Source organism: Nocardioides sp. P5_E3, from assembly GCF_054049275.1.
This window is the reverse complement of sequence record NZ_JBFUMR010000024.1, coordinates 1-54,874: the sequence shown is the minus strand read 5'-3', so window position 1 is coordinate 54,874 and position 54,874 is coordinate 1. Positions and strand designations below refer to the sequence as shown.

55 protein-coding genes, 2 tRNA genes and 1 pseudogene (1 of these 58 cut by a window edge) are annotated in these 54,874 nt (G+C 72.1%); 35 read left to right on the top strand and 23 right to left on the bottom strand.

Annotated elements, in window-relative coordinates:
* Both ACXJKB_RS15810 and hemW read left to right on the top strand, forming a co-directional pair.
* Positions 1 to 957: the 3' portion of an AMP-dependent synthetase/ligase gene (locus ACXJKB_RS15810; RefSeq protein WP_457189981.1), read on the top strand. The gene continues 864 nt to the left of window position 1, outside the view; 957 of the gene's 1,821 nt are visible here — the last part of the coding sequence; its start codon lies off the left edge, out of view; the stop codon is at positions 955 to 957.
* A gap of 75 nt (positions 958 to 1,032) precedes the next feature.
* Positions 1,033 to 2,250: a radical SAM family heme chaperone HemW gene (hemW, locus tag ACXJKB_RS15805; protein ID WP_457189979.1), complete on the top strand. Its 1,218-nt coding sequence runs from the start codon at positions 1,033 to 1,035 to the stop codon at positions 2,248 to 2,250.
* A 13-nt stretch (positions 2,251 to 2,263) separates the two neighbouring features.
* Here hemW and ACXJKB_RS15800 read toward each other — a convergent pair whose 3' ends face one another.
* From ACXJKB_RS15800 to ACXJKB_RS15790, 3 genes are all read right to left on the bottom strand, one after another.
* The gene (locus ACXJKB_RS15800) at positions 2,264 to 3,112 is read right to left on the bottom strand and encodes a DUF3097 domain-containing protein (protein WP_457189977.1); all 849 of its coding nucleotides are present in this window, start codon (positions 3,110 to 3,112) and stop codon (positions 2,264 to 2,266) included.
* 98 nt (positions 3,113 to 3,210) lie between these two features.
* Positions 3,211 to 3,600 (bottom strand): hypothetical protein, encoded by a 390-nt coding sequence (locus tag ACXJKB_RS15795; RefSeq protein ID WP_457189975.1) that lies wholly within the window; start codon positions 3,598 to 3,600, stop codon positions 3,211 to 3,213.
* A 66-nt stretch (positions 3,601 to 3,666) separates the two neighbouring features.
* Positions 3,667 to 4,530 carry an MBL fold metallo-hydrolase gene (locus ACXJKB_RS15790; protein ID WP_457189973.1) on the bottom strand — a complete coding sequence of 288 codons (864 nt, stop codon included), beginning with the start codon at positions 4,528 to 4,530 and terminating at the stop codon, positions 3,667 to 3,669.
* Positions 4,531 to 4,614: 84 nt separating this feature from the next.
* Between ACXJKB_RS15790 and hrcA the strand changes: the two genes are divergently transcribed.
* Genes hrcA through ACXJKB_RS15775 form a run of 3 tightly spaced genes read left to right on the top strand, consistent with a single transcriptional unit; the run spans position 4,615 to position 7,550 of the window.
* Complete coding sequence (gene hrcA, locus ACXJKB_RS15785; RefSeq protein WP_457189971.1) at positions 4,615 to 5,637, top strand: heat-inducible transcriptional repressor HrcA; 1,023 nt, start codon at positions 4,615 to 4,617, stop codon at positions 5,635 to 5,637.
* Positions 5,634 to 6,803 carry a molecular chaperone DnaJ gene (gene dnaJ, locus ACXJKB_RS15780; protein WP_300051707.1) on the top strand — a complete coding sequence of 390 codons (1,170 nt, stop codon included), beginning with the start codon at positions 5,634 to 5,636 and terminating at the stop codon, positions 6,801 to 6,803. The genes hrcA and dnaJ overlap by 4 nt, the downstream gene beginning before the upstream one ends.
* A gap of 6 nt (positions 6,804 to 6,809) precedes the next feature.
* Positions 6,810 to 7,550 carry a 16S rRNA (uracil(1498)-N(3))-methyltransferase gene (locus tag ACXJKB_RS15775; protein ID WP_457189969.1) on the top strand — a complete coding sequence of 247 codons (741 nt, stop codon included), beginning with the start codon at positions 6,810 to 6,812 and terminating at the stop codon, positions 7,548 to 7,550.
* A 10-nt stretch (positions 7,551 to 7,560) separates the two neighbouring features.
* Here ACXJKB_RS15775 and ACXJKB_RS15770 read toward each other — a convergent pair whose 3' ends face one another.
* The 3 genes from ACXJKB_RS15770 to ACXJKB_RS15760 form a co-directional block, all read right to left on the bottom strand.
* The gene (locus tag ACXJKB_RS15770) at positions 7,561 to 8,562 is read right to left on the bottom strand and encodes a GerMN domain-containing protein (protein ID WP_457189967.1); all 1,002 of its coding nucleotides are present in this window, start codon (positions 8,560 to 8,562) and stop codon (positions 7,561 to 7,563) included.
* Positions 8,559 to 9,089, bottom strand: a complete 531-nt coding sequence (locus ACXJKB_RS15765) for a SigE family RNA polymerase sigma factor (RefSeq protein ID WP_457189966.1) — start codon at positions 9,087 to 9,089, stop codon at positions 8,559 to 8,561. The genes ACXJKB_RS15770 and ACXJKB_RS15765 overlap by 4 nt, the downstream gene beginning before the upstream one ends.
* A gap of 77 nt (positions 9,090 to 9,166) precedes the next feature.
* A complete protein-coding gene (locus ACXJKB_RS15760; protein WP_457189964.1) occupies positions 9,167 to 10,150 on the bottom strand; it encodes a Gmad2 immunoglobulin-like domain-containing protein in 984 nt (327 codons plus the stop codon).
* A 74-nt stretch (positions 10,151 to 10,224) separates the two neighbouring features.
* Here ACXJKB_RS15760 and ACXJKB_RS15755 point away from each other — a divergent pair, with 74 nt between their 5' ends.
* The 10 genes from ACXJKB_RS15755 (at position 10,225) to era (ending at position 19,681) form a co-directional block, all read left to right on the top strand.
* On the top strand, positions 10,225 to 10,578 hold the full coding sequence (locus ACXJKB_RS15755) for an HIT domain-containing protein (RefSeq protein ID WP_457189962.1): 354 nt from the start codon (positions 10,225 to 10,227) through the stop codon (positions 10,576 to 10,578).
* Positions 10,579 to 10,584: 6 nt separating this feature from the next.
* The gene (locus ACXJKB_RS15750; RefSeq protein ID WP_457189961.1) at positions 10,585 to 11,826 is read left to right on the top strand and encodes a hypothetical protein; all 1,242 of its coding nucleotides are present in this window, start codon (positions 10,585 to 10,587) and stop codon (positions 11,824 to 11,826) included.
* 107 nt (positions 11,827 to 11,933) lie between these two features.
* Entirely contained in the window at positions 11,934 to 12,962 is a 1,029-nt protein-coding gene (locus ACXJKB_RS15745) for a PhoH family protein (protein ID WP_300051728.1), read from the top strand.
* Positions 12,959 to 13,420: an rRNA maturation RNase YbeY gene (gene ybeY / locus ACXJKB_RS15740; protein WP_457189958.1), complete on the top strand. Its 462-nt coding sequence runs from the start codon at positions 12,959 to 12,961 to the stop codon at positions 13,418 to 13,420. The genes ACXJKB_RS15745 and ybeY overlap by 4 nt, the downstream gene beginning before the upstream one ends.
* 1 nt (position 13,421) lies before the next feature.
* The gene (locus ACXJKB_RS15735) at positions 13,422 to 14,738 is read left to right on the top strand and encodes a hemolysin family protein (protein ID WP_457189957.1); all 1,317 of its coding nucleotides are present in this window, start codon (positions 13,422 to 13,424) and stop codon (positions 14,736 to 14,738) included.
* Between the two features lie 35 nt (positions 14,739 to 14,773).
* Positions 14,774 to 15,115, top strand: a complete 342-nt coding sequence (locus ACXJKB_RS15730; protein ID WP_457189955.1) for a cytidine deaminase — start codon at positions 14,774 to 14,776, stop codon at positions 15,113 to 15,115.
* A 55-nt stretch (positions 15,116 to 15,170) separates the two neighbouring features.
* The gene (locus ACXJKB_RS15725) at positions 15,171 to 16,544 is read left to right on the top strand and encodes an FAD-binding oxidoreductase (protein ID WP_457189953.1); all 1,374 of its coding nucleotides are present in this window, start codon (positions 15,171 to 15,173) and stop codon (positions 16,542 to 16,544) included.
* On the top strand, positions 16,541 to 17,848 hold the full coding sequence (locus ACXJKB_RS15720; RefSeq protein WP_457189951.1) for a class I SAM-dependent methyltransferase: 1,308 nt from the start codon (positions 16,541 to 16,543) through the stop codon (positions 17,846 to 17,848). The genes ACXJKB_RS15725 and ACXJKB_RS15720 overlap by 4 nt, the downstream gene beginning before the upstream one ends.
* Positions 17,849 to 17,868: 20 nt before the next feature.
* On the top strand, positions 17,869 to 18,651 hold the full coding sequence (locus ACXJKB_RS15715; protein WP_457189949.1) for a siderophore-interacting protein: 783 nt from the start codon (positions 17,869 to 17,871) through the stop codon (positions 18,649 to 18,651).
* The gene (gene era / locus ACXJKB_RS15710) at positions 18,644 to 19,681 is read left to right on the top strand and encodes a GTPase Era (RefSeq protein WP_457189947.1); all 1,038 of its coding nucleotides are present in this window, start codon (positions 18,644 to 18,646) and stop codon (positions 19,679 to 19,681) included. Before ACXJKB_RS15715 ends, era begins: the two co-directional genes overlap by 8 nt.
* A 3-nt stretch (positions 19,682 to 19,684) precedes the next feature.
* Here era and ACXJKB_RS15705 read toward each other — a convergent pair whose 3' ends face one another.
* Positions 19,685 to 20,608 (bottom strand): LysR family transcriptional regulator, encoded by a 924-nt coding sequence (locus tag ACXJKB_RS15705; protein WP_457189945.1) that lies wholly within the window; start codon positions 20,606 to 20,608, stop codon positions 19,685 to 19,687.
* A 72-nt stretch (positions 20,609 to 20,680) separates the two neighbouring features.
* Between ACXJKB_RS15705 and ACXJKB_RS15700 the strand changes: the two genes are divergently transcribed.
* Positions 20,681 to 22,003, top strand: coding sequence for an aminotransferase class I/II-fold pyridoxal phosphate-dependent enzyme (locus ACXJKB_RS15700; protein ID WP_457189943.1), 1,323 nt, complete (start codon positions 20,681 to 20,683; stop codon positions 22,001 to 22,003).
* Here the strand turns inward: ACXJKB_RS15700 and ACXJKB_RS15695 are convergent.
* Entirely contained in the window at positions 22,000 to 22,812 is an 813-nt protein-coding gene (locus tag ACXJKB_RS15695) for a septum formation family protein (protein ID WP_457189941.1), read from the bottom strand. The genes ACXJKB_RS15700 and ACXJKB_RS15695 overlap by 4 nt on opposite strands.
* Complete coding sequence (locus tag ACXJKB_RS15690) at positions 22,809 to 23,294, bottom strand: NAD(P)H-dependent oxidoreductase (protein WP_300051757.1); 486 nt, start codon at positions 23,292 to 23,294, stop codon at positions 22,809 to 22,811. Before ACXJKB_RS15690 ends, ACXJKB_RS15695 begins: the two co-directional genes overlap by 4 nt.
* A gap of 46 nt (positions 23,295 to 23,340) precedes the next feature.
* Here ACXJKB_RS15690 and ACXJKB_RS15685 point away from each other — a divergent pair, with 46 nt between their 5' ends.
* From ACXJKB_RS15685 to ACXJKB_RS15665, 5 genes are all read left to right on the top strand, one after another.
* Positions 23,341 to 24,099, top strand: a complete 759-nt coding sequence (locus ACXJKB_RS15685; protein WP_457189939.1) for a class I SAM-dependent methyltransferase — start codon at positions 23,341 to 23,343, stop codon at positions 24,097 to 24,099.
* 212 nt (positions 24,100 to 24,311) lie between these two features.
* Positions 24,312 to 26,081: a 2-isopropylmalate synthase gene (gene leuA / locus ACXJKB_RS15680; RefSeq protein WP_457189937.1), complete on the top strand. Its 1,770-nt coding sequence runs from the start codon at positions 24,312 to 24,314 to the stop codon at positions 26,079 to 26,081.
* A gap of 25 nt (positions 26,082 to 26,106) precedes the next feature.
* A complete protein-coding gene (locus tag ACXJKB_RS15675; RefSeq protein ID WP_457189935.1) occupies positions 26,107 to 26,985 on the top strand; it encodes an alpha/beta fold hydrolase in 879 nt (292 codons plus the stop codon).
* A 54-nt stretch (positions 26,986 to 27,039) separates the two neighbouring features.
* Complete coding sequence (recO, locus tag ACXJKB_RS15670; RefSeq protein WP_300051767.1) at positions 27,040 to 27,768, top strand: DNA repair protein RecO; 729 nt, start codon at positions 27,040 to 27,042, stop codon at positions 27,766 to 27,768.
* A gap of 77 nt (positions 27,769 to 27,845) precedes the next feature.
* A complete protein-coding gene (locus tag ACXJKB_RS15665) occupies positions 27,846 to 28,649 on the top strand; it encodes an isoprenyl transferase (protein WP_457189933.1) in 804 nt (267 codons plus the stop codon).
* Here the strand turns inward: ACXJKB_RS15665 and ACXJKB_RS15660 are convergent.
* From ACXJKB_RS15660 to ACXJKB_RS15645, 4 genes are read right to left on the bottom strand one after another with little or no spacing between them, the layout of a single operon-like run.
* Positions 28,646 to 29,053 (bottom strand): Fur family transcriptional regulator, encoded by a 408-nt coding sequence (locus ACXJKB_RS15660; RefSeq protein ID WP_457189931.1) that lies wholly within the window; start codon positions 29,051 to 29,053, stop codon positions 28,646 to 28,648. The two genes, ACXJKB_RS15665 and ACXJKB_RS15660, sit on opposite strands and share 4 nt — an antisense overlap.
* Positions 29,040 to 30,047 carry a metal ABC transporter permease gene (locus tag ACXJKB_RS15655; RefSeq protein WP_457189929.1) on the bottom strand — a complete coding sequence of 336 codons (1,008 nt, stop codon included), beginning with the start codon at positions 30,045 to 30,047 and terminating at the stop codon, positions 29,040 to 29,042. Before ACXJKB_RS15655 ends, ACXJKB_RS15660 begins: the two co-directional genes overlap by 14 nt.
* Positions 30,044 to 30,832 (bottom strand): metal ABC transporter ATP-binding protein, encoded by a 789-nt coding sequence (locus tag ACXJKB_RS15650; protein WP_457189927.1) that lies wholly within the window; start codon positions 30,830 to 30,832, stop codon positions 30,044 to 30,046. The genes ACXJKB_RS15655 and ACXJKB_RS15650 overlap by 4 nt, the downstream gene beginning before the upstream one ends.
* Positions 30,823 to 31,749, bottom strand: coding sequence for a metal ABC transporter solute-binding protein, Zn/Mn family (locus ACXJKB_RS15645; RefSeq protein WP_457189925.1), 927 nt, complete (start codon positions 31,747 to 31,749; stop codon positions 30,823 to 30,825). Before ACXJKB_RS15645 ends, ACXJKB_RS15650 begins: the two co-directional genes overlap by 10 nt.
* A gap of 61 nt (positions 31,750 to 31,810) precedes the next feature.
* On the opposite strand from ACXJKB_RS15645, the gene ACXJKB_RS15640 reads away from it, so the two are divergent.
* From ACXJKB_RS15640 to ACXJKB_RS15615, 6 genes are all read left to right on the top strand, one after another.
* The gene (locus ACXJKB_RS15640) at positions 31,811 to 32,140 is read left to right on the top strand and encodes an antibiotic biosynthesis monooxygenase family protein (RefSeq protein WP_457189923.1); all 330 of its coding nucleotides are present in this window, start codon (positions 31,811 to 31,813) and stop codon (positions 32,138 to 32,140) included.
* A gap of 63 nt (positions 32,141 to 32,203) precedes the next feature.
* On the top strand, positions 32,204 to 33,604 hold the full coding sequence (locus ACXJKB_RS15635; RefSeq protein ID WP_457189921.1) for a glycine--tRNA ligase: 1,401 nt from the start codon (positions 32,204 to 32,206) through the stop codon (positions 33,602 to 33,604).
* Positions 33,605 to 33,703: 99 nt separating this feature from the next.
* The gene (locus ACXJKB_RS15630; protein ID WP_457189919.1) at positions 33,704 to 34,828 is read left to right on the top strand and encodes a hypothetical protein; all 1,125 of its coding nucleotides are present in this window, start codon (positions 33,704 to 33,706) and stop codon (positions 34,826 to 34,828) included.
* A gap of 83 nt (positions 34,829 to 34,911) precedes the next feature.
* Positions 34,912 to 36,051: a tRNA dihydrouridine synthase DusB gene (gene dusB / locus ACXJKB_RS15625; protein WP_457189917.1), complete on the top strand. Its 1,140-nt coding sequence runs from the start codon at positions 34,912 to 34,914 to the stop codon at positions 36,049 to 36,051.
* A 298-nt stretch (positions 36,052 to 36,349) separates the two neighbouring features.
* Positions 36,350 to 37,195: an SH3 domain-containing protein gene (locus ACXJKB_RS15620; protein WP_457189915.1), complete on the top strand. Its 846-nt coding sequence runs from the start codon at positions 36,350 to 36,352 to the stop codon at positions 37,193 to 37,195.
* 47 nt (positions 37,196 to 37,242) lie between these two features.
* The gene (locus ACXJKB_RS15615) at positions 37,243 to 38,511 is read left to right on the top strand and encodes a deoxyguanosinetriphosphate triphosphohydrolase (protein WP_457189913.1); all 1,269 of its coding nucleotides are present in this window, start codon (positions 37,243 to 37,245) and stop codon (positions 38,509 to 38,511) included.
* Positions 38,512 to 38,561: 50 nt separating this feature from the next.
* Here the strand turns inward: ACXJKB_RS15615 and ACXJKB_RS15610 are convergent, their stop codons facing one another.
* From ACXJKB_RS15610 to ACXJKB_RS15600, 3 genes are read right to left on the bottom strand one after another with little or no spacing between them, the layout of a single operon-like run.
* Positions 38,562 to 38,891: a YtxH domain-containing protein gene (locus ACXJKB_RS15610; protein WP_457189911.1), complete on the bottom strand. Its 330-nt coding sequence runs from the start codon at positions 38,889 to 38,891 to the stop codon at positions 38,562 to 38,564.
* 56 nt (positions 38,892 to 38,947) lie between these two features.
* On the bottom strand, positions 38,948 to 39,208 hold the full coding sequence (locus ACXJKB_RS15605) for a DUF3618 domain-containing protein (RefSeq protein ID WP_457189909.1): 261 nt from the start codon (positions 39,206 to 39,208) through the stop codon (positions 38,948 to 38,950).
* Positions 39,201 to 39,620, bottom strand: a complete 420-nt coding sequence (locus ACXJKB_RS15600) for a phage holin family protein (RefSeq protein WP_457189907.1) — start codon at positions 39,618 to 39,620, stop codon at positions 39,201 to 39,203. Before ACXJKB_RS15600 ends, ACXJKB_RS15605 begins: the two co-directional genes overlap by 8 nt.
* Before the next feature lie 140 nt (positions 39,621 to 39,760).
* Between ACXJKB_RS15600 and dnaG the strand changes: the two genes are divergently transcribed.
* The 3 genes from dnaG to ACXJKB_RS15585 all read left to right on the top strand — a co-directional run bounded on the left by dnaG (position 39,761) and on the right by ACXJKB_RS15585 (position 42,302).
* A complete protein-coding gene (gene dnaG, locus ACXJKB_RS15595; RefSeq protein ID WP_457189905.1) occupies positions 39,761 to 41,665 on the top strand; it encodes a DNA primase in 1,905 nt (634 codons plus the stop codon).
* Between the two features lie 74 nt (positions 41,666 to 41,739).
* Complete coding sequence (locus tag ACXJKB_RS15590; RefSeq protein ID WP_457189903.1) at positions 41,740 to 42,177, top strand: hypothetical protein; 438 nt, start codon at positions 41,740 to 41,742, stop codon at positions 42,175 to 42,177.
* Between the two features lie 52 nt (positions 42,178 to 42,229).
* Positions 42,230 to 42,302, top strand: a tRNA-Asn gene (locus ACXJKB_RS15585).
* Between the two features lie 36 nt (positions 42,303 to 42,338).
* Here the strand turns inward: ACXJKB_RS15585 and ACXJKB_RS15580 are convergent.
* The gene (locus ACXJKB_RS15580) at positions 42,339 to 44,090 is read right to left on the bottom strand and encodes a glycosyltransferase family 2 protein (RefSeq protein WP_457189901.1); all 1,752 of its coding nucleotides are present in this window, start codon (positions 44,088 to 44,090) and stop codon (positions 42,339 to 42,341) included.
* A gap of 517 nt (positions 44,091 to 44,607) precedes the next feature.
* On the opposite strand from ACXJKB_RS15580, the gene ACXJKB_RS15575 reads away from it, so the two are divergent.
* The gene (locus tag ACXJKB_RS15575) at positions 44,608 to 45,300 is read left to right on the top strand and encodes a GAF and ANTAR domain-containing protein (protein ID WP_457189899.1); all 693 of its coding nucleotides are present in this window, start codon (positions 44,608 to 44,610) and stop codon (positions 45,298 to 45,300) included.
* A gap of 126 nt (positions 45,301 to 45,426) precedes the next feature.
* Complete coding sequence (locus tag ACXJKB_RS15570; RefSeq protein ID WP_457189897.1) at positions 45,427 to 46,296, top strand: hypothetical protein; 870 nt, start codon at positions 45,427 to 45,429, stop codon at positions 46,294 to 46,296.
* On the opposite strand, the gene ACXJKB_RS15565 is transcribed toward ACXJKB_RS15570, so the two are convergent.
* A complete protein-coding gene (locus ACXJKB_RS15565) occupies positions 46,250 to 47,002 on the bottom strand; it encodes a PIG-L deacetylase family protein (protein ID WP_457189895.1) in 753 nt (250 codons plus the stop codon). The genes ACXJKB_RS15570 and ACXJKB_RS15565 overlap by 47 nt on opposite strands.
* 87 nt (positions 47,003 to 47,089) lie before the next feature.
* On the opposite strand from ACXJKB_RS15565, the gene ACXJKB_RS15560 reads away from it, so the two are divergent.
* Positions 47,090 to 48,292: a sulfite oxidase gene (locus ACXJKB_RS15560; protein ID WP_457189893.1), complete on the top strand. Its 1,203-nt coding sequence runs from the start codon at positions 47,090 to 47,092 to the stop codon at positions 48,290 to 48,292.
* A 24-nt stretch (positions 48,293 to 48,316) separates the two neighbouring features.
* On the opposite strand, the gene ACXJKB_RS15555 is transcribed toward ACXJKB_RS15560, so the two are convergent.
* Positions 48,317 to 49,624, bottom strand: coding sequence for a DUF1501 domain-containing protein (locus ACXJKB_RS15555; protein WP_457189891.1), 1,308 nt, complete (start codon positions 49,622 to 49,624; stop codon positions 48,317 to 48,319).
* A gap of 1 nt (position 49,625) precedes the next feature.
* Positions 49,626 to 51,026 (bottom strand): DUF1800 domain-containing protein, encoded by a 1,401-nt coding sequence (locus ACXJKB_RS15550; protein ID WP_457189890.1) that lies wholly within the window; start codon positions 51,024 to 51,026, stop codon positions 49,626 to 49,628.
* A 172-nt stretch (positions 51,027 to 51,198) separates the two neighbouring features.
* On the opposite strand from ACXJKB_RS15550, the gene ACXJKB_RS15545 reads away from it, so the two are divergent.
* Positions 51,199 to 52,167, top strand: coding sequence for a GNAT family N-acetyltransferase (locus tag ACXJKB_RS15545; protein ID WP_457189888.1), 969 nt, complete (start codon positions 51,199 to 51,201; stop codon positions 52,165 to 52,167).
* A 12-nt stretch (positions 52,168 to 52,179) separates the two neighbouring features.
* Positions 52,180 to 52,253: transfer RNA gene (locus ACXJKB_RS15540), tRNA-Ile, on the top strand.
* 395 nt (positions 52,254 to 52,648) lie between these two features.
* Here ACXJKB_RS15540 and ACXJKB_RS15535 read toward each other — a convergent pair.
* The 3 genes and pseudogenes from ACXJKB_RS15535 to ACXJKB_RS15525 form a co-directional block, all read right to left on the bottom strand.
* A complete protein-coding gene (locus ACXJKB_RS15535) occupies positions 52,649 to 53,332 on the bottom strand; it encodes a hypothetical protein (RefSeq protein WP_457189886.1) in 684 nt (227 codons plus the stop codon).
* 426 nt (positions 53,333 to 53,758) lie between these two features.
* The gene (locus ACXJKB_RS15530) at positions 53,759 to 54,181 is read right to left on the bottom strand and encodes an ATP-binding cassette domain-containing protein (protein WP_457189884.1); all 423 of its coding nucleotides are present in this window, start codon (positions 54,179 to 54,181) and stop codon (positions 53,759 to 53,761) included.
* Positions 54,182 to 54,237: 56 nt separating this feature from the next.
* Positions 54,238 to 54,874: pseudogene (locus ACXJKB_RS15525) on the bottom strand (hypothetical protein); the annotation flags it as partial.

The following is a 54,874-nucleotide window of genomic DNA, read 5'->3' as shown; positions in this document are numbered from 1 at the left end:
GGGCGCATCGTCACCATGCAGGCCGCCGAGGGCGGGGCCAAGGAGAAGATCTTCAAGAAGGCGTTCGAGGTCGGCCTGGAGGTCGAGCGACGCAAGCGCGAGGGGCAGTCGGTGCCGCTGACCCTCAAGGTCCAGCACGGCCTCTTCGACCGGCTCGTCTTCTCCAAGATCCGCGACCGCTTCGGTGGAAACGTCCGCTTCTTCATCTCCGGTGCCGCGGCGCTCAACCGCGACATCGCGGAGTGGTTCGGCGTCGCCGGAATCAAGATCCTCGAGGGCTACGGCCTCACCGAGACCTCGGCGGGCTCGTTCGTCAACCACCCCGACCGCAACAAGTTCGGCACCGTGGGACCGGTCTTCCCCGGCAGCGAGGTCAAGCTCGGCGACAACGACGAGATCATGATCAAGGGTCCGGGCGTGATGGACGGCTACCACAACCTGCCCGAGGAGACGGCCAAGACCCTGACCTCCGACGGCTGGCTGCACACCGGCGACAAGGGCGCCGTCGACGAGGACGGCCACCTGGTCATCACGGGCCGCATCAAGGAGCTCTTCAAGACCTCCGGCGGCAAGTACATCGCCCCGCCGGCGATCGAGTCGAAGTTCAAGGCCGTGTGCCCCTACGCCAGCCAGTTCATGGTCTTCGGCGACGAGCGCAACTACTGCGTCGCGCTCGTCACCCTCGACCCCGACGCGATGGCGGGCTGGGCCGAGGAGAACGGCATGGGCGGCAAGTCCTACACCGAGATCGTGCAGTCCGACGAGGTGCAGAAGATGGTCGGCGGCTACGTCGACGAGCTCAACAGCCACCTCAACCGCTGGGAGACCATCAAGAAGTGGAAGCTCCTCGACCACGACCTGACGGTCGAGTCGGGCGAGCTGACCCCCTCGATGAAGGTCAAGCGCAACGTCGTGCAGGAGAACAACCAGGCGCTCATCGACCAGATGTACGCCTAGGGCTGACCATGGACGGGTGCCGGTGGGAGACCACTGGCACCCGTTCGCACGTCCGGCACGTGGTTGGATACCGGCGTGTCCCCCGCCCAGCCCGACGGTGACGTCGCCCCCGAGGACGGTCTGCTCCCCGACGAGGCGTGGGCCCAGTTCGGCAGCAAGCCCTTCGGCCTCTACGTCCACGTGCCGTTCTGCTCGGTGCGGTGCGGCTACTGCGACTTCAACACCTACACCGCCCAGGAGCTCGGCGACGAGGTCGGCGCCAGCCGGTCGTCGTACGCCGAGGCGGCGATCCGCGAGATCCGCTTCGCGCGCCAGGTGCTCGGCCACCGCGACGTCCCCATCGAGACGATCTTCTTCGGCGGTGGCACCCCCACGCTGCTGAAGGCCGCGGACCTCGGAGCCATCGTGGCCAGCGCCGCGGCGGAGTTCGGGCTCGTCGACGACGTCGAGATCACGACCGAGGCCAACCCCGACAGCGTCGCCGCCTGGGACCTCGAGGAGCTGCGCACCGCCGGCTTCAACCGGATCAGCTTCGGCATGCAGTCCGCGGTCGACCACGTGCTGCGCACGCTCGACCGCACCCACGACCCGATGCGCGTGCCCGCGGTCGTCGACTGGGCCCGGCAGGCCGGCTTCGACGACGTCAGCCTCGACCTGATCTACGGCACGCCGGGGGAGTCGCTGGCCGACTGGGAGACCTCGGTCGACGTCGCGTTGGGCTGCCGCCCCGACCACGTCTCCGCCTACTCGCTCATCGTCGAGGACGGCACCGCGATGGGCCGCCAGGTCAAGCGCGGCGAGCTGCCGATGCCCGACGAGGACGACCTGGCCGACAAGTACCACCTCGTCGACGAGAAGCTCTCCGCCGCCGGGATGAGCTGGTACGAGGTGTCCAACTGGGCCACGTCGCCCGACCACTGGTGCCGCCACAACCTGCTCTACTGGACCGGCGGGCACTGGTGGGGCGTCGGCCCCGGTGCGCACTCCCACGTCGGCGGGGTGCGCTGGTGGAACGTCAAGCACCCGGCGGCGTACGCCCAGCGGCTCGCCAGCGGCGTCTCACCCGCCCTGGCACGCGAGGTCCTCGGCTACCACGACCAGCGGGTCGAGCGGATCCTGCTGGAGATCCGGCTCGTCGAGGGGCTCCCGGTGACCGCCCTCGAGGCCACCGGCCGCTCCCACGTCGCCCGCCTCGTCGCCGACGGACTCGTCGAGCTCGCCACCGAGCGCCTCGTGCTCACCCAGCGCGGCCGGCTCCTCGCCGACGCGATCGTGCGCGACCTGGTCGACTGAACCAGCGCGCCCGTCAGGGCGCGGTGGTGAAGTCAATGAGCTCCTCGACCCGGCCGAGGAGGGCGGGCTCGAGGTCGGCGAAGGAGCTCACCCGGCCGAGGATGTGCTTCCAGGCGCGGGCGATGTCGGCCTGGTCGCGGTGCGGCCAGCCGAGCTGCTGGCAGGTGCCGGTCTTCCAGTCGATCCCGCGGGGGACGGAGGGCCACGCGGGGATGCCGAGCCGGTCGGGCTTGACCGCCTGCCAGATGTCGATGAACGGGTGGCCGACGACCAGGACGTGCTTGCCGATGGGGGAGCGGGCGATGCCCTGGGCGATGCGCGCCTCCTTCGACCCGGTGACCAGGTGGTCGACCAGGACGCCGACGCGGCGCTGCGGGCCGGGCTTGAAGTCGCGCAGGTGCTCGGCGAGGTCGTCGACGCCGCCGAGGTACTCGACGACCACGCCCTCGATCCGCAGGTCGTCGCCCCAGACCTTCTCGACGAGCTCGGCGTCGTGCCGGCCCTCGACGAAGATGCGGCTGGCGCGCGCGACGCGGGCTCGCGCGTTGGGCACCGCGACCGAGCCGGACGCCGTACGCGTGGGGGCTGCGGGGGCACCCGTCCGCACGGGACGGGTGAGGATCACCGGCCTGCCCTCGAGGAGGAAGCCGGGGCCGAGCGGGAACGTGCGCCGCTTGCCGCGCCGGTCCTCCAGCGTGAGCGTGTCGATGTCGCGGTCGACGGCGACGACCTCGCCGCACCAGTCGGTGGTGACCTCCTCGACGACCATCCCGATCTCGGTCGGCACCTCGGTGGCGCGGCCGTTCTTCGGGACACGCCAGTCGCCGGAGAGGACGTCGGTTCCGTAGCGATCCTGGGGCACCGCTCCACGTTAGGCGCCCGTCGGCCCGCCGGCCGGGTGGCTCGCCGTGCGTCGCGGATCACACCCGGTGCGGCGGGAGCCGGGGGACTGTCGGGGACTCAGCCCCCGGCGATGCCGCTGCCCTCGGCACCGTCGCCGCTGTTGGCGTCGGAGCCCTTGTCGGAGCCCTCGTCGGAGTCGCCGGACTGGGTGGGCGCCTGGCTGGCGCCGTCGTCGTTGCCCAGGTCCTCCTGGGTGGCGTCCATCTCGAGCTCTTCACGGCTCTTGGTGTCCTCGGCGTCGGGGTCGAGGGGCTCGGCCAGCGGGTTGTCCTCGCCGGGCTGCAGGTCGTCGGGCAGCTGGTCGTCGGAGATGCCGCCCAGGGTGGCGCCGTCGGGCGAGGTGGTGCCGCCGGAGTGGTCGGAGTCGGCAGGACTGGTGCCGCTGCCCGCCTTGGGCGTGTCGGTCGACTCCGTGTTGTCGGTCTGGGACTCGCTGTTCTCGGTCATGCCACCAGTCCTACTGGGCCGACCACCGCGAGAACAGCCCCCGGAGGGTGTGGGCCGGTCGGGCGGCTAGATGAGGGGGAGCCGCTTCTGGCTGCGGGGCAGGTGCTCGTAGCCCAGCCGGACGGCGCTCCCGAGCCGCTCGCGCTCCCACGGCCACTCGCCGGCGGCGAGGGCCTCGGACTGCGGCACCCCGCGCGAGGCGAGGTCGCGGATGGTCTCGGCGATGACGCCGAGCTCGGTGCGCTGGTCCTGGACGAACTCCTTGTCGACGACCTTCCCGTGCCCCGGCACGACGACCGTGGAGTCGGTCATCAGGCCGAGGACCAGGTCGAGGGTCAGCGGCCACTCCAGCGGCCACGAGTCGTCGCCGATGAACGGGGGGTCGGACTCCTCGACCAGGTCGCCGCCCAGCAGCACGTCGGCGTCCGGCACGCGTACGACGAGGTCGCCTGCCGTGTGCCCACGCCCGGGGTGGATGAGCTCGACGGCCCGGTCGCCCAGGTCGAGCTGGACGGCGGAGGAGAAGGTGCGCGTGGGCAGGCGGAGGGTGGTCGCGAGGATCTCGTCGCGGCGCGGGTTGAGGGTGTCCTGCCCGTACTGCTCGAAGGTGTGCGCCGACGACACCTCCATGTGCTCGGCCGCCCAGTCGGTCGCGTGGATCGGCAGGTCGCCGAACTGCTCGACCATCGTCGCGTTGCCGAAGTGGTGGTCCCAGTGCTCGTGCGTGTTGACCAGCCCGGTCAGCGGACCCGCGCCGAGGCGGCGTACGTCGTCGGCGACGATCCGCGCCTCGGCGGCCGACCCGTGCGTGTCGACCATCAGCAGGCCGTCGGACCCGCCGATCAGCGTGATGTTGACGTGCATCCAGTCGTAGTGCGCGACCCACACGCGCGGGGCGACCTCGGTGAACCGAGGGGTGTCGTCGGGCATGACCGCGAGCCTACGGACTGCTAGTAGTCTTGGCACTCCGGGCGAACGAGTGCCAGAAACGCGAACGTGCAGAGGAGTGGCTCGATGGTCGACGACCGCAAGCTCGACGTGCTCCGCGCGATCGTGGAGGACTACGTCGCGACGGAGGAGCCGGTCGGCTCCAAGGCGCTCGTCGAGCGGCACGGACTGGGCGTCTCACCGGCGACGGTCCGCAACGACATGGCCGCGCTCGAGGACGAGGGCTACATCCACCAGCCCCACACCAGTGCGGGGCGCGTCCCCACCGACAAGGGCTACCGGCTCTTCGTCGACAAGCTCGCCACGCTCAAGCCGATGAGCGCGGCGGAGCGCCGGGCGATCGCGACGCTGCTCGACGGGGCGGTCGACCTCGACGACGTCGTGCAGCGCTCGGTCCGGCTGCTCAGCCAGCTCACCCGCCAGGTCGCGATCGTGCAGTACCCGTCGCTCTCGCGCTCGACGGTCCGCCACATCGAGCTGGTGTCGCTCACCCCGACCCGGGTGATGCTGATCCTCATCCTCAGCACCGGTCGGGTCGAGCAGCGCCTCGTCGAGCTCGACGCACCCGTGGTCGACAGCGACCTCGCCGAGCTGCGGGTCGCGGTCAACCAGGCCAGCGTCGGCGTGCAGATCGCTGCGGCCGCCGTCGCGCTCTGCGACCTGCCCGACGGCGTACGCCCCGAGCAGGTCGACTCGGCCCGCGCGATCGTGGGCGTGCTCACCGAGGCGATGTCCGACCACCGCAGCGACGAGCGCGTCGCAGTCGGCGGCACCGCCAACCTCGCCCGCTACGGCGACTTCGACACCGCCGTCCGACCACTGCTCGAGGCGCTGGAGGAGCACGTCGTGCTGCTCAAGCTGCTGGGGGAGTCGGGGACCGATGCGCTGATGGTGCGCATCGGCCACGAAGGCCCCTACTCCGAGCTCGCGGCCACGAGCGTCGTGGCCACCGGCTACGGCCCGCAGGAGTTCCACCTCGGCTCCCTGGGCGTCGTCGGCCCCACCCGCATGGACTACCCCGGATCCATGGCAGCCGTGCGCGCGGTCGCGCGCTACGTCTCCCGGATCCTCGATGAAGGAAACCAGTGACACAGGACCCCTACGAGATCCTCGGCGTCTCGCGTGACGCGAGCGCCGACGACGTCAAGAAGGCCTACCGCAAGCTTGCGCGGCAGCTCCACCCCGACGTCAACCCCGACCCGGAGACGCAGGAGCGGTTCAAGGACGTCTCGCGCGCCTACGAGGTGCTGAGCGACCCCGGCAAGCGCGCGGCCTACGACCGCGGCGGCGACGCCTTCAGCCAGGGCTTCGGCGGTGCCGGTCAGGGCTTCAGCTTCACCGACATCATGGACGCGTTCTTCGGTGGCGGTGCCGCCGGCGGCGCGCAGACCCGTGGCCCGCGGTCGCGCGCCCGGCGCGGCCAGGACGCGCTGATCCGGCTCGACGTCGAGCTCGCGGAGGCCGGCTTCGGCGTCACCCGCGACCTCAAGGTCGACACGGCGCTGCGCTGCGAGGCGTGCGAGGGCCAGGGCACCGCGCCCGGCACCTCGCCGACCACCTGCGAGACCTGCCACGGCCAGGGCGAGGTCGCCGTGGTCCAGCGCTCGTTCCTCGGCGAGATCCGCACGCTCCGCCCGTGCGCGGCCTGCCGCGGCTACGGCTCGATCATCCCGGACCCCTGCCGTGAGTGCTCGGGCGACGGCCGCGTGCGCTCGCGCCGCACCCTGACGGTCAAGATCCCCGCCGGCGTCGATCACGGCACCCGCGTCCAGCTCACCGGCCAGGGCGAGGTCGGCCCCGGCGGCGGCCCGGCCGGCGACCTCTACGTCGAGATCCACGTCGAGCCGCACCCCACCTTCACCCGCCACGGCAACGACCTCCACACCACGATCTCGCTGCCGATGTCGGCGGCCGCCCTCGGCACCCAGCTCACGCTTCCGCTGCTCGAGGCCGACCTGCCCGCCTCGTCCGACGAGTCCTCGGAGACCGTGACGACCTACGACCTCGACATCCGCCCCGGCACCCAGTCGGGCAGCGAGCAGGTGGTCCGCGGCTTCGGCGTGCCGAGCCTGCGCGGCGGTCGCGGCGACCTCGTCGTCAGCATCGCCGTGGAGACCCCCACCCGGCTCGACCCCCGCCAGGAGGAGCTGCTGCGCGAGCTCGCGGCGATCCGTGGCGAGGAGCAGCCCGACGGCAAGAACGAGGCGCCGCACAAGTCGATGTTCGGTCGGCTCCGCGACGCCTTCCAGGGCTGAGCCCGGGTGTCGCTCCCGGTCCACCTCGTCGAGTCCCTGGACGGGTCGGCGCCCGGCACGCTCGTCGAGGTGACCGGAGACGAGGCGCACCACGCGGTCGCCGTACGCCGCCTCCGCGAGGGTGAGCAGGTCGTCCTCACCGACGGCCGGGGCACCTCGGCCACGGGGTCGGTCGCGTCGACGGGCAAGCGGGTCTTCTCCGTCACGGTCGAGTCCGTCGCGCAGGAGCCCCGACCGGAGCCGGCCATCACCGTCGTGCAGGCGCTGCCCAAGGGGGAGCGCGGCGAGCTGGCGGTCGAGGTCCTCACCGAGGTCGGCGTCGACCGCATCGTGCCGTGGGCGGCGTCGCGCTCGGTGGCTGTCTGGAAGGGCGAGCGAGCGACGAAGTCGCACGCGAAGTGGCAGGCCACCGCCCGAGAGGCGGCCAAGCAGTCGCGCCGCTCGTGGCTGCCCACCGTCACCCCGCTGGCCTCCACGGCCGACCTCGCGGCCCTCGTCGCGGAGGCCGACCTCGCGCTGGTGCTGCACGAGGACGCCACCTTGCCCCTGGGTGCGCTGGTGGTCCCCGAAGCGGGCCGGATCGTGCTCGTGGTGGGACCGGAGGGCGGCATCAGCCCCGACGAGCTGGCGGTGCTGGCCGACGCCGGCGCGCACGTCGTACGTCTCGGTGCCGAGGTGCTGCGCACCTCCACCGCCGGGGTGGTGGCCGTCGCCGCGGTGCTGGCCCGCACGTCGCGCTGGGCCTGACACGCCGGGGCTAGTCGACGACCGTGATCCGCCGGGTGTCGGAGTCGGTGGTGCCGTCGGAGTTCTCGACCGTCGCGATCACGTCGTACTCACCGGGCTGGACGTCGTCGCTGCTCAGGCCCAAGCTGAAGGAGCCGGCGGGATCGCTCGTCTGGTTGAGAGTGAAGCTCGCGGGTCCCAGAACCACAGCGGTGCCCTCCCTGCGCTGCACTCGCACCGTGACGAGGTCGTCGGCGCTGGTGGCACGGCCGCTGACCCAGACGGTGCCATCCGCGCGCTTTTTCTGGCCCTCGGAGGGCTCGGTCAGCGACACGGGGGCGAGCACGTCGAGGTCCGGGGAGCCCGTCAGCGGTGCCGTCGTCGGCACGCCGAGGACCGTGTCTGTCACCTGCTGCTCGATCTGCACGTCGACGGGCACCTTGCCCTGGCCGTACACCTCCTGGGCGGTCCGGACGAGCTGCTCGAGCGCCAGGCGGGCTTCCTCCTCGGTCATGTCCGCTGGACGGTCCACCGGAGCGCCTTCGAGGCTGACCATGATCCCGTCCGGTCCGGACGACCACTGGCGGAGGACCACGCCCTCGGGCCAGGGGGAGCGGTAGTCGGGGTCGAGCGCGTCGCCCCGGAGGACCGCGTCCATGGCGAGGACCACCCGTGAGTCGGGGTCGAGGTCGGACCGGAGCTCGCGGAAGAGCCGCGGGCCTGCTGCGGTGTCGCCCACGAAGTACACGTGCACCGGACGGCTCGTCCCTTGCCCGTCGGTCACGGTGTTGCCTGAGGTCGGCGGCGGGCCGGCAGGGTCGGGGCCTGTCGTCCGGGGTGCACCGCCAGTGCTCAGGGCGAACACCGTCACCACCGACGCAGCCACCAGCCCGGCGCCGCCGGCAGCCCACCACCCGCGACGCGTACGACGACCAGCGGGCGCGGTGGCGGCGCGGATCGCGTCCAGCCGGTCGCCCGGCTCGATGTCGTCAGCGACCTCGTGGAGGAGGTCCCGGATCTTCAGGTCGTTCATGAGGGGTCCTCCCACCAGTCGCCGAGCAGGTCGCGCAGGGCCGCGCTGCCGCGGGATGCGTGTGACTTGACGGCACCGCGCGAGACGCCGATCGCGTCCGCGATCTGCGCCTCCGACCAGTCCAGGTAGTAGCGCAGGACGAGCACCTCGCGCTGCCGCTCGGTGAGCCGGAGCAGCGCCTCGCGGACGGCGTCGCGGCGGGCGCCGCCGACGGACGGCCCGTCGACGGTGCCCTCGCCCGGAGCGGTGGCTCGCACGTGGCGCTCGACGACGGCCCGGTGCCGCAGGGCCGATCGGGAGCGGTTCACGACGGCCTGCCGCAGGTAGGCGAGCGCCTTCTCGGGGTCGCGGAGCCGCGACCACTTGCCGTGCATCGCGACGAAGGCGTCCTGGACGACGTCCTCCGCGGCCTGCTGGTCGTGGACGAGCAGGGCGGAGAGCCGGACGAGCTGGCGCCAGTGGGCGGCGTACAGCTGCTCGACCGCGACGTCTGCGTCCACGCCGACGAGGCTCAGGTGGTCAGGCACCGGAGTCCTCCCTCGGCGGGGTCTGGTCTGGATGGTCACGGCAAGGTGACGCCCCAGCGGGCGGTCCGGTTGACGCCTCAGCCGACGGTGATCGTCTTCGTGTCGACGGCCGGGCCGGGGCCCTCGGTGCCTCCCGTGGGGTCGTCGGTCTCGCACTGGACCACGACCTCGCCGGCGACGTCGCCGAGCGGCAGGTCCACCTCGAACGGGAACAGCCGGTTGCCCATCCAGCCCGCTGACTGGTAGCCCTCGAGCGCGATCTCCTTGCCACCCTGCAGGAGTCGGCACGGCCCGCTGGCCTCGAAGGAGTTGGCCACCCCCGTCACGGTCAGGGTGTCGCCGCTGACGGTGTCGCCCTCGGCGGGCGAGGTGATGTTCACGAGGTTGAGGGTGCGCAGCGCCCCGGCGGACTCGAACGGCGTCCCGGTCGGGAGCCCGAAGAGCGGTGCGCCGCCCTCGCGCTGCACCTGCACCGGCACGCGCTCCTGCTGCACGCCCTGGAGCGTGTAGACGAGCTGCTGGACGGCGAGCCTGGCGTCGCGCCGCGACATCCCGTCGGGGCGGTCGGTGAACCCGTCGGAGGGGATCTCGACCAGGAGGACCCCGTCGGTCGCCTGGACCGAGCTGATCTCCACGCCGGGCCAGAGGGTCCGGTAGTCCGGGTCGACGGGCTGGCCGCCGCCGGCGACGAGCCGGGCGGCCTCGGTCAGCGGGTCGCCCTCGACGCGCTGGAACTCGCGGAACAGGACGGTGCGTCCGCCGGGGCCGTCGCCGGCGAAGTAGACCGGGACAGCGGTGCCGGATACCGCCGGCTCCGAGGGGGACCCCGACCCGGCGGGTGACTCGGTCGGGGACACCGAGTCGGACTCCTGTCCGGCATCGGACCCGGTCTCCGAGGGCTGCGGCTCCTCGGTCGCCGTGCCCGTGTCGTCGGAGACCGGCGTCGGGTCGTCGCTGCACCCGGCGAGGGCCAGGCTGCTCGCCACGACGACGGCCGCGGCGCCCGCCCAGCGTCGTACGGCGCGGGCGCGAGCCGGTCGTGGAGTGGAGGGGAAGGTCATGATCGCCACGGTAGTGCGAGGCGCGGGTGCCGCTTCCAGTCCCACGCCGCGCCGCCAGAGCCTAGGGTGGCGCCATGAGCGAGACGGCCCCCGACTGCATCTTCTGCAAGATCGTCGCCGGCGAGGTCCCGGCCGACGTGCTCGGCCGCAACGCCCACGCCGTCTCGATCAAGGACCTCAACCCGCAGGCGCCGTTCCACGCCCTGGTGATCACGGTGGACCACCACGACAACGCCGCCGCCTCCGCGGCCGCCGACCCGGCCAGCATCGGCCACCTGGTCGCCCTCGCCGACGAGGTCGCACGGGAGTCCGGCAACGCCGACTACCGGCTCATCGCCAACACCGGCACGGGCGCCGGCCAGACGGTGTTCCACACCCACCTCCACGTGCTCGGCGGCTCGCCGCGCATGTCCGAGACGCTGGTCTGAGCTGCCATGCACCTCCTGCCGTCCCGCACCCGCCCCGTGCTCGCGGCCCTGCTCGCCGCCGGGCTCCTCGCCCTGTCCGCCTGCAGCGGCAGCGACGGCTCCGGTGAGGCCGACCAGACCGCCACCCAGCCCGCGGACTCCCCGACGAGCGCCTCCACGGCCGACGCCGAGGAGGCCGCACAGACGGGGCAGGCCGGGCACAGCGGCCACTACGCCGAGCCGGCGAAGTCCCGACGCCTGCGCGCGGGGGAGACGCGTACGACGATCGCGATGCCCGGCGAGTACACGCCGTCCGCGCCCTACGGCACCGGCACCGACGACTACCGGTGCTTCCTGCTCGACCCCGAGCTCGACGAGGACGCCTGGCTCACCGGCACGCAGGTGCTGCCCGGCAACCCCGACGTCGTGCACCACGTGATCCTGTTCCAGGTCCCGCCGCGGCAGGTCGCCGCCGCCGAGGCCAAGGACGCGGCCGAGGACGACGAGGGCTGGACCTGCTTCGGCGGCACGGGGCTCGACCGCTTCCAGAACGTCGACCGGTCCTCGTGGATCGGCGCGTGGGCCCCGGGGAGCAAGGAGTCGGTCACCAAGCCCGGCTACGGCGTACGCCTGCGCAAGGGCAGCCGGATCGTGATGCAGGTCCACTACAACCTGCTCGCCGGGCAGCAGCCCGACACCTCGGCCGCCCAGCTGCGCCTCGCACCCGGCACGCGCGACTACGAGGCGCTCAGCACCATGCTGCTGCCCGCGCCCGTGGAGCTGCCGTGCCGGCCGAAGCACTCCGACGGAGAGCTGTGCGACCGCGACGCGGCGCTCGCCGACGTCAAGGAACGCTTCGGCGCGGAGGGCAACACCGCCGACCTCCTCCACCTCCTGTGCGGCGGTGAGCCACGCGCCGGCGAGGTGCAGTCGTGCGTGCGCACCCTGTCCGAGCCGATCACCATCCACGGCGTGGCCGGGCACATGCACCTGCTGGGCCGCTCCCTGAAGATCGAGGTCAACCCGGGCACCCCGCAGGCGAGGACCATCCTCGACATCCCCGTCTGGGACTTCGACGACCAGGGCAGCCGCCCGATCGACCCGATCCGGCTCGAGCCGTTCGAGCAGGTCAAGGTGACCTGTCGCCACGTCCAGTGGCTGCGCGACCGGCTGCCCTCCTTCGAGGGCCAGCCCGACCGCTACGTGGTGTGGGGCGAGGGCACGACCGACGAGATGTGCCTCGGGATGCTGCAGGTCACCCGCCCCTGACGGCCTGACGTGACCGGCCTCCCCTCGTCAGGTGGGCCGCGCGTGTCCGGCTCGGTAGCATGGTGGGGCTCTACCACCGACCCGGAAGGCCGCCCGCACGGGCATCCATGACTGCGACGAACCAGCCAGGCTCCTCCCAGGAGCGACCGACCCACACCGTGGTCGTCCCCAACAGCATCGACATGGTGTCGGTCCTGGGCCCGGGAGACGAGCACCTCCGGCTGATCGAGCGGGCCTTCGACGCCAGCGTCCACGTCCGTGGCAACCGGATCACGCTCGCCGGCGAGTCGGCCGAGGTCGCCACCGCCGAGCGCCTCCTCGACGAGATCGTGACGCTGGTCCGCACCGGCCAGGGCGTCACCGGCGAGACGGTCGAGCGGATCATCCAGATGCTGCGCACCGAGACGCAGGAGCGCCCGGCCGACGTGCTGAGCCTCAACATCCTGTCCAACCGCGGTCGCACGATCCGGCCCAAGACGGTCAACCAGAAGCGCTACGTCGAGTCGATCGACCAGAGCACGATCACCTTCGGCATCGGCCCGGCCGGCACCGGCAAGACCTACCTGGCGATGGCCAAGGCCGTGCAGGCGCTGCAGGCCAAGGAGGTCAACCGGATCATCCTCAGCCGCCCGGCCGTCGAGGCGGGGGAGCGGCTCGGGTTCCTGCCCGGCACGCTCAGCGAGAAGATCGACCCCTACCTGCGCCCGCTCTACGACGCGCTGCACGACATGGTCGACCCCGAGACGATCCCCAAGCTGCTCGCCGCCGGCACCATCGAGGTCGCCCCGCTGGCGTTCCTGCGCGGCCGGTCGCTCAACGACTCGTTCATCATCCTCGACGAGGCGCAGAACACCACGCCCGAGCAGATGAAGATGTTCCTCACCCGCCTCGGCTTCGGCTCGCGCATCGTCGTCACCGGCGACACCAGCCAGGTCGACCTGCCCTCCGGCACGAAGTCGGGCCTGCGGGTCGTCGAGGGCATCCTCGACGGCGTCGACGACATCACCTTCTGCCGCCTCACCGGCACCGACGTGGTCCGCCACCGCCTCGTGGGTCGCATCGTGGAGGCCTACGAGGTCTTCGACTCCGACAACGAGCGCCCCGGCCCGAAGAAGACCGAGCGGAGCCCGCGATGAGCATCGAGGTCCTCAACGAGTCGGGTCTCGACTTCGACGTACGCCGCCTCTCCCGGCTGGCGCGCTTCGTGATGGACGAGATGCGCGTGCACCCGCAGGCCGAGCTCTGCATCAAGGCGGTCGACGAGGACACGATCGCCGAGCTCAACGGCCAGTGGATGGAGAAGGAGGGCCCCACCGACGTGCTGGCCTTCCCGATGGACGAGCTGCGCCCCGGCAAGGTCAACGAGGAGCCCGAGGAGGGCGTGCTCGGCGACCTGGTGCTGGCTCCCTCGGTGGCCGAGCGGCAGGGCGAGGAGGCCGGGCACGGACGCGAGGCCGAGATCGACCTGCTGACCGTCCACGGCATCCTCCACCTCCTCGGCTACGACCACGCCGAGCCCGAGGAGCACGCGGTGATGTTCGGGTTGCAGGGCGAGCTGCTGGAGAAGTGGCGCGCGTCGGCCGAGCCCGTCTGACATGACTGCTGACATCTGGCAGCTCGGCTCGGCCGCACTGCTGGTCGTGCTCGCCGGGCTCTTCTCGGCCGCCGACGCCGCCCTCGGCGGCTTCTCGCGCGCTCGCGCGGAGGAGCTCAAGGCCGAGGGCCGGCCCGGCGCGGTGCGCCTGGTCAAGCTCCTCGACGACCCCGCGCGCTACCTCAACACCGCGCTGCTGATGCGCCTGCTGTGCGAGATCAGCGCGATCGTGCTGGTCGCGACGTGGGCGCGCGACGCCTACCAGGGCTCGCCCGTCCCGACGTTCCTCACCACGATCGGCGTGATGCTGGTCGTGTCCTTCGTCGTCATCGGCGTCGCCCCGCGCACCATCGGCCGCCAGCACGACGTGCGCGTGGCGCTGGCGTCGGCGGGCCCGCTCTCCCTGGTGACCACGATCCTCGGCCCGATCCCGGCGCTGCTGATCCTCCTGGGCAACGCGATCACACCCGGCAAGGGCTTCAGCGAGGGCCCGTTCTCGACCGAGACCGAGCTGCGCGAGCTGGTCGACATGGCCGAGGCCGGCGCCATCATCGAGTCCGGCGAGCGCAAGATGATCCACTCGGTCTTCGAGCTCGGCGACACCATCACCCGCGAGGTGATGGTCCCGCGCCCCGACGTCGTCTACATCGAGCGCCACAAGAACATCCGCCAGACGCTGTCGCTCTTCCTTCGCAGCGGCTACTCCCGCATCCCGGTCATCGACGAGAACCTCGACGACATCGTCGGCATGGCCTACCTCAAGGACCTCGTCCGCCGCGACTTCGAGGCCCCCGACGTCGAGTTCACCCAGCGCGTCGACGAGGTGATGCGGCCGGTCCACTACGTCCCCGACTCCAAGCCGGTCGACGCCCTGCTCACCGAGCTGCAGGCCCGTCGCCAGCACATCGCGGTGGTCGTCGACGAGTACGGCGGCACCGCCGGGCTGATCACGATCGAGGACGTGCTGGAGGAGATCGTCGGCGAGATCACCGACGAGTACGACGCCGAGGAGGTCGAGGTCGAGCACCTCGAGGGCGGCGCGATGCGGGTGTCCTCGCGCTACCCGGTCGACGACCTCGACGAGCTGGTCGGCTTCGACGTGGAGGACGACGACGTCGACAGCGTCGGCGGACTGATGGCCAAGCACCTCGGCAAGGTCCCGCTCCCCGGCTCCGTCGTGGAGTGCCACGGCCTGCGGCTGGAGGCCGAGCGCGCCACTGGTCGACGCAACAAGATCGAGACCGTGCTGGTGACCGTGCTCGCGCCCGAGTCGGACGGCGCCGCCGACGACGCCTCGGTCACCTCCGCCGGCCGCTGACGGACGCCGACCGGGCCGCTCACTAGGGTTCTCGCATGAGCAACGACGCCGGCGACCTCAGCGCCGAGGACGCCAAGCTGGTGACCCTCGCCCGAGCGACCCGGGCGCGGGCGCGCGCMGACGAGGGCGCCRCCGTTCGCGACCTCGACGGCCGCACCTACGCCGCCGCCAGCGTGCGCCTCGCGCACCTCGACCTGTCGGCGCTCGACGTGTGCGTGGCCATGGCCGTGTCGTCCGGGTCCGCCGGCCTCGAGGCTGCTGTCGTGCTGGCGGACGGCGTACCCGCCCTCGACGCCGTACGCGACTTCGCCGGCGCCGGCGTGCCGGTGCACCTCGGCGACGCACGGGGCGCGATCGCCCGTTCGCTCGCCACCTGAGCCGCTGGACTGCAACCTGCTCGCGCGAGCGGGCCGGGATCGCTAGCGTGGAGGGGTGCGAACGGCTGTTGGTCGCGAGCAGCATGCTGCTGGGGAGGCGAGACTCAGGGAGTCCTACGCCGCCCTGCCGGCGGGTGCGCCGGTGCGACTGGCGAAGCGAACCAGCAACCTGTTCCGTGGCCGGTCGGCGTCACAGGCCGGTCTCGACGTCTCCGGGCTGACGGGTGTCGTCGAGGTCGACGGCGACGTCGCCGAGGTGCAGGGGATGTGCACCTACGAGCACCTCGTCGAGGTGACGCTCGCGCACGGCCGCATCCCGCTGGTCGTGCCGCAGCTCAGGACGATCACGCTCGGCGGCGCGGTCAGCGGCCTGGGCATCGAGTCGACGAGCTTCCGCAGCGGCCTGCCGCACGAGTCGGTCCTCGAGATGGACGTGCTCACCGGGGCGGGCGAGGTCGTCACGACCAAGCCGGGTGACGAGCTCTTCGACGCCTTCCCCAACTCCTACGGCTCGCTCGGCTACGCGRCCCGGCTGCGGATCGAGCTCGAGCAGGTGCCGTCGTACGTCGCCCTCCGGCACGTCCGGTTCCCCGACGCGACCACGCTCGCCGAGGCCGTCGTCCGCGTGGTCGAGGAGCGCGCCTGGGCGGGGGAGCGCGTCGACGCGGTCGACGGCGTCGCCTTCGCCCCCGACGAGCTCTACCTCACCCTCGCGCGGTGGACCGACGACCCCGGGCCGACCAGCGACTACGCCGGCCAGCAGGTCTTCTACCGCTCGCTGCAGCAGCGGAGCACCGACCGGCTCACCGTGCACGACTACCTGTGGCGCTGGGACACCGACTGGTTCTGGTGCTCACGCGCCTTCGGCGCCCAGCACCCGCTCGTGCGACGGGTGTGGCCGCGACGGCTGCGGCGCTCCGACGTCTACTGGAAGCTCGTCGCGCTCGACCGCCGCCTCGGGGTGGCCGACCGGCTCGACCGGCGCGCCGGGCGTCCCCAGGGGGAGCGCGTCGTCCAGGACGTCGAGGTCCCCGTCGAGCGGCTCCCCGAGTTCCTGGCCTGGTTCGACCGGGAGATCGGGATGCGCCCGGTGTGGCTGTGCCCGCTGCGGCTGCGCCGCGGGGCGGAACGCTCCGGCGACCGGCCCTGGCCCGGCTACCCGCTCAGCGCCGAGACGACCTACGTCAACGTGGGCTTCTGGGGCATCGTCAACGTCGGCCCGGACGCGCCCACGTCCCCGCGCAACCGGGCGATCGAGGCGAAGGTCTCCGAGCTCGGCGGCCACAAGAGCCTCTACTCCGAGGCCTTCTACGCGCAGGCGGAGTTCGACCGCCTCTACGGCGGGGACCACCTGGCCCGCGTCAAGGCCGTTCACGATCCCGACGGCCGACTCACGTCCCTCTACGACAAGGTGGTGCAACGACGATGACCTTCCACACGGACCCGGGCTCGCGACCCCGCCCACCGTCGCGCCTGAGCATCGGCGACGCGATGGACCGACTGGTGCGGGGCGGGCTGCCGCTGCACTTCACGGCGTACGACGGCAGCAGCGCCGGTCCTCCTGACGCCGACGTCGGGATGCAGCTGCGCACCGAGCGCGGGCTCGCCTACCTGATGACGGCGCCCGGCGACCTCGGCATGGTGCGGGCCTACGTCAGCGGCGACCTCCAGCTCTCGGGGGTCCACCCCGGTGACCCCTACGACGCGCTCGTGCTCCTCAAGGACCACACGAAGTTCCGGGTGCCGGCGCCGCCCGAGGCGGTGCACATCGCCCGCAGCCTCGGCCTCACGCACCTGCGGCCACCGCCCCCGCCACCCCAGGAGCACCTGCCCCGCTGGCGGCGCGCGGTGGAGGGGCTGCGGCACTCCATGACCCGCGACGCCGAGGTCATCTCCCACCACTACGACGTGTCCAACCGGTTCTACGAGCTGGTGCTCGGGCCGTCGATGGCCTACACCTGCGCGGTCTACGAGACGCCCGACATGAGCCTCGAGGAGGCGCAGGCGGCGAAGTTCGAGCTCGTCTGCCGCAAGCTCGACCTGCAGCCCGGCCAGCGCCTGCTCGACGTCGGCTGCGGCTGGGGGAGCATGGTCCGCCACGCCGCGCGCGAGCACGGCGTACGCGCGCTGGGCGTGACGCTGTCGCTGGAGCAGGCGCAGTGGGCCAAGGAGGCGATCGACCGCGAGGGCCTCGCTGACCTCGCCGAGGTGCGCCACCTCGACTACCGCGACGTCGTCGAGTCCGGCTTCGACGCGGTCAGCTCGATCGGGCTCACCGAGCACATCGGCGTGCGCAACTACCCCGCCTACTTCCGCCACCTCCGCGACCGCCTCCGGCCCGGCGGACGCCTGCTCAACCACTCGATCACCCGGCGGCACAACCGCCGGACGGAGACGGGTCACTTCATCGACCGCTACGTCTTCCCCGACGGGGAGCTGATCGGCTCGGGCACGATCATCCGGGCTGCGCAGGACCAGGCCCTGGAGGTGCAGCACAGCGAGAACCTGCGCCTGCACTACGCCGCCACGCTGCGCGACTGGAACCGCAACCTCGTCGAGCACTGGGACGAGTGCGTGGCCGAGGTCGGCGAGGGGACGGCCCGCGTGTGGGGCCTCTACATCGCCGGTTCGCGCGTCGGCTTCGAGCGCGACGAGGTCGAGCTGCACCAGGTGCTCGCGACCCGCAACCACGACGACGGCCGCTCCGACTTCCCGATGCGCCCCGACTGGTGAGCCACCGATAACCTCAGTGGGTGAGCACCCGTGCAGCCCAGTTCCAGGCGATCGTGCGTCGCCGCGAACCGCTCTCGGACCACCTCGTCCGGCTGGTCCTCGGTGACGTCGATGGCTTCACCTCGACCGGGATCGCCGACGAGTGGGTCGGCCTCGTCGTGCCGGGGCAGTTCCAGAGCCGCTACTACACCGTGCGGTCCTTCCGGGACGGCGAGCTCACCCTCGACGTGGTGGTCCACGACGTCGGCCTGGTCACCGAGTGGGCGATGCGCGACTGCGTCGGCGACAAGGTGACGATCACCGAGCCCAAGGCGTCGTTCTCCCCGCCGCCCGGGGCGTCCTGGCTGCTGCTCGTCGGCGACCTGACGGCCATGCCGGCGATGGCCCGCATCGCCGAGTCCCGTCCCGACCTGACGACGTACGTCATGGCGGAGGTGCCCGACGACCTGTCCGGCTACCTGCCCGCCGGCGTCGACGTCACCTGGCTGGCCCCGCCCGCGCCCGGGCAGAGCGCGCTGGCCGAGGTGGTCGCGGGCATCGAGTGGCCCGAGGGTGAGGGCTACTTCTGGATGGCCGGCGAGTCCGCGCAGATGCGCGCGATCCGCAAGCACCTGATGCGCGAGGTCGGCCTCCCGACCAGCCACTACGACGTGATGGGCTACTGGCGCGCCACCGCCGCCCGCCAGCCGCGCGCGGTCGACCCCGGACCGATCTGGCGCGCGGGCAAGGCGGCAGGCAAGACTGACGAGCAGATCTGGGCCGACTACGACGCTGCCCAGACCGAGGAGGCGAACGATGGCTGACGACGACGACAAGGACCTCGAGCTCGAGGACGAGGTCGACGAGGACGACGACGAGCTGGACGACGACTTCGACCTGTCCGGCGTCGCGCCGGCGAGCGCCTTCTACGAGGCGCCCGAGGGTTACCGCAGCGGCTTCGCGTCGTTCGTCGGGCGCCCCAACGCGGGCAAGTCGACGCTGACCAACGCGCTCGTGGGCCAGAAGATCGTCATCACGTCGTCCAAGCCGCAGACCACCCGCAACGTGGTGCGCGGCATCGTCCACCGCGCCGACGCGCAGCTGATCCTCGTCGACACCCCCGGCCTGCACCGGCCCCGCACCCTCCTGGGCGAGCGGCTCAACGACCTGGTGCGCACCACGTGGGCGGAGGTCGACGTGGTCGCCGTGTGCTTCCCGGCCAACGAGAAGATCGGGCCCGGCGACCGCTACCTCGTCGGCGAGCTGGCCAAGGTGCGGCGTACGACCCGCATCGCCGTCGCGACCAAGACCGACCTGGCGACCCCCGAGCAGCTCGGCCAGCACCTGCTCGACATCGCAGCGCTGGGGGTCGAGACCAGCACCGAGTGGGCCGAGATCGTGCCCGTCTCCGCGGTGGCGGGCGACCAGGTCGACCTGCTGGCCGACCTGCTCGTCGGGCTGCTGCCGGAGGGGCCGCCGCTCTACCCCGACGGCGACCTCACCGACGCACCCGAGGAGGCGCTGGCCGCCGACCTCATCCGCGAGGCCGCCCTCGAGGGCGTGCGCGACGAGCTGCCGCACTCGATCGCGGTGGTGGTCGAGGAGATGGGCCTGCGCGAGGGGCGTCCCGACGACAAGCCGCTGCTCGACATCGTGGCCAACCTCTACGTCGAGCGTGACTCCCAGAAGGGCATCATGATCGGCCACAAGGGCTCGCGCCTTCGCTCGGTCGGCACGGCCGCGCGCCTGCAGATCGAGGCGCTGCTCGGCACCCCGGTCTACCTCGACCTGCAGGTCAAGATCGCCAAGGACTGGCAGCGCGACCCGCGTCAGCTGCGCAAGCTCGGCTTCTGACCCCTACCCGCGGTCCGGGCGGCGCTCCTGCTCGGCGAGGGCCCCGACCAGCGCCTCGACGAGGCGACCGACCGCCGGCCGGCGCGAGGTCGACGCGCGGTGGACGGCCAGGAAGCGACGCGTGGGGACCGGTCCGCGCAGGGCCACGACCCGCACCGTGTCCGGCAGGGCGGGACGGCCCAGTCGCGGCAGTACCGCCACGCAGAGCCCTGCCGACACCAGGGCGAGCTGCGAGGCGTACTCCTCGGCCCGGAAGTCCACGCGCGGGTGCTCGGTCGCGGCGCCCAGCATGTCGAGGATCCACCGGGTGCAGATGCTGTCCGAGACGTCGGTGACCCACACGTCGTCGACCGTCTCCGAGAGGGCCACCGTCCGCCGGCCTGCCAGGCGGTGCGTGGTGGGGACGACCAGGTCGACGGGGTCGTCGGCCAGGTGCACCGACTCCAGGCCGGCAGCGAGCGTGGTGCGGTCGTGCACCCAGTCGTGGACGACCGCCACGTCGACGTACCCGCCCGCGACCGCCTCGAGGCCCAGCTCGGGTGCGAGCTCCCGGAGCCGGATGCGCAGCTCGGGTGCGGCCTCGGCCAGCGACCGCAGCGCGGGGGCGACGACGCCGCGGACCGCCGAGGGGAAGCACGCCAGGCTCAGCGACCCCGTCAGCCCACCGGAGAGGGCCTCGAGCCGGCCCCGCGCCTCCTCCTCGGCCGCCTCGACGGCGACCGCGGCATCGACCAGGACGAGGGCCGCGTCGGTGAGCACGACCCCGCGACCGACGGGCTCGAGGAGTCGGACGCCCGCCTCGCGCTGCAGCTTGCCGATCTGCTGGCTCACCGCCGAGGACGTGTAGCCGAGCTCGCGCGCCGCGGCCGTCACCGAGCCGTGGCGGTGGACGGCGCGGAGGAAGACGAGCCGGGACAGGTCGATCATGTAGCAACGCTAACCAGTCGTGCCGCGTGATGCGCGCTGGTCCTTACCGGTCCCGGTGTCGATGATGGCTCCATGACCGCACTCGCGCAGCAGCACTGGGTCCCCGAGCACAGCCGCACCCACATCGAGGCCCTGGCGGCGGCGACCGCGGACCGGACGGTCGCGGCCTCGCTCGCCGAGCTGGACCGCCTGGTGGCGGCCAACCGGCAGATCCACGACCACGACTGCCTGAACCTCAACCCGGCGACCAACGTGATGAACCCCCGCGCCGAGGCGATGCTCTCCGCCGGGCTCGGGTCGCGGGCGTCCCTGGGCCACCCCGGTGACAAGTACGAGATGGGGCTCGAGGCCATCGAGCAGATCGAGGTGATGGCGGCCGAGCTCGCGGGCGAGGTGTTCGGGGCGCGCTTCGCCGAGATCCGGGTGCCGTCCGGGGCCATCGCCAACCTCTACGCCTTCCTGGCGACGTGCGAGCCGGGGGACACGATCATCGCCCCGCCCGCCAGCATCGGCGGCCACGTCACCCACCACGCAGGGGGCTCGGCCGGGATGTACCGGTTGCGCACCCTCGCCGCGCCCGTCGAGGCCGACCGCTTCACCGTGGACGTGGCAGCGCTGCGCGACCTCGCACTCGAGCACCGCCCCCGGATGATCACCATCGGCACCAGCATGAACCTCTACCCCCACCCGGTCGCCGCGCTGCGCGAGGTGGCCGACGAGGTCGGTGCGGTGCTGCTCTTCGACGCCGCCCACGTCTGCGGCCTGATCGCCGGCGGCGCCTGGCCGAACCCGCTCGAGCAGGGCGCGCACGTGATGACGATGAGCACCTACAAGAGCCTCGGCGGGCCGCCCGGCGGCCTGGTCGTCACCAACGAGCCGGAGATCGCCCGGAGCCTCGACGCGATCGCCTATCCCGGCCTCACCGCCAACTTCGACGCCGGCAAGGCGGCCGCCCTGGCGGTGACGATGCTCGACTGGAAGGCCGTGGGGGCCGACTACGCCGCGACGATGGTTCAGACGGCCGCGGCCCTCGCCGCCGGCCTGGTGGAGCGCGGGCTCCCGGTCTTCCACGGCATCGACGGGCCGACCGGGTCCCACCAGCTCGCCCTGGAGGCGCGCCAGTGGGGCGGTGGCCAGAGCGCGGCACGGCTCCTGCGCCGCGCCAACCTGCTGACGTCGGGCATCGGGCTGCCGGTGGAGGCGGTCGACGGGGACTTGAACGGGCTGCGCATCGGCACCCCCGAGCTGGTGCGGCTGGGCATGGGTCCCGGCGACATGGACGTGCTCGCGTCCCTCCTCGCCGAGGCCCTGACCCCGGGCGCCGACCTCGACGACGTCGGCACCCGGGTGACGGCGTGGCGGTCCCGCTTCGGCGGGGTGCACTTCACCGCCTAGGACGAGGTGTCGGGCACCCAGCAGATGCCGTAGCGCTGGCCGGCGTCCCACTGCTCGCGCGTGGGGCTCTCCTGCGACCAGGTGAAGTCCAGGTCGTCGGTGGCGTCCGCCGCGACGTCGCGGCAGACCTGGTCCATCCGCGCGGCCACCGCGTCGCGGGTGGGCAGCTTGCGGCCCGGGATGTCGACGGTCGCCACCGCACGCCACGAGTGCTTCGCGCCGCACGTCACCCGCCGGAACCCGGGGGTGCCGGGTGCCGCGGTGGCGCACATCAGCGGACCGTCCCATCCCTTCGTCCGGCGTGGGAGCCGCAGCAGCGTGCCGGGCGACGCCACGGCCACGATGTCGCAGCGGAACCAGTCGGCCCCGGCCTCCGCCCGCTTCTGGCTCGGGCTGAACCAGACGGCTCGGACCATGCGCAGCCTCAGCTCGCGCGGCGTACGTCCGAGGTGCCGGGGGAGCCGAGTGGTGCAGGCGCGGCTCATCTGCCGCTGCGCGGCCTGCGAGTCCACCCGCCGGGTGAAGCCGGACTTCGTCGTGAGGTCGAGCCGGCCGACGAAGTAGGTCTGCGCCGTGTGCGGTCGTCGGCACGCGACCGGCGCCGTACGACCCACCACGGCGACCGCCTGGCGCAACGACAGGGCGTGGCACTCGCCCACCTCGGGCGTCGGGCCCGGGTCCGGGGCCGCGACCTCGGTCGGGGTGGAGGTCGCGGACGGCGGTGTCGGGTCGTCCGCGGGGGCGTCGGTGGGAGAGGTGCAGGCCGACAGCAGGACGGCCGCGGCGAGGGCCGCGAGGAGCCGCCTCATCCCATCACCAGGGCCGCGAGCGTCCCGCCCAGCTCGTACGCCGACTCGCGCTGCGACTCGCCCACGTCGCCCAGCACCTCGAGGACCGGCGCGCTCTGCCGCCAGCCGAGCGCACCCACGATCGACTGCACCGAGCGCACGGCACCCGTCGTGTCGTAGCGCCCGTGGACGTAGAGCCCGAACGGCTTGCGACCGCCCTCCACCGCCGCGGCCGAGCCGTCGTCGGTGAGGGCGCCGCCGGCCTGGAGGAAGATCGAGTCGAAGAAGTGCTTGAGCGCCCCGCTCATGTAGCCGAAGTTCGCGGGCGTCCCGAGCACGTAGCCGTCCGCGGCGAGCACGTCGTCCGCATCGGCCTCGAGGGCGGCCCGGACCACCACGTCGACGCCGGTGATCGCGTCGTCCGACGCGCCGGCGACCACGGCCTCGGTCAGCGCGGCCACCGAGGGCGTCGGCGAGTGGTGGACGATGAGCAGGCGCGGCACGGAGCCGAGGCTACTCACGGGCCAGCGAGCGGCGTACCGTCGACGCGTGAGCTTCGAGGTGGCGGGTGAGGCGTACGACCGGTTCATGGGGCGCTACTCGCAGCCGCTCGCGGTCCGCTTCGCCGACCTGTTGGAGGTGACCGCGGGGCAGCGGGCGCTCGACGTCGGCTGCGGGCCCGGTGCGTTCACCGCGCCGCTGGTCGACCGCCTCGGAGCGGACCAGGTGTCCGCGATCGACCCGTCGGCGCCCTTCGTCGAGACCTGCCGCGCCCGCTTCCCCGGGGTCGACGTCCAGCGGGGTGCCGCCGAGTCGCTGCCGTGGGACGACGACTCGCACGACGTGAGCGGCGCGTGCCTCGTCGTGCACTTCATGACCGACCCCGTCGGCGGGGTGTCGGAGATGAAGCGGGTGACCCGGGAGGGCGGCTGGGTCGGCGCCACGGTGTGGGACCTCGCCGGCTCCCGCGCGCCGATGGCGCCGCTGTGGACCGCCTTCGCCGAGGTGGCCCCGCAGCAGCCGGACGAGCGGGGCTTCCAGGGTGGCTCGCGCGAGAGCATCCGCTCGATCCTGGAGGGTGCCGCCCTCCGTGACATCGAGGTGAGCGAGCTGTCGGTCACCGTCACCCACCCGACCTTCGAGGAGTGGTGGCAGCCCTACCTGCACGGCGTCGGCCCGGCGGGGGAGGTCATCGCCGCGCTCGACCCGGACCGCAGGCGGGAGGTCGAGCAGACCCTGCGCCGCAACCTCGGCGACGGTCCGTTCGACATCACCGCCGTGGCGTGGGCGGGCCGCGGTCGGGCGTGAGCCCGGGCCTCGTGGCCGGACCCGGCCACGAGGTGTCTCATCCAGCGGGAGACGGGCGACGGCTGCGCGCGGACGGGGTTACTGTTGGTCCCTCATGATGCGCAGCCTTCTCCTCCTTCGCCGCCGCAGCGAGGCCTGACCCGGCCCCCTCGTTGCGGAGTGTGGCGCGTGCCGGTCGCCCCTCCGCACACGAGAAGCAGACCGAGGACCTCATGACCAACCTGAGCAACACCGCCAACCAGCAGGGCACGAGCCCGATGCCGTTCGCCCGCTACACGCCGTTCGTGCCCGTCGACGTTCCCGACCGCACCTGGCCGACCCGGAAGGTCGAGAAGGCGCCGCGGTGGCTCTCCACCGACCTGCGCGACGGCAACCAGGCGCTCATCGACCCGATGACGCCCGCCCGCAAGCTCACGATGTTCGAGCTGCTGGTGGCGATGGGCTACAAGGAGATCGAGGTCGGCTTCCCCAGCGCCAGCCAGACCGACTTCGACTTCGTGCGCAAGCTCATCGACGAGGACCGCATCCCCGACGACGTACAGATCTCGGTGCTGACGCAGGCCCGTGAGGACCTGATCGAGCGCACCGTCGACTCGCTGGTCGGCGCCCCGCGCGCCACCGTGCACCTCTACAACGCCACTGCTCCGCTGTTCCAGCGCGTGGTCTTCAACGTCACCCCCGACGAGTGCCGCAACATCGCCGTCCGCGGCACCGAGATGGTCATGAAGTACGCCGAGGAGCGGCTCGGCGGCCTCGTCGGCAGCGAGTCCTTCGGCTACCAGTACAGCCCGGAGATCTTCACCCAGTCCGACACCGACTTCGCGTTGAGCGTCTGCGAGGCGGTCTCCGACGTGTGGCAGCCCGAGGCCGGCCGCGAGATCATCCTCAACCTGCCCGCCACGGTCGAGATGTCGACGCCCAACACCTACGCCGACCAGATCGAGTACTTCGGCCGCGGCCTGACCCGCCGCGAGCACTCCGCGATCAGCCTGCACCCGCACAACGACCGCGGCACCGCGGTCGCCGCCACCGAGCTGGGGCTGATGGCCGGTGCCGACCGCGTCGAGGGCTGCCTGTTCGGCCACGGCGAGCGCACCGGCAACGTCGACCTGGTGACCCTGGCGATGAACCTCTTCAGCCAGGGCATCGACCCGCAGGTCGACCTCGGCGACATCGACGAGGTCCGCCGCACCGTCGAGTACTGCACCAACCTGCCGGTCCACCCGCGCCACCCCTACGCGGGCGACCTCGTCTACACCGCCTTCTCCGGCTCCCACCAGGACGCCATCAAGAAGGGCCTGGAGGACCTGGACAAGAAGGCGACCGCGCTGGGCGTCGAGGTCGGCGAGCTGCCCTGGGAGGCGCCGTACCTGCCGATCGACCCCAAGGACGTGGGCCGCACCTACGAGGCGGTCATCCGCGTCAACAGCCAGTCCGGCAAGGGCGGCGTGGCCTACGTCCTCAAGTCCGAGCACAAGCTCGACCTGCCGCGTCGCGCGCAGATCGAGTTCAGCCGCGTCGTCCAGCAGCGCACCGACACCGAGGGCGGGGAGATCACGCCCGAGGAGATCTGGTCCGTCTTCCGCGCGGAGTACCTCGACCGGGAGACCCCGCTCAAGCTCAACTCGGTCCACACCTCCAGCGCTGCGGGGGAGAAGGACCAGCTCACCGTCGGGGTGTACGTCGACGGCGTGCGCCGCGAGCTGACCGGCGCCGGCAACGGCCCGATCAACGCCTTCACCAACGCGCTCAACGAGCTCGTCGAGGCCGAGCAGGCGGCGGGCAACCCGACCTACGCGGGCCGCGGCGAGGTGCGGGTCCTCGACTACCACGAGCACGCACTGTCGTCCGGTGGCGACGCCATCGCAGCGGCGTACGTCGAGTGCGCCGTCGGCGAGAAGGTGCTGTGGGGCGTGGGGCTCGACGCCAACATCGTCACCGCGTCGCTGAAGGCGGTCATCAGCGCGGTCAACCGCGGCTGAGCGCCGGCAGCGCTACATTCGGTCCATGTTGGTCAGCGAGCGGATCGGACAGTTCTTCGTCGAGTCCGACGGTGGGCGCGACCGGCTCGAGTACACCGAGTACGGCTCGGGCGACGAGTGGGTCGTGCTGCTGCACGGCCTGCTCATGCCGCGCCGGATGCAGCAGCCGCTCGCCCGCGCGATGGCCGCGCAGGGGCTGCACGTGGTGACCCTCGACCTGCTCGGGCACGGTCGCTCGGACCAGCCGGCCGACCCGCTGGTGTACTCGATGACATCGTTCGGCGAGCAGGTCGTCGCGCTGCTCGACCACCTCGGGGCGGAGCAGGCCGTCATCGGCGGCACGTCGCTCGGCGCCAACGTCTCCCTGGAGGTGGCGGTGATCGCGCCGGAGCGGGTCAAGGGCCTGATCGTCGAGATGCCGGTGCTCAACAACGCGCTGGTCGCCGGGATCCTCGCTTTCGTCCCGATCATGCTCGCCGCGCGCTACCTGCCGATCACGGCCAACACCCTGCAGCGGCTCTCGCGGTCCGTGCCCCGCGGGATCGTCCCGTTCTGGGTCGGCATCGGCCTCGACACCGTCGACCACCGCGCCGAGTCCATCGCCTCGGTGCTGCACGGGGTGATCTTCGGCCGGCTCGCGCCGTCCCGCAGCCAGCGTCGTCGGATCCAGGCACCGGTCTTCCTCGTCGGCCACCCGATCGACCCGATCCACCCCTTCGTCGACGCCGACATGCTGGCCGCGGAGCTCCCCAACGTCCGGCTCGAACGGGCCACCTCGATCCTCGAGTGGAGGTTCCGACCGGAGCGGCTCACCGCCGCCGCCGCCGACTTCGCTCTCGAGTGCTGGCACGAGCACCCCGCGACGACCAAGGCCGCGACGAAGGCCCGCACCCGGAAACGCTGACGCCGCACCCCGCCCGTACGCGCCTGAGCAGGCTCGGTGGGGGAGAATGACCGCGTGCCCCTGTACCGCGACGAGGCCGTCGTGCTCCGCACCCACAAGCTGGGCGAGGCCGACCGCATCATCACCCTGCTGACCCGTCAGCACGGGCGCGTGCGCGCGGTCGCCAAGGGGGTGCGGCGTACGACGTCACGCTGGGGCTCGCGCCTCGAGCCGTTCAACCACGTCGACCTCCAGCTCGCGGAGGGGCGCAGCCTCGACGTGATCACCCAGGCCGAGACGCTCGACCCGTTCCACGCAAGACTGGGGCTCGACTACGACCGCTACACCGCCGGCACGGTGATGCTCGAGACCGCCGAGCGCCTGGTGACCGAGGAGAAGGAGCCCGCGGTCCAGCAGTTCCTGCTGCTCGTCGGGGGGCTGCGTGCGATGGCCGGCGCCGAGCACCCCGCCAAGCAGGTCCTCGACTCCTACCTGCTGCGCTCCTTGTCCGTCGCGGGCTACGCGCCGTCGTTCGACCACTGCGTGCAGTGCGGCGTCGAGGGCCCGCACCGCTTCTTCAACCCGTCGGCCGGCGGCGTCCTGTGCTCCTCCGACAAGCTGCCGGGGTCGGCCACCCCCGCCGGGGAGACCGTCCTCCTGCTCGGCGCGCTCCTCGTCGGCGACTGGCCCGTCGTCCACGCCGCCGAGCCACGCCACCTGCGCGAGGCCAGCAACCTCGTCTCGGCCTACCTCGCCTGGCACCTCGAGCGCGGCCTGCGCTCGATGGCGTACGTCGAGCGCTGACGCGTCGCCTCTGACGTCWTGGCGTGCGGTCGTCCGGGCGACCGCCCGCCATGACGTCCCCGCACTACGCTGGCGCCGTGAAGCGACAGGTGAAGCCGCCGACCCCGCACCCGAGCGGCGCGACGCCGCCGCCGGTCCCGCGCGACCTCGTGCCCGAGCACGTCGCGATCATCATGGACGGCAACGGCCGGTGGGCGAAGGAGCGTGGGCTGCCCCGCACGAAGGGGCACGAGCAGGGCGAGCACACGCTCTTCGACGTCGTCGAGGGGGCGATCGAGATCGGCGTGAAGGCCATCTCGGCCTACGCGTTCTCCACCGAGAACTGGTCGCGCTCGCCCGACGAGGTGCGCTTCCTGATGGGCTTCAACCGCGACGTGATCCGCCGTCGTCGCGACGAGATGCACGACCTGGGCGTGCGCGTGCGCTGGGCCGGTCGCGCTCCCCGGCTGTGGCGGTCGGTCATCAAGGAGCTCCAGGTCGCCGAGGAGATGACGAAGGACAACGACGTCCTCACCCTCACGATGTGCGTCAACTACGGCGGCCGGGCCGAGCTCGCCGACGCCGCTCGCGCCATCGGCCGCGAGGTCGCCGCAGGCCGCCTCAACCCGGACAAGATCGACGAGAAGATCTTCGCCCGGCACCTCTACGTCCCCGAGCTGCCGGACGCCGACCTGGTCTGGCGCACGTCGGGCGAGCAGCGGCTGTCCAACTACATGCTGTGGCAGGCGGCCTACAGCGAGATGGTCTTCACCGACGTGCTCTGGCCCGACGTGGACCGGCGGCACCTGTGGTCGGCCGTCGAGACGTACGCCAGCCGCGACCGCCGCTACGGCGGCGCGCTCCCCAACCAGACCCCCGACCAGACTCCCGACCAGCCCTAGCGGCAGGCGGGGCAGGTCCCGAAGATCTCCAGCGTGTGGCTGATGTCGGCGTAGCCGTGCTCGGTCGCGATCGCGCTCGTCCACCGCTCGACGGCCGGTCCCTCGACCTCCACGGTCGCCCCGCAGGTGCGGCACACGAGGTGGTGGTGGTGCGTGTCGGAGCAGCTGCGCCAGATGGCCTCGCCGTCCTCGTTGCGCAGCATGTCGACCTCGCCGGCGTCGGCGAGGGTCGCCAGCGTGCGGTAGACGGTCGCGAGCCCGACGGACTCGCCCTGCTGCGAGATGAGGTCGTGGATCTCCTGCGCGCTGCGGAAGTCGTCGAAGCCGGCCAGCGCGGCGGCGACCGCGCGACGCTGGCGGGTCGGCCGGACCGAGGGCCGGGGCGTGGGTTCAGTGCTCGTCATAGTGCTCTCCGTGTACGGCGTGCCGGTGGCCGTCGTGGACGTAGTCGACGTGGTCCGCGTGCGGCACCGCCGGGTGGCCGCAGTCGGTGCCGTGCTGGTGGGGGTGCTCGTCGGTGACGGTGTGCGTGGCCACCTCGACGCTCGCGAACGGCGAGAGCATCCGGCGGCGCCTGCGCAGCCACACGCCGATGGGCCAGGTGGAGGCGAACATCGCGAGGGCGAGCAGCACGATCGTCGGCCCCGGCGCGACAGTGGCCCGGAACGACAGGGCCGCGCTCAGCAGCAGCCCGCCGAGGGCCGCGAGGACGCCGACGGCCATCGCGCCCGCGATCGTCGTACGGAACGAGCGGGCGAGCTGCTGGGCGGTCGCGACCGGCACCACCATCAATGCGGACACGAGCAGCAGGCCGACCGTGCGCATCGCGACGGTGACGGTCACGGCGGCGAGCACGGCGATCAGCAGGTTGTAGAGGCGCACCCGCAGGCCGGCGACCCGCGCGAAGTCGGGGTCGCTGGAGACGGCGAAGAGCTGGGGGAGCAGGCCGAGCGTGGTCACGAGCAGCACCACGGTCAGGCCGAACGTGAACCACACGTCGCCGGCGGTGATGCTGGTGAGCGACCCGAAGAGGTACTCCTGGAGCCGCGCCGCACCCTGTCCGGCGAGGCCGGTGATCAGCACGCCACCGGCCAGGCCGCCGTAGAAGAGCAGGGCCAGCGCGACGTCGCCGTTGGTGTGGCCGCGTTCGCGGATGACCTCGATCAGGACGGCGCCGAGGACCGCGACGACGACGGCCGTCCACGTCGGGGAGGTGTTGGTGAGCAGGCCGATCGCGACACCCGTGACGGCGACGTGGCCGATGCCGTCCCCCAGCAGGGCGAGGCGGCGCTGCACGAGGAAGGTGCCGATCGCGGGTGCGGCCAGGCCCGTCAGCAACGCGGCGAGGAGCGCACGCTGCATGAAGGGCAGCGAGAAGAGGTCGACGAAGTCGCTCATCGTCCGCCGCCCAGCTCGTCGAGCGGCGATCCCACGTGCGGGACGTGGTCGTGCGAGGCGGCCAGCGGGTGGTGGTGCCCGTGGGCGTCCTCTTCGTCGAGCGCGGGCCCGTCGTAGGCGATCCGGCCGTCGCGCATCACGACCGCTCGGTCGATCAGAGGCGCCATCGGGCCGAGCTCGTGGGCGACCAGCACGATGGTGGCGCCGCCGGCCTTGAAGGTGGCGAGCGCGTCGGCGAGGGCGCGCTGGTTGCCGAGGTCGACCCCGGCGGTGGGCTCGTCGAGCACCAGCAGGTCGGGCTCGCCGGCCAGTGCGCGAGCAATGAGGACGCGCTGCTGCTGCCCGCCGCTCAGCTGGGACACGCCGAGGCCCGTGCGGTCGGACAGCCCGACGACGTCGATCGCGTCGGCGATCGCCCGCCGGTCCTCGCGGGAGAGTGGGAGGAAGGGGCGCCGCCGGCTGATGCGCCCCGACGCGACGACCTCCCAGACGGTCGCAGGTACGCCGCTGGCCGCGGACGCGCGCTGCGGCACGAAGCCGACCCGCTTCCAGTCGCGGAAGTCGGCGTACGGCGTGCCGAAGAGGGAGATGCCGCCACCCGTCGTCGGCAGCAGGCCGGTGATCGCACGCACGAGGGTCGACTTGCCGGAGCCGTTGGCGCCCATCAGTGCCAGGAACTCGCCGGACCGGACGGTGAGGTCGATCCCGCGCAGGATCGGGCGGCCGCCGATCGCGACCGACCCGTCGCGGACCTCGACCGGAGGTGCTCCGGGGCTCACTGGCATCCGTTGGCCTTCCGGAGCGCGTCGAGGTTCTGGCCCATGAGGGAAAGGTAGTCGTCGTCGGACGTCTCGTCCGAGAGGCCCTCGACCGGGTCGAGCACCGCGGTCTCGAGGCCGAGGTCGCCGGCGAGCGAGTCGGCCATCTTGCTGCTGGCGAGGCGCTCGGAGAAGACGGTGGTGATGCCGTCCTCGGTGATCAGCTGCTGGAGCCGGGCCAGGTCGGCCGGCGTCGGCTCGGCGTCGGGGGAGAGGCCGGCGATCGCCTCGAACTGCAGCCCGTAGCGGGCGAGGTAGGAGAACGCCTCGTGGCTGACGACGGTCGTCGTGCGCTCGCACGTCGCCAGGCCGTCGACGTACTCCTGGTCCAGGGCCTCCAGCTCCGTGCGCAGCGCCGCCGCGTTGTCCTCGTACGTCGCTGCGCCGTCGGGGTCGAGCTCGACCAGCCGGTCGGCCACGGCGTCACCGAGGTCGGCCATCAGCAGCGGGTCCTGCCAGAAGTGGGGGTCGAGGTCGCCGTGGTCGTGGCCCGCCTCGTCGTGCTCGTGCTCGTGCTCGGAGGCGGGCATGAGCTCGACCACGTCGGCCGCGTCGACGATCTCCGCGTCGGGCGCGTTGGCGTCGACCGTCTCGTCGACCGCGGGCTGGAAGCCGTGCTCGAGCACGATCAGGTCGGCCTCCGCGAGGGTCGCGGTCTGCTTGATGTCGAGGGACAGGTCGTGCGGCTCGGTGCCCGGCCCGGTGAGGTTGGTGACCTCCCACTCGTCGCCCGCCACCTGACCGGTCACCCAGGCCAGCGGGTAGAACGCGGCGACGGCCGAGCGACCATTCCCGGCGCTGTCGTCGGACCCGCCGCAGCCGGCAAGGAGAGCGGCCGAGGCGAGGGCGGTGGCGAGGGCGATCGGTCGGGTGGCGGACAACATGAGAACGATTCTCACGCTCTTTGAGAACCGTTGTCAAACCGGCGGGCCGTAGGGTGAGCCCGTGCTCGTCGTCACCCGCCTCCGTACGCCCTTGCCCGACGCGGCAGCCGAGAGCGAGCTGCGCGCAGGCCTGCTGCAGGCCCTCGCCATCCTGGCCGCCAAGCCCGGGTGGGTCGGCGGCGACGTCGGCCGCAACGTCGACGACCCGTCCCTCTGGGTGCTGACCACGCGCTGGGAGAACGTCGGTTCCTACCGGCGCGCGCTGGGGTCGTACGAGGGCAAGATGCACATCCAGCCGCTGATGGTGCACGCGCTCGACGAGCCCAGCGCCTACGAGGTGGTCGAGGAGGGGACCGACCTCAACGAGGCGCACCCCCGCTCGATAGGCTGACCGTTCGTTTCTCCGAGCCGGCAGCCAGCCTGCCGACCTGCCCACACCTGAAGGACCTGCACCGTGGCCAAGCCCGCTCCCACCGCCCTGGACAACGTCGTCTCCCTCGCGAAGCGCCGAGGTTTCGTCTACCCCTGCGGTGAGATCTACGGCGGTACGAAGTCGGCCTGGGACTACGGCCCGCTCGGTGTGGAGCTCAAGGAGAACATCAAGCGCCAGTGGTGGAAGTTCATGGTGACGCGACGCGACGACGTCGTCGGCCTCGACTCCAGCGTCATCCTGCCCACCCGCACGTGGGAGGCCTCCGGCCACCTGAGCACCTTCAGCGACCCGCTCGTGGAGTGCCAGTCGTGCCACAAGCGCTTCCGCGAGGACCACCTCCAGGAGGACCACGCGGCGAAGAAGGGCATCGACGACCCCGACACCGTCGACATCAACGAGTCGGTCGCCTGCCCCAACTGCGGCACCCGCAACGCGTGGACCGCGCCGCGCAACTTCAACATGATGCTCAAGACCTACCTCGGCGTCATCGAGGACGAGTCGGGCCTGCACTACCTGCGGCCCGAGACCGCGCAGGGCATCTTCCTCAACTTCGCCAACGTGGTGACCTCGAGCCGCCAGAAGCCGCCCTTCGGCATCGCGCAGATGGGCAAGAGCTTCCGCAACGAGATCACCCCCGGCAACTTCATCTTCCGCACGCGCGAGTTCGAGCAGATGGAGATGGAGTTCTTCGTCAAGCCCGGCGAGGACGACGAGTGGTTCCGCTACTGGATCGAGCAGCGCACCCAGTGGTACGTCGACCTCGGCATCAACCCCGACAACCTGCGCCACTACGAGCACCCGCAGGAGAAGCTGTCGCACTACTCCAAGGGCACGACCGACATCGAGTACCGCTTCGGGTTCTCCGGTCGTGACTTCGAGGAGCTCGAGGGCATCGCCAACCGCACCGACTTCGACCTCAAGCAGCACAGCGAGTTCTCCGGCAAGGACCTGTCCTACTACGACCAGGCCGCCGACGAGCGCTACCTGCCCTACGTCATCGAGCCGGCCGCCGGTCTCACCCGCTCGCTGATGGCGTTCCTCATCGACGCCTACACCGAGGACGAGGCCCCCAACACCAAGGGCGGCGTCGACAAGCGCGTCGTGCTCAAGCTCGACCCGCGCCTCGCGCCGGTCAAGGTCGCGGTCCTCCCGTTGAGCCGCAACGCCGATCTCTCGCCGAAGGCGAAGGCGCTGGCCGCCGAGCTGCGCGAGAACTGGAACGTCGACTTCGACGACTCCGGCGCCATCGGTCGCCGCTACCGCCGCCAGGACGAGATCGGTACGCCGTTCTGCGTGACGGTCGACTTCGAGACCCTCGACGACGACGCGGTCACCATCCGCGAGCGCGACTCGATGGCCCAGGAGCGGGTCAGCCTCGACGGCATCACCCGCTGGTTCGCGGAGCGCCTCGTCGGCTGCTGACCCTGCTGACCCTGCCGCCCCGGGGCTCTGGCGCCCCGTCGGCGCCGGTGGCACGCTGGGGCGGTCCGGACCTGGAGGGTCCACGATCGGGGGATCACCATGCGTCGTCGTACGGCCACGTTCCTGACCCTGTCCGCGCTCGGGGTGCTGCTGTCCGGGGTGGCCGCCTCGACCGCGCCGGTGGCGCTGGCCGACCCCGCCCCGAGCCAGGACCGCACCCGTGACCGGGCGTCGGGACCGCGGACCATCGACCCGCGGGAGCTGGACCGCGGCCCGGATGCGGCCGTCGACCATCTCCAGGACGGCGTCATCCACGCCGCGGACGGCACCACCGTCCGCGTCGGCATCCCGCACGGCCGCCAGCGGATCGCGCTCCTGGGCGCCGTCGGCACCGGGTGGGCGGTGGCGACGTGGCGGCGCGCCGACTCCTCCAGCGGTCCCGGCGAGGCCACGGTCGACCTCGTGCGCCCCGGTGCCGCGCCGGTCCGGGTGCCGCGCTCGCGGATGCCCTACTACGCCGACTCCTACGTCGGCTTCCGGCTCTCCCGCGACGGCGCCCAGCTGTTGACCACCACCTACGACCGCGGGGGGAGCACGACGCAGCTGCGCGCGACCGCGACCGGCAGGCTGGGCGGGACCAGCTACAGCGGCGCGTTCTTCCAGCCGTTCGACGCCGACGCGGGTCACGTCCTCACCTGGTACGACAACGAGTTCGGCCGGCTCCGGGTCGCCGACTGGGCCGGTGACGAGCGCTTCACCCGGGTCGCGACCTCCGCGGTCCACGCCGACCTCCGGCGCGACCTGATGTTCGTACGCACCAGCGGCCGCGACTTCGGCCCCACCCCGATCTCGGCGCCGGTCGTGCCGGCGTGGTCGGCCCCGTTCCAGCCGCTCGACGTCTCGCCCGACGGGGCGACGGCGATCGGTTTGCGGATCACCCGCTCCGGCTTCACGAGCCGCGCCATCCTCGACGTACGGTCCATGGCCGACGGTTCGCTGGTCGACCACATCGCGTTCGGTCCGAAGATCACCGAGGACACCTGGTCGATCATCAACGACCACGAGCAGACGGCGCGCTTCGAGGACGATGCGAGCTACGTCTTCCAGCTGACCACGGCGCGCGGAGCGGTGCTCGTGCGCTGCCCCGTCGGGGGACGCGACTGCGAGCGGGCCTCGGACTTCGGCAGCGACATCTCGGTGCCGTTCGAGCGATTCATGTGGTGATCCCGCGTTGCGAGCAGGAGACCGGCCGGACGCGCGGACCCGGCTGATTTGGGCCGGCCCGATCCGGCTCCGACAATGGGGGCATGACCGTCGTGCCCGACTCCCTCACCCTGGGTTCGCTGCGCGTCGACACCCCCGTCGTGCTCGCGCCGATGGCCGGCATCACCAACGCCGCCTACCGCCGCCTCTGCGCCGAGCAGGGCGCCGGGCTCTACGTCTCCGAGATGATCACCAGCCGCGGCCTCGTCGAGGGCGACGAGGTCACGAAGAAGATGCTGACCTTCGACGAGCTGGAGACGGTGCGGTCGGTGCAGCTCTACGGCACCGACCCGGTCTACATCGGCAAGGCCGTGGAGATCCTCTGCGCCGACCACGGCGTCGCCCACGTCGACCTCAACTTCGGCTGCCCGGTGCCCAAGGTGACCCGCAAGGGCGGCGGGGGAGCGCTGCCGTGGAAGCGCGGCCTCCTCGGCGAGATCCTCGAGCACGCGGTCGCCGCCGCGGCGCCGTACGACGTCCCGGTGACGATGAAGACCCGCAAGGGCCTCGACGACGACCACCTGACCTACCTCGACGCGGGCCGCCTCGCCCAGGAGAGCGGTGTCGCCGCGATCGCCCTGCACGGGCGCACGGTGCAGCAGGCCTACTCCGGCGAGGCCGACTGGGACGCCATCGCCGCCCTCGTCGACCACGTCGACATCCCCGTCCTCGGCAACGGCGACATCTGGGAGGCCGCCGACGCGCTGCGGATGGTCGAGCAGACCGGCGCCGCGGGCGTCGTCGTCGGCCGTGGCTGCCTCGGGCGCCCGTGGCTCTTCCGCGACCTGGCCGCGGCCTTCCACGGGGAGGACGTCGCCACCCTCCCCGTCCTCGGCGAGGTCAAGGCGATGATGCGTCGCCACGCCGAGCTGCTGTCCGAGCACATGGGGGAGGAGCGGGGATGCAAGGAGTTCCGCAAGCACATCAGCTGGTACCTCAAGGGGTTCCCCGCCGGCGGTGAGCTGCGCCACCAGCTGGCCCTCGTCGACTCGCTCGCCTCCCTCGACGAGCTGCTCGCGGGGCTCGACGACACCGCGCCGTTCCCCGAGCGCGAGCTCGGCACGCCACGCGGACGGCAGGGGGCGCCACGCAAGCGGGTCGTGCTCCCCGACGGGTGGCTCGACGACACCGACGGCCGCGGCGCGCACCTGCGCGAGGACGTCGACGAGACCACCGGGGGCTGATCCCGCGGCGCCGGCGTCGTACGCACGGATCCCGTGACGGTGAGCCGGAACACGCTGGAATTTACCGGGGAAGATTGGGACAGGCCGAGTTTCCTGTGCTTCACTCGATGATCGCGTCGACGTGGGCACGAGTTCTTCCCCCGTTTCCGGGCTCGTGGATCGGCGCAACGTCCCCCGTCAGCAAGTGCAAAGGATCAGCGCTGTGGCTCAGCATCGCCACAAGCGGGAAGCCCCTGCTACCACCCCCCGTCCGTCTCGGATCCCCCGTTCCGTCCTCGTCTCCGCACCGCTCGCCGTCGTGGCGACGCTGTCCGCGGTGACCATGGGCGTCCTCGCCGCCGAGCCGGCGACCAACGACAACCTGCTCGCCTCGTCCGGCACCTCCCAGCCGGCGGCCGGAGCAACCGTCGACGACACCACGCTCCGTCGGCGCAGCGAGACGACCACCGTCTCGCGCTCGCAGATCCGCACCGCCGCGAAGGCCGAGGCCGCCGCGCGCAAGAAGATCGCCGCGGCACGCGAGGACCGTAGCGTGAACAGGAAGGCCCGCCAGCTGGCCGAGAAGGTCGACGACGCCGTGTGGACCACCGACGTCCTCAACCTCTGGGACGGCCCGTCCGAGGCGTCCGACAAGCTGGGCGTCATCGGAGCCATCAAGCAGGTGTCCGTGACCGGCCGCAAGCAGGCCGGCCGCACCCAGGTCGTCATCGATGGCCAGTCGCGCTGGGTCACCTCCGACTACCTCAGCGCCGAGAAGCCCAAGCCCGAGCCCAAGGAACCCGCCGGCCCGAGCCTGGGCGGGGTCTGCTCCAACGGCTCGTCCATCGACGCCGGTCACGCGGCGCTCTACGACATCCACGACGTGGTGTGCGCCAACTGGCCCTCCGTGACCAGCTACGGCACGTGGCGCGGTGACGGCGAGCACGGCCAGGGTCGTGCCATCGACATCATGGTGACCGGCGAGACCGGCTGGGCCATCGCGAACTTCCTGCGTGCCAACTACGCCTCGCTGGGCATCGAGTACATCATCTACTCGCAGAACATCTGGTCCGTGGAGCGCTCCGGCGAGGGCTGGCGCGGGATGTCCGACCGCGGGTCGACGACCGCCAACCACTACGACCACGTGCACGTCACGGTCTACTGAGGCGGGGCGTCGCCGGCGTCCGAGGCGCTCGCTAGGCTGACCGGCCCATGAGCATCGAGGACCCGTACGACGACTCGGCGCGCGAGCGCATCGTCGCCGAGCCACCCAAGCGGGTGGAGGCGCCGGTGCGGCTCGCGTTCGAGCGCGACCGGGCGCGCGTCGTCCATGCGGCGGCGTCGCGCCGGCTCGCGGCCAAGACGCAGGTCGTCGGACCGCAGACCGACGACTTCGTCCGCAACCGCCTCACGCACAGCCTCGAGGTGGCGCAGGTCGCCCGCGACCTGGCCCGGGCCATCGGGACGCACCCCGACATCGCGGAGACCGCAGCGCTCGCCCACGACCTCGGCCACCCGCCGTTCGGCCACAACGGCGAGCGGGTGCTGGCCGAGCTCAGCGCCGACTGCGGCGGCTTCGAGGGCAACGCGCAGACCCTGCGCCTGCTGACGCGGCTGGAGTCGAAGACCTTCGACGCCGACGGTCGCTCGGTCGGGCTCAACCTGACGCGCGCCACGCTCGACGCCTGCACCAAGTACCCCTGGGCGCGGGCGGAGGCGACCGGGCCCCACGGGGTCCACGCCGACGGCACGCCGCGGGTCGTCGTGAAGTTCGGCGTCTACGACGACGACCGCCCCGTCTTCGACTGGGTGCGGTCGGGCGTCGAGGGCCGCCGGCGCTGCCTGGAGGCCCAGGTGATGGACCTCGCCGACGACGTCGCCTACTCGGTGCACGACGTCGAGGACGGCATCGTGGCCGGTCGCCTCGACCTCACCCGGCTCGACCGCGACGCGCTCTGGGAGACCGTCCGCTCGTGGTACCTGCCCGGGGCCGACGACGCCGCCCTCGACGTGGCACTGGCCGACCTGCGGGCGGTGGGCAGCTGGCCCCGGTCGTCGTACGACGGGAGCAGGCGCAGCCTCGCCGCGATCAAGAACCTCACCAGCGACCTCATCGGCCGCTTCTGCGGCAGCGTGCAGCAGGCGACCTTCGCCGCGACGGCGGGGGAGCCGCCCGTGCGGCACCGCGCCGACCTGGTGGTGCCCGAGGCCACCGAGGTCGAGATCGGGGTCCTCAAGGGGATCGCCGCCCACTACGTGATGCAGGCCGACGACCGGGTGGCGCTGATGCAACGCCAGCGCCAGCTCGTCGCGGAGCTCGTCGAGGCGCTGTGGGCGCGCGGGGTCGACGGCCTCGACCCGGTCTTCGTCGAGGACTGGGAGCACGCAGACGACGACGCGGGCCGCCGACGCGTGGTCGTGGACCAGGTCGCGTCACTGACCGACGCCAGCGCCGTCGCGCGTCACGCCGCGCTCACCTGAAAAGGGCCCGGCCAGATGGCCGGGCCCCTTTCAGGCGTGCGTGCGACGACCTACGGCAGGTTGCCCTGCGGGTACGGGTCGTCCTGGCGGGCCGTGCTGTCGGGGTGCAGCTGCTCCTCGAGGTCGGAGCGGTGGTCGCCGCTGCCGCCCGAGGGCGTCACCTTGTCGGCCGCCGTGCTGGCCGCCGCGGCGACCTTGTCCTTGACGACGGGGGCCTTGTCCTTGGCGAGGTCGGCCGCCTGGTGCGCCTTCTCCTGGACCCGCGGGTCCTCCTTGACGCGGGTGGCCGCCTTCTTGATCTGTTCGTAGCGTTCCCGGCCCGCACGCGCGCCGAGCACGTAGCCGACACCTCCGGCGACGAGCAGCATGAGCTTCTTCATGGGGTCTCCCTTCCCTGGTTTGGCTTCTGTGTGCGGTGTGGTGCCCGCAGTGGTGCTCAGTGGTCGCCGCGGCGCCGCCACAGCAGCAGCACCACGACCATCGCCACGAGCGAGCCGGCGGCCGCGAGCACCTCGGTGCGCGGCTGGCCGGTGTCGGTCGTGGCGGCGTCCTTGAGCGAGGCCACCCGCTGCTGCGCCTGCGACTTCACGTCGAGCTTGGCGGCGAGCTGGTCGACGGTCCCGGCCAGCTGCTCGCGCTGCAGTGCGATCTCGGCCTCGAGCTGCTCCGGCGTCTTCTCCGGCGTCTGGTCACTCATGGTGGTCTCCCTTCACCGTCGCGATGTCCTCCTTCAGCCCCTGGATCGCCCGCTCGGGGGCGGGGGGGCCGGCCTCGGCGACCTTGTTCTTGCCGACCATGCCGACCACGGCGGCGCCGGCGAGCAGGACGAGCGCCACGATGAGGGCGGCCAGCCAGGCGTCGACGACGAGCGAGAGGGCGAGGATCGCGGTCGCAACGATCGACCCGAACGCGAAGAACGCGAGCAGGCCGGCGACGCTGAACATGCCGATCCCGACGCCTGCGCGCTTGCCCTTCTGGGCGACCTCCGCCTGGGCGAGGCGCATCTCCGAGCGGATGAGCTCGGGGACCTGCTGGGTGAGCTGGTGGACGAGCGCGCCGAGGGTCTGGTCCTGGGTCTGACCCTCTGGAGCGCCGTGCTGAGCGGTCATGCTTCGACCTTCCCAGACGCACCCACCGGGCACCAGCGACGTACGCCCCAAGGGGTGGCCGGACGCCGGGATCCGGGGTCCCGACAACCGTTGTGGAGACTCCGGCGTGCTCGTGGGACGGCGCCCGTAGACTCCCCGGCGTGGCAGGCCGGATTCGCGACGACGACATCGCCGAGGTGCGCGAGAAGGCGCGGATCGACGACGTGGTGTCGGGCTACGTCACGCTCAAGCGCGCGGGCGGCGGGTCGCTCAAGGGCCTGTGCCCCTTCCACGACGAGAAGACGCCGTCGTTCAACGTCAACCCGGCCCGCCAGTTCTTCCACTGCTTCGGCTGCGGCGAGGGCGGTGACGTCATCTCCTTCCTGATGAAGGTCGACGGGCTCACCTTCACCGAGTCCGTCGAGCGGCTCGCCGAGAAGTTCGGCGTCCAGCTGCGCCGCGAGGAGGGCGACGACGAGCCCGTACGACCCCGCGGGCCGGCCCGCGGCCGACTGATCGAGGCGCACAAGGTCGCCCAGCAGTTCTACGCCGAGCAGCTGGCCGGCCCCGACGCCGTGGTCGCGCGGCAGTTCCTGCACGAGCGCGGGTTCGACCAGTCCGCAGCCGCGACCTTCGGGGTGGGTTTCGCGCCCCGCGACGGCGAGGCGCTGGTGCGCCACCTGCGCGGTCGGCGGTTCAGCGACGAGGAGTCGGTCGCGGCCGGGCTCGTCGCGCTGGGGCGTTCCCACTACGACCGCTTCCGCGGCCGCCTGGTGTGGCCGATCCGGGAGGCCAACGGCGACACGATCGGCTTCGGCGCGCGCCGGATCTTCGACGACGACCGCATCGAGGCGAAGTACCTCAACACCTCCGAGACCGCGATCTACAAGAAGAGCCAGGTGCTCTACGGCATCGACCTGGCCCGCACCGCGATGAAGGACGCCCAGCAGGCCGTCGTCGTCGAGGGCTACACCGACGTGATGGCCTGCCACCTCGCTGGCGTCAAGACCGCGGTGGCCTCGTGCGGCACGGCCTTCGGCCAGGACCACGCGCGGGTGCTGCGCCGCTTCCTCGGCGACCACGACACCACCAGCGGCGAGGTGATCTTCACCTTCGACGGCGACTCGGCCGGGCAGAAGGCTGCCATGAAGGTGCTCGACAGCGACCAGGTGTTCGCGTCGCAGACCTACGTCGCCGTGGCCCCCGAGGGGATGGACCCCTGCGACCTGCGGCTCAAGGAGGGCGACGAGGCCGTGCGCGAGCTGGTCGCGAGCCGCAAGCCGCTCTACCGCTTCGCGCTCGACAACGTCCTCACCCGCTACGACCTCGACCGCGCCGACGGCCGTGTCGACGCGCTTCGCGACGCCGCCGGGCTGGTGGCCGGCATCCGCGACAAGACCAAGGTCGAGACGTTCTCCCGCGAGCTCGCGCACATGGTCGGGGTCGACCTCGACCAGGTGCGGGCGGAGGTGCGTCGGGCAGCCGATCGCCCCGCCGCCGCCGCCAAGGACGAGCGCCGTCCGGTCCGCGGCGACGCCACGCCGGCGCCGGAGCCGGCCCGGCCGGCGCTGCCGAGCCTGTCCGACCCTCGCTTCCTCATCGAGCGCGAGCTGCTCAAGCTCGTCATCCAGCACCCCGCCGGGGTGGGCCGCACGACCGCCCACGTGACCACGGGCGACTTCACCCATCCGACGTTCCAGGGCGTCTGGGAGGCGGTGACCGCGGCCGGCGGGCCCGTCGCCGGCGTCGACGACGCCGGGTGGGCCGCCAAGGTGCGCGGGTCGGCCACCGACCCCGCCGTCGTCGCGGCGGTCACCGAGCTCGGGGTCGAGCCGGTCCGCGGCACCACGGACCCGAACCCGACGTTCGCCGTCGCCTACGTCTACCGGCTCCAAGAGCTCACCACGTCCCGGCGCATCGCCGACGTCAAGGCCCGCCTCCAGCGCACCAACCCCGTCGACCAGGCGCTCGACTACAACCGCATGTTCGGCGAGCTGGTGATGCTGGAGCAGCACCGCCGCAAGCTCCGCGAGGGTGCCGTGGGCCAGCCGGGAGGCCAGTCCTGATGATGCCCATCAGCTGGCGGAGGCGTTCGCTCGTCCCGTCCGTGACGGTGCCGCGCGGCGAGAAGGTGCTCGCCATGACCACCGCGACCGACGGTGCGGTCCTCGCCGGCACCCGTGACGCGTTCTACGTCGTCCGGGACGGCGAGACCCGGCGGGTGCCCTGGGAGCAGGTCGAGGCGGCCAACTGGGACCGCGACACCGACACGTTCCGGCTCTCCGAGGTCGGCAGCTGGGGCGAGGAGCGACCGGTGCACACCGCCACGCTCACCGATCCGGGGCGGCTGCTCGAGCTGGTCCGCGAGCGGGTCACCGCCAGCGTCGTGCTGCAGCGCCACGTGACGCTCGGCCGGAGCCGCAGCCTGCGGGTGATCGCGCGGCGTGCACCGTCCGGTGCGGGTGGTGTCCAGTGGGTCTACGAGTACGACGAGGGGGTCGACCCCGACGACCCGGAGGTCCGTGCCGCAGCCAGCGAGGCACTCGAGCTGGCCCGTCGTGACGTTGGCATGCCCTGATTTCACCCGCGGTGTCGAGGCTTGCTAAGGTTTCGCCTCGCTGCACAAGCGATCCCCTGTAGCTCAATTGGCAGAGCATTCGACTGTTAATCGGAGGGTTGTTGGTTCGAGTCCAACCGGGGGAGCAGTAGAAATCGGCTCCTGACCTGCATCAACGCAGGTCAGGAGCCGTTTCGCATGTCCCCTGCAGGCTCGTGGGCGTCGCCCCGCCTGGACCAGGCACGCCGGGCGTCGCGGCGCAGCGGCGGAAGCAGCTGCAGGAGGCTGAGGACGACGAAGACCAGGGTGTTGAACGCCACCCAGATGCTGAGGGACCGGTACCAGTCCGTCAGGAGGACCGAGCTCGGGAGCACGATGCCGAACGCGAAGAGCACCGGAAGCGTCGCCGCCTGAAGAGCGGGGCGGGCGACGTAGTTCCACCCGGCCTTGCGTCCGGTGGCGATCTGGACGATCGACGTCACGAAGCAGGCCTGGAGGAAGGCGGCGTAGGCGAGCTCGATGACCACGGGCACGGCCAGCACGCGGGCCCGCCACCCGACTGCCCACACGGTGACCAGTCGTTCGAGGAGGAACACCAGGCCGATGCCCACCCAGAAGGGCGACCAGCGGATGCTGTCGGCCGCCAGCAGCGTGATGGCCAGGAGGAGGAGGTAGGACCACAGGGCGACAACGCCGTATCCCAGCGCGAGCTGTTGCGTCCAGTACATCGCGGTCGCGCGGGTGAACCCGTACGCGCCGATGTTCTCCAAGGCTCCTCGGTGCCAGCGCAGGCGCTGCCGCCAGAGGTCGCGCCAGCGGGTCATGACCTCGGTGGTGACCCGGCACTGGTGCGGGGAGGTCATCTGGGCGCCCAGCGTCTTCAGGGCGAGCGTGAGCTCGTTGTCCTCGGTCAGCGCAAGCGTGTCGTACACCTTGCCCGGTGGGCCGGGGATCAGGGAGCCCCGGGCCTGGGCCACGGCGCTCAGGGCGAAACCGCGGATCACCGAGGCGGTGCCCGTCAGCACGAAGACCCGGTCGAGCCGGCGGGCGACGATCCGCTGGTAGCGGCCGTACTCGTTGCGCTGGAGCTGCCCGACCAGCCCACCGCCCCCCTCGCCGAAGAAGAGCCCGCCGACCGCCATCAGGTCTGCGTCGTCCTCGAGCAGACCGAGTGCGGTATCCAGGAAGTCGGGGGAGATCGTCGAGTCGGCATCCATGACCAGGACGACGTCCTCGGCGTCGAGCGAGGGCAGGAGCAGCGCGAGCTGCTGGTTGAGCGCGCCGGCCTTCTTCTCGGTGTTGCCGACGGTCTCCACTACCTCCACCCCGGAAGCGCCTGCCACCTCTCCCGTGGCGTCGGCGCAGTTGTCGGCGATCACGATGATCCGGTCCGGACGCCGGGTCTGGTCGGCCAGCGAGCGCAGGGTCGCGCCGATGACGGCCTCCTCGTCATGGGCGGGCACCAGGACGGTGCAGCGCAGACAGGTGCCTGGTGGCAGGTCCTCGCTCGGGACGGCGAGGGCCGGCCACTCCGGTGGGTGCTCCATGGCGAGGCTGCGGACAGCAACCGGTCCCAAGGTCCATCTGCGGGCCTGCTGCAGGTGCGCCGGCAGCGGGGGAGGGATGCGGCGGTCGCGGTTGAGGACCTGCATCGCCGTGGCCGTCTCCAGCGCGGCCAGGGCGAGGAAGGTGGCCGCGACCAGCGCGACGGCAGCCAGGAACACGGCCAGCCCGGGCGGTCTGAACTCCACGCTCAGAGGGAGCACAGCCGTGTCGGAGATGGTCTCCCGGCCGTCCACCGTCGTGAGCTGCCAAGCCGCGACCGCAAGCAGCACCAGGCTGAGCACGACGAGCCCCGCCGTCACCCACCCCAGCAGCGCGGCGCGCCCCCGCAGGCTGGCACTCCGAGTCGCTTGCGCGGCCGGATCCTCCATCGCCACCCATTCCCGGCCGGCTACGGCCTGGTCATCCCTCTGTCGCCATCTCGAGCGGGGTTGCCGGCTCGCCGTCGCCGAACAACGTCGCGGGGCGTCTAGGGCTGCGGCCGACGGTACTTGCGGTAGCCCACCACGACGCCGCCGGCGACGATGACGAGGAGCACCACCGCCACGATGAGGTAGACGCCCGTGCTCGTGATCATGACCACCATGCGGCTACACCCTCTCGTCACGGGACCGGTGCACATCGACGTGCGGCGACGCTAGCCCGCGGACGGACGCTCCACCTCATCCCTCCCGGGTGAGGCAGTTCACTCGTGCCCGGAACGGATCATTGCGGCGCATCCGGGTACTGCGGGCCAGGTCCCTGCGGCGTCGCGACTTCGCAGGGGACCCAGGCCCGGGCGGTCAAGAAGCGGCCGCCCGGGCCGTCCCCTCCGCCTGACGGCTCGGGGTCCACCGGTGCATCTATACGATGCGCTCGGGGTCGAACCGCCGGAGGGAATGCGTGAGGATGGATCGTCATGAGTTCGGACGGCGGTTGGCCGAGGCCGCCCGGGAGATGTCGGCGGCCCGGCACCCCGCCGACACCCTGCAACGCATCGCCACGATGGCCGTCGACCTGATCGACGCGTGCGACGTCGCCGGTGTCTGCGTGCTGCGGCCGGGACGCAACGACACCTGCGCCCACACGCATGCGTCGCTGCAGGTCATGGACGACCTGCAGCACGACCTCGCCGAGGGGCCGTCCATGAGCGGGAATCCGGCCGTCGACATGGTCTCGGTGGGCGACCTCAGCAGGGACGCCCGGTGGCCGCGGTGGGGGAGCGAGGTGGTCGACCGGACCGGGGTGCGGGCCTACCTGGGCTTCCGGTTGTTCGTCGAGGACGACAGCATCGGCATGCTCAACCTCTACGCCTACGAGCCCGACGCCTTCGACCACGAGGACAAGCTCGACGGCCTCGTCGCGGCGACGCACGCCTCCGTGGCCCTCAGCGCGACCGTGCGGCACGACCAGATGCACACGGCCCTGACGAGCCGGCAGCTGATCGGCGAGGCGACCGGGATCCTGCGCGAGCGGTTCGCGCTGACCTCGGACCAGGCCTTCGCCGTGCTCAAGCGGCTCTCGTCCCAGCAGAACATCAAGCTCTTCGCGGTGGCTCAGCAGGTGGTCGAGACGGGCACCTTGCCGGGGTCGGCTCCCTAGCCGCTGCTCCTGGCGTCAGCCCCCGGCCGGTGCGGCGGATTGCCGTGGCGTAACGCTTCCGCGGTCGCGTGTGAACTGTGCGTTACGCCGCCTCCGTCCGACTCCGGGCTGGGTCAGGGTGGCGCCATGAGCGCAGGACCGATGGATGGCCACGACCCTCGCGAGTTCGTCGTACGCCCGGACGGGACCGTGGTCGGTGACGACGGTGCAGCAGGTGCGCTCGCCGCCGCCCTGCCCTACACGGGCCGGCTGGCCCGCCGCGCAGGCGAGCTGGTCGAGGCCGGCGACCTGCGCGCCCTGGAGGCGGTGGGCACGCGCCGCCTGACGGTCGGGGTGACCTGGACCCCAGCCGGGGAGGGCACCTACCGGGCAGTGCTCGCGCCCGCCGAGGCCCGCACCGTGCCGACCTTCATGGTGGTCGGCGGTGCGGACGCCACGGCCACGGTCGTCCACTGCGTCGACCGGCTCCAGTCCGTCGACGGCGTCCGCTGGGCCGGCGTCGTCACGGCCGGGTCGCGCGTCGTCGCCACGGCCGGAGAGGGGGCGGCGAGGCGTCATCTCGACGAGGTGGGAAACCGCATGCTCGCGATCCTGCGCTCGCTGGAGGACCAGCACGTGGCCGGCTTCGTCCGGCTGCGGTTCGAGCAGGCGTTCGTGGTCGGCGCGTCGCTCGGTCGCCACGCGCTGGTGGCGTGCACGGACGAGACGGACGAGCACGCGCTGCTCGCGACGATCGACGAGGTGCGCGCGATCCTGGCGGCCCACGACCTGTCGTCGGTGCCGACGCAGGACGAGCCCACTGCAGCCCACCCCGCGGCCGTCCACGAGACGCCCGACGGGGTCGTCGTGGAGGCCGCACCGACCCCGCCGCCGCTGGTGGGGGCGCGGTTCGCCGGTGCGGGTGCGCGGGAGCCGCGCCGGGGCAGGCGGCGGTTCGGGCGGGGGACCGTCAGCCCCAGCCCAGGGGAAACACCTCGAACGTCGACGCGTGGGTGACGCCGAGCCCCTGGCCACCACCGCGGAGGATCCCGTCGAGGAATTCCTCGGGGTCCCAGCCCTCCCAGCCGAGCCCCTCGATGTAGGCCCGGTGCTCCTTCAGGGAGGCGACCCCGGCCGCGAACGTGTCGGTGACGTCCACCGCGTGCGCCGCCTGCGGTGACCCTCCCGCCCACACCGCCTTCACGCCGCCCCACGGCTCGAGCCCGTCAGTCAGCTGCTCGGGGAACACCCAGCGGTTCCCGGCGTCGCGGACCGCGTCGAGGAGCGCCTTTCCCACGGCGATGTGGTCGGCCTGGTTGAGGTTGGTGCCGCCGAACGTCTCGCGGAAGTTGATGGTCAGCGCGACGTCGGGTCGCTGCTCCCGCACGACCTTCGCGAGCGCGCGCCGCAGCTCGACGCCGTACTCCAGGATTCCGTCGGGCAGGCGCAGGAACAGCACCTCGTCGACGCCGACGGCGGCGGCGGACGCGATCTCCTCCGCCTCGCGCAGGGGCCCGCACTCGTCGGGGTGGATCCCGTCGATCCCGGCCTCGCCGCTGGTCACCATGCAGTAGACGACCTTCTTCCCCTGGCCGGTCCACCGCGCGACCGCGGCGGCCGCGCCGTACTCGATGTCGTCGGGGTGCGCCACGACGAACAGGGCACTCTGCCAGTCCTCGGGCAGCGCTTCGAAGGACGGGGGCGTGGGTCGTTCGGCGGTCATGCACCGAGCATGGCACCGCGAGGACGGGGTGTCTGCCCGCGTGCGTTGTGTAGTGAAACGAACGACTTACTCCTATATGGTCGGCCCATGACCTCGTACGCGCCGACCCGACGTGGATTCCTCACCGCCGCCGCTGCGCTCGCCGGCGCCGCAGTCGTCCCCACCTCCGTGTGGCGCGCAGCCCCCGTGTCCGCTGCGTCGCCGTTCATCCTCAAGCCCACCCCGCCGGCCTACTTCACCGACTTCGGGACCAACGCCGAGATGCGCTGGGCCTCGGTCGACCCCCAGCGCTACCTCACGCCCCAGTCCCGCCTGTTCGTGCGCAACCACACCCGCACCCCTCAGGTCGACCGGTCGACCTACGCGCTGCGCGTGCACGGCGACGGACTGGCGACGCCGAGGGGGGAGGGCGAGGCGCTCAGCCTGTCGTTCGCCGACCTCCAGCGGCTGCCCCACCACGAGCTCACCGCCGTGGTGGAGTGCACCGGCAACGGTCGCAGCTACTTCCGGACCCAGCAGGGGCAGACCGTCTCCGGCACCGCCTGGACCCTCGGCGCCGTCGGCACCGTGCGCTGGAGCGGCGTCCGCCTGCGCGACGTGCTCGCCTCCGTCGGGCTGTCGCCGGACGCGGTGTCCATCCAGGCCACCGGGCTCGATGACCCCTTCGTCTCGGGCGGCACGGACTACGGCCGGGTGCGTCGTCCGTTCCCGGTGGAGAAGGCGCTCGACGACGCGCTGCTCGCGTGGGGGATCAACGGCGAGGACCTGCTGCCCGACCACGGCTACCCGCTCCGACTGGTGCTGCCCGGCTGGGTCGGCATCGCGAGCATCAAGTGGCTCGGGTCGCTGGAGGTGTCGACGACGCAGCTGACGTCGCCGTGGAACACCACCTTCTACCGGATGGTCGGCCCCGACTGGCCGGCCGACTCCCCGCCGCTGACGGTCAACCCGGTGCGCTCCGCGTGGGAGCTGGCCCCGGAGCAGGTGCTGCCGTCGCGGCCCGTCACCCTGACCGGTCGGTCGTGGAGCGGCGCCGGCCGGATCACGCGCGTCTCGGTGAGCCTCGACGGCGGCGCCAGGTGGCGCCCCGCCGTCCTGGACCGCCGGTCCCGCGAGGACGAAGGCTGGACGCAGTGGTCCGTGCGCTGGGGCAACCCGCGCCCCGGGCGGCACGAGCTGCTCGCCCGGGCGACCGACGAGCAGGGCCGCACCCAGCCGCTCGTGGCCGCCTTCAACACCCAGGGCTACTTCTTCGACGCCGTCGTGCGCCACCCCGTGCAGGTCGTCTGACCGCCTGCAGGGACGGGGAGACCGTCAGGCCATCACGCCGACGGCCTGCGGGGCGAAGCCCGGGAAGACCTGGGCGATCGAGACGCCGAAGCGTCGGGTGACGACCTCGGCGAGCACGCTGCGGTAGTCGGTGGTGACCAGGAGGTCGGCGTCCGGCGTGTCGGACAGGCCCGGCCACGAGCCGTAGTAGCGGCCGCCCCGCACCCCGGCGCCGGCGACGAACATGACGTTGCCGAAGCCGTGGTCGGTGCCGTAGTCGTCGTTCTCCCGCACCCTGCGGCCGAACTCGCTCAGGGTCACGAGGGTGACCCGCTCGGCGGCCGGTCCGAGGTCGGAGAAGAACGCCGCGATCGAGCTCCCCAGGTCGGAGGCGTTGCGCACCATGTCGCCCCACTCGAGCGTGCCCGCGTCGGTGTGCATGTCCCAGTCGCCCTGGTCGACGGTGATCACCTCGGTGCCGACGCCGGACCGCACGATCCGGGAGACGTCCGACAGAGCCTGGCCCAGCCCGCTGGAGGGGTACGCCGTGGCAGGCGCGCCGGCCGGGGTGTCCCGGGCGGCACCGAAGGTCTGCGCCCCCGAGATCGCGTCGCGCACCGCGCGGCTCATCGGGCTGCTGCCGCGCCACGCGTGCGCCAGGGACGCCAGCCGGCGACCCTCCTCGTCGGCGCCCGCGACCTTGGCCTGGTCGACCCGGCCGACCACGAAGGCCGGCTGCGCGCCGAAGAGCGAGGTCGGCGCCTGGTTGCCCATCGCCGTGCCCTGCAGCGGCGACGTGCCGGGCAGCTCGCCCAGCAGGCGGTTGAGCCAGCCGGTGCGCTCGGACGAGCCGGGGGCGGCGTCCTCGATGGCCTCCATGGCCGCGAAGTGCGACCGGTTGGGTGCGGCCATGCCGGTGGCGTGCACGGCGGCCAGCGTGCCGGCGTCCCACATCGGCAGCAGCGGGGCCAGGGCGGGGTGCAGCCCGAACATCGCGTCCGGTGCGAGCAGCGCGGTGTGGGGGATCGCCAGGCGCGGTCGCGCGGCGTAGTAGACCGGGTCGGCGTGCGGGACGACGAGCGAGAGGCCGTCGGCCGCGCCACGCAGCGAGAGGATCACCAGCACGGAGCCGCCCGGCGCGGCCAGCCTGGCTGCGCTGCGGCCGGTGACGGCGTACGCCGACGGGCCGGCGCCCGTGAGCGACGGGCCGAGCGCGACGGCGCCGCCGGCGAGGGCGGTGCCGAGCAGTGCGCGTCGGCTCAGGGCCAGCCGCGCCTCGTCGTAGTCGGGGCAGCCGCAGGGTCGGGCCCCCGGAGCGGCGGGGACGGCAGGGGTCGGGTGGGAAGCAGTCATGTCAGCACGCCAGGTGGTCGGGGGAGTCGAGGACGGCGGCCAGCAGCCGCGGGAAGCCCCACTGGTAGAGGGCGTGGTCGCGGTCGATCTTCTCCCGGGCCTTGCAGCCGGTGGCGATGGTCGCCGTCTGCACGAGGCGTTTGCTCGCGGGCCGGTGCAGCAGGTCGCGGCTGACCGCGTCGACGAGGTCCTCGAAGCGCACCGGCTTCTTCGACGGCACCCACGCACCCGGCGTGCGGTAGCGGATGCCCTCGGAGGGCCACCACCCGCCGGCCATCGAGTAGTGCAGGTCCATCGAGCCGAGCGCGCGCGAGGGCGAGGCCCACACCCGGTCGGTGACGGGGGTGCCGTCGGGTCGCGGCCAGGCATGGGGGCTGAGGCCCAGGCGGGACGCCTGCCAGAGGATCGCGTTGGACGCGGAGTCGTTGCGGCTCGGTCGGCCTACATCGACGCCCAGGGCGCGGTAGGTGGCGACGACGTCCTCGCCCGGGTCGCGCAGCTTGTCGCCCGCGGAGGACCGGAACTCCTTGCTGGCCACCAGCGCGCGCAGCACCGGCACGATCGCGGTGTCGTTCTTCAGGTAGACCTTCGCCAGACGCTTCACCAGCGATCGCGGCGGGTCGTCGCGCACGAACTTGGTCGCCAGCCGCTCGCAGACGTGCTGGGCGGTCAGCGGGTGGTGCGCGAGGTAGCGGAGGTACTCCCGGGTGACCTCGCGGCCGTCGGCCTTGCGGTTCTTGTGGGTGAACCCCTTGACCTGCACCTTGCCGGTCGCGTGGTCCTCCTTGACGTACGACGCCTTCCACGACTCCCAGAGGTCGACGTGGTGGCCGGTCAGGATCCGCGCCGACGCCTTGACGTCGTCCTCGTCGTAGGTGCCCGCGCCGAGCGTGTGCAGCTCGAGCAGCTCGCGCCCGAGGTTCTCGTTGGGAGCGCGCTTGGTCGAGGTCGCGGCGGAGAGGAAGATCAGCATCGCCGGGTGGGTCGTGGTCGCGGCCAGGAGCTCGTCGAAGCGGCCGAGCGCGTGGCGCCTGACCGTGTCGCCGTAGTCCACCCGCCAGGTGAAGTGGGCGTCGCCGCTCACCGGCACGTGGAGCATCGCCTCCCAGAACTCGGTCATCTTCTCCAGCACCGGGCGCCGCGTGCGGATGCGCCGCACGAGCAGCCAGCGGCCGTAGTCCTCCATGACCTGCCAGCCGCCGCGGACCTCCTGGACCTGGCGCTGCCAGAGGTCGGAGGGCCGCCGGTCGAGGTCGGGCCACCACGGTCGGACGGCGTCAGCAGACCCGTCCGGGAACGAGCCCGGGCGGGTGAGCTGCTGCTCGAACCATGCGGGCGCCCCGCCGGCACGGCGTACGTCGCGCGCGAGCGTTGCGTCGATGCCGTAGCCGAAGCGCGTCACGAGGTGACGCTGCGACGGGGACAACAGAGCAGACCGATCCTTGGCCACCGAGGTCCTCCCGTACCCGAGCCGCTTCCGAGACGCGTCACTGTCCCATGCCGGGCGGCGGACGCGAAGTCGAACGTCCGAATCCCGGTTGCCCGTCGGCCGGCGGGTGCGGTCGGATGTGCCGGTGGACACCGACGTGCAGATCGTGGAGCTCGACACGACCGACCAGGCGGCGCGGGCCGCGTGGCACGACGTGATGGAGCGGGCGGCCCGGTCGGACCGGCCGCACGCGCTGGTCACCACAGCGGCCGCCTTCGAGGTCACGGCCACCTCGCCGAGCACCCACTACGCACGCACGTGGCTGCAGGCCGTCGAGGGCGGCGAGGTCATCGGAGTGGCGGAGCTCGAGCTGCCGCTGAGCGAGAACACCGACGTCGCGTGGGCCGAGGTGCAGGTGCTGCCCACCCATCGGCGCCGCGGTGTCGGCCGTGCCCTGTGGCAGGCCGTGGTGGAGCGCGCCCGTGCCGCCGACCGCACCCGGGTCGGGGGAGAGGTGACCGTCGACGTCGCCACGCCCGGGCCCGCCCGCGAGTTCGCCGCGGCCATGGGCACGGTCGACAAGCACCGCGAGGACCACCTCGTCGCCGACCTCCCCGTCGCCACGTGGCGCATCGACCCGGCGTACGACGTCGTCACCTGGCGTGGGCGCTGCCCCGACGAGCACCGCGAGGCCTACCTCGCCATGCGCAACCAGATGAACGCCGACGTCCCGACCGGGGAGCTCGACCTCGAGCCCGAGGTCCTCGACGACGCGCGGCTGGCCATGTCGGAGCAACGGCTCATGCGGGCGTACGACGTCCGCGTGGCCGCCGCCCGCCGGCGTGCGGACGGCACGTTCGGCGGCTACTCGCTGCTCTTCGTCCCGCACGGCACCGACTACGGCTGGCAGGACGACACGCTGGTGATGCCCGAGCACCGCGGCCACCGGTTGGGGGCCGCGCTCAAGTCCGCCAACTACGCCGACCTGCCCGACGACGTCCGGCTCGTGCACACGTGGACCGCGCCGTCCAACACGACGATGCACCGCACCAACACGGCGCTCGGCTTCCGCGTCGTGGAGCACATGTACGAGGTCGAGGCCCGCATCGCCTAGGGTGCGCCCCGAGGGGCGGTAGCTCAGTCGGTCAGAGCAGAGGACTCATAATCCTTGGGTCGTGGGTTCGAGCCCCACCCGCCCTACAACTACCGGATGACCTGCATGAACGGGAGAATGGATCAGAGGGGTCCCATCCGTTCGGTTGGAGTAAACGGCACGTTTCCGAGCCGCGCGCGGAGCATCGAGTGTTCGCGCGACGGCAAGCCCAGTCATGGCCCTTCGGAACTCCATCACCTCCATCACCTCCGCCGCCTCCGACGGCGACGTTTTCCTCCGGCGATGTCGCACCGGAGCCCGACCGGGCGTCGCGGTACCGCCGCCTGCGGCGAGTGTCCGGAAACGGACGATGGCTCCGGCGGCCGCGCAGCAGGCCGCGAAGAAGGCCAGCAGGAGGCCTTCGAAAGGAAGAGTGCCCTTGGCTCGTAAGCGATGTGAGCCAAGGGCCGCCATCGAGATGTTGCTACAGCGGACGAACGGACTAGCCGATCTTCAGGACCTCGACCGCCACTCCGCCCTGGCCCCCCACAGTGCCGCGAATACTTCCGACGACGGTGATCTGGGTGTTGTTGGCAGGGACGATGAAGATTCCACCCGCGGTCGTTTGCGCCGGGTTAGGGACGATGTCCGGGATGTTGGGGGAAACGGAGTTGCCGGGCTGTATAACCCCGTTCATGAGGGTGCCGAAGACTCCGTAGTCCTCGCCAGAAGCGGGCCCTCCCAGATGGAAGAACTGGGCCGACGCCGACATGTAGTACTTCCCAGCGTCCAGGGTGAACGTGAGCATCGGGGTCCTGCCGTCGTTGCTGGCATTGATGGGGCTCGGCGGGATGTCGACGACGTTGGCGCCGCCATAGGCGGGGTTGGGTGCCGTCAGGTGTGTCGACGTAGAGATGACGCTGGTTGGACCAGCCGGTCCAGTGGCACCCCTTGCTCCGGGGTCACCCTTCGGACCTTGGGGTCCAGCCTCCGCGATCGCGTCCTGCACGTACTGGTTGAGGTCCGCCATCTTCAACGAGCGATCTTTGACCTTCGGGCTGGTCACTGCGTTCTTGTGCAGGTCGACCGTCTGAATGGTCTTGTCCTTGATATCTGCTGAGGTAATGAGCGAGGCAGCCACAGCCCCGCCGCCCCCAGCGATCAAGGCCAAGGCGGTGGCGCTCACGACGAGCGCGACTCCTCTGTTCTTGAGCATGGGTAAATGCGTCACGGCGATTCTCCTTCGGTAGATCCGCCCGGCCCGACGCACACGCCCCGTGAAGTTGACACGAATCCCGAGTGGGTCACCCGAACGGGTGAGAAGTTCGACGCTACGCACATGTGGCCATAAAAGGAACGGGCAGTGCTCGGGCCAAATGGGATCGCTGGAGGTGCACGTGTCGGCCGGCGCCCGCCGCCCCTAACGGGAGCGGCGCGAAGAGCCTTTGAACAGCGAAGGATTCGCCGGAAACGATCCCAGTTCGCAGCCTGTTTCACGCCTGAGTGCACAGCGCATTCAGCGCCAGTGCTCGCCATCCCCAGGTTGCAGGTTCGACCCCCACCCGCCCTACGCAGTGGTCCCGGCCCGTGGGCGTGCCCCACGCCGGTGCGATCAGGTCCGCAGCAGCTCCGCGAGCGGGGTGCCCCGCGCGCGGCGCCAGTCCAGGAGGGCCAGCACCACGGCGCAGCCCGCGAGGAGCGCGACGGACAGCACGGTCCACCACGGCACGGCGGGGGTCGGGGGTCCCGGTGCCGCGCTGAGGCTCCCCAGAGAGAGGGCGCCGAGGGCGGCGTAGGCGCACCCGACGCCGACCGCGAGCCCGGTCACGGCAGCGACCAGCACCGGGGGTGACGAGCTACCAGCGACCCGGGCGCGGCCCGCTGTCGGCGAGTCCACGCCGGCCAGCACGTTGAGCAGGGTCGACTTGCCCGACCCCGAGGCGCCGACCAGCGCGACCATCTCGCCCTCGTGCACGAGCAGGTCCAGGCCCTTCAGCGCCTGCACCTCGACGGACTCCGACTGGTAGATGCGCACGAGGTTGTCGCAAGTGAGCCGGGTCACACACCGGGCGACGTGCGCGCCCCGGAGCGCTATCCCTCGCCGGCGATGAGGAACGTGTCGCCCTGCTGCTCGAGCTGCAGCCGTCCCTGCTCGGTCCGGGTCTGGCCCGACGTGGTGACGAAGTCGATCGTGTACGTCGTGCTCAGCGACCGGGGATCGGCCTTGATGGCCCGCGGCGTCGCGGACTCGATCGTGCTCCAGAACCCGGTGTAGCCCTCGATGCCGCCGCTCGAGGACTGGAACTCGGGCGTCAGCATGGCGAAGGTCGCCTCCGGGTCCGAGGTGACGGTCGCGAAGTAGTCCTGGACGAAGGACCGCATCGCCGCGGGGGTCCCGCCCGCCGCGTTGGACGGGCTGGGCTCGTCGGTCGGCTCGTCGGTGGCGGACGGGCTCTCGGTCGGGCTGTCGCTGGGGCTCTCGGACGGGGCGTCCGAGGTCGGGTCCTGCGAGGCGCTCGGTGAGGCGTCGCTCCGACCGGCGTCGCTCGGCTCCTCGTCGCGCGGCCACAGCAGCCACGCACCGACGCCCGCCACCAGGACGAGCGCGACCAGGGCCGCCACCCAGCCGCGCGACCGTCCGCGGGTGGTGTCCGCGACCGGGCTCGCCGGGGTCGGGGGAGGCGTCGCTGCCCGGCCGGCGGGCGGCGACGTCGGGGCGGCCGCAGCC

What these genes read in the sequence shown, in the direction of transcription:
- ACXJKB_RS15750 (WP_457189961.1), top strand. Translation starts at nt 10,585, where the DNA reads ATGCACCTCCTGCCGTCCCGCACCCGCCCCGTGCTCGCGGCCCTGCTC.
- ACXJKB_RS15610 (WP_457189911.1), bottom strand. Translation starts at nt 38,891, where the DNA reads ATGAAGAAGCTCATGCTGCTCGTCGCCGGAGGTGTCGGCTACGTGCTC.
- ACXJKB_RS15630 (WP_457189919.1), top strand. Translation starts at nt 33,704, where the DNA reads ATGCGTCGTCGTACGGCCACGTTCCTGACCCTGTCCGCGCTCGGGGTG.
- ACXJKB_RS15600 (WP_457189907.1), bottom strand. Translation starts at nt 39,620, where the DNA reads ATGACCGCTCAGCACGGCGCTCCAGAGGGTCAGACCCAGGACCAGACC.
- ACXJKB_RS15755 (WP_457189962.1), top strand. Translation starts at nt 10,225, where the DNA reads ATGAGCGAGACGGCCCCCGACTGCATCTTCTGCAAGATCGTCGCCGGC.
- ACXJKB_RS15590 (WP_457189903.1), top strand. Translation starts at nt 41,740, where the DNA reads ATGACCACCGCGACCGACGGTGCGGTCCTCGCCGGCACCCGTGACGCG.
- ACXJKB_RS15745 (WP_300051728.1), top strand. Translation starts at nt 11,934, where the DNA reads ATGACTGCGACGAACCAGCCAGGCTCCTCCCAGGAGCGACCGACCCAC.
- ACXJKB_RS15650 (WP_457189927.1), bottom strand. Translation starts at nt 30,832, where the DNA reads ATGCCAGTGAGCCCCGGAGCACCTCCGGTCGAGGTCCGCGACGGGTCG.
- ACXJKB_RS15760 (WP_457189964.1), bottom strand. Translation starts at nt 10,150, where the DNA reads ATGACCTTCCCCTCCACTCCACGACCGGCTCGCGCCCGCGCCGTACGA.
- ACXJKB_RS15580 (WP_457189901.1), bottom strand. Translation starts at nt 44,090, where the DNA reads ATGGAGGATCCGGCCGCGCAAGCGACTCGGAGTGCCAGCCTGCGGGGG.
- ACXJKB_RS15655 (WP_457189929.1), bottom strand. Translation starts at nt 30,047, where the DNA reads ATGAGCGACTTCGTCGACCTCTTCTCGCTGCCCTTCATGCAGCGTGCG.
- leuA (WP_457189937.1), top strand. Translation starts at nt 24,312, where the DNA reads ATGACCAACCTGAGCAACACCGCCAACCAGCAGGGCACGAGCCCGATG.
- ACXJKB_RS15570 (WP_457189897.1), top strand. Translation starts at nt 45,427, where the DNA reads ATGAGCGCAGGACCGATGGATGGCCACGACCCTCGCGAGTTCGTCGTA.
- ACXJKB_RS15660 (WP_457189931.1), bottom strand. Translation starts at nt 29,053, where the DNA reads ATGACGAGCACTGAACCCACGCCCCGGCCCTCGGTCCGGCCGACCCGC.
- dusB (WP_457189917.1), top strand. Translation starts at nt 34,912, where the DNA reads ATGACCGTCGTGCCCGACTCCCTCACCCTGGGTTCGCTGCGCGTCGAC.
- ACXJKB_RS15770 (WP_457189967.1), bottom strand. Translation starts at nt 8,562, where the DNA reads ATGAACGACCTGAAGATCCGGGACCTCCTCCACGAGGTCGCTGACGAC.
- ACXJKB_RS15695 (WP_457189941.1), bottom strand. Translation starts at nt 22,812, where the DNA reads ATGAGGCGGCTCCTCGCGGCCCTCGCCGCGGCCGTCCTGCTGTCGGCC.
- ACXJKB_RS15790 (WP_457189973.1), bottom strand. Translation starts at nt 4,530, where the DNA reads ATGCCCGACGACACCCCTCGGTTCACCGAGGTCGCCCCGCGCGTGTGG.
- ybeY (WP_457189958.1), top strand. Translation starts at nt 12,959, where the DNA reads ATGAGCATCGAGGTCCTCAACGAGTCGGGTCTCGACTTCGACGTACGC.
- ACXJKB_RS15720 (WP_457189951.1), top strand. Translation starts at nt 16,541, where the DNA reads ATGACCTTCCACACGGACCCGGGCTCGCGACCCCGCCCACCGTCGCGC.
- ACXJKB_RS15700 (WP_457189943.1), top strand. Translation starts at nt 20,681, where the DNA reads ATGACCGCACTCGCGCAGCAGCACTGGGTCCCCGAGCACAGCCGCACC.
- ACXJKB_RS15645 (WP_457189925.1), bottom strand. Translation starts at nt 31,749, where the DNA reads ATGTTGTCCGCCACCCGACCGATCGCCCTCGCCACCGCCCTCGCCTCG.
- hrcA (WP_457189971.1), top strand. Translation starts at nt 4,615, where the DNA reads ATGGTCGACGACCGCAAGCTCGACGTGCTCCGCGCGATCGTGGAGGAC.
- ACXJKB_RS15560 (WP_457189893.1), top strand. Translation starts at nt 47,090, where the DNA reads ATGACCTCGTACGCGCCGACCCGACGTGGATTCCTCACCGCCGCCGCT.
- ACXJKB_RS15565 (WP_457189895.1), bottom strand. Translation starts at nt 47,002, where the DNA reads ATGACCGCCGAACGACCCACGCCCCCGTCCTTCGAAGCGCTGCCCGAG.
- era (WP_457189947.1), top strand. Translation starts at nt 18,644, where the DNA reads ATGGCTGACGACGACGACAAGGACCTCGAGCTCGAGGACGAGGTCGAC.
- ACXJKB_RS15795 (WP_457189975.1), bottom strand. Translation starts at nt 3,600, where the DNA reads ATGACCGAGAACAGCGAGTCCCAGACCGACAACACGGAGTCGACCGAC.
- ACXJKB_RS15735 (WP_457189957.1), top strand. Translation starts at nt 13,422, where the DNA reads ATGACTGCTGACATCTGGCAGCTCGGCTCGGCCGCACTGCTGGTCGTG.
- ACXJKB_RS15605 (WP_457189909.1), bottom strand. Translation starts at nt 39,208, where the DNA reads ATGAGTGACCAGACGCCGGAGAAGACGCCGGAGCAGCTCGAGGCCGAG.
- ACXJKB_RS15555 (WP_457189891.1), bottom strand. Translation starts at nt 49,624, where the DNA reads ATGACTGCTTCCCACCCGACCCCTGCCGTCCCCGCCGCTCCGGGGGCC.
- ACXJKB_RS15705 (WP_457189945.1), bottom strand. Translation starts at nt 20,608, where the DNA reads ATGATCGACCTGTCCCGGCTCGTCTTCCTCCGCGCCGTCCACCGCCAC.
- ACXJKB_RS15675 (WP_457189935.1), top strand. Translation starts at nt 26,107, where the DNA reads ATGTTGGTCAGCGAGCGGATCGGACAGTTCTTCGTCGAGTCCGACGGT.
- ACXJKB_RS15615 (WP_457189913.1), top strand. Translation starts at nt 37,243, where the DNA reads ATGAGCATCGAGGACCCGTACGACGACTCGGCGCGCGAGCGCATCGTC.
- ACXJKB_RS15575 (WP_457189899.1), top strand. Translation starts at nt 44,608, where the DNA reads ATGGATCGTCATGAGTTCGGACGGCGGTTGGCCGAGGCCGCCCGGGAG.